Below are 57,671 nucleotides of genomic sequence, written 5' to 3'. Positions count from 1 at the left end.
AGGCTACCTACCTAAAGCGGAGTTATCTTGATTGCATAATAAGAACAGCGGATATCAGTTTCAAAAATATTATTATCGGTAAAAAGGAGTTAATAACTAATATGAAAAAGAAGAGAATTGCAGCAGCAGCCGGGATAATTGCAATTATGTCAGCATTAACCGGTGCATATGCATATTTTACAGACACAAAATGTATCGATGTTGTCGCAACAGCGGCTAATCTCGGTATATCGGTAGATGCATCAAAATTCACTGATGAGAGGGTATGCGATATGCTGCCGGGGGACTGTAAAGAACTGAGCTATACGGTTTCCAATACCGGAGAAGCAGATGTAATGGTATTCACGGAAATCACACTTATTTCCTCAGTGCCGATGTCCGATACGGTTGAATGGTTTATACAGGATCTTGAAGGAAGCATGACGGATGAAGACAGACAGGTTGATCCGAAGTATTACGGAAAAGACTTTGTTGATGATATTTCCATTGAAGAGATCAAGGAAAACGACATTAAGTTTATATCCTTAACAAATAACAATAAGGTTGCAAAATTTGTGGTAAATAACGGTGTGCTGGAGGCAAACTCAGACAATACAAGTACAGTGGATCTGAAGCTGATGCTTGGATTAAATGCAGGATCAAGATTTATGGACAGTACCTGTGAAGTCATTGCCGAAGTATACGGAATACAGACTAAGAATATTGAAGACGATCTCAGCTGGGAGTTCATCAAGGATGTAGCTTGGGCAAACGAGGATAGTGAATTATTGTAATTATGAAACGGAGTATTGGTAATACTCTATTGATCCTTATAATATTTCTCATGATGACAGGCGGTACAGGTGCGGTATATGTGGATAAAAAGCAGAAGGATATAAGAGTAAGTTCTGCCAGCATTGGATTAAAAGTATCGGAACCTGTTTTTTACAACTTACCTGAAGAAATCAGTAATGACAGTGAAATCGATTTTTCGGTTAAGGTTGAGAATACCGGATCTGTACCCGTATATCTGTCAGAGAATATAACTTATGAGATAAATGACCGATTTGATTCTGAAGATATAATGATCGAAAAAGCAGAGGATGAACAGGAATTGAAAACAATAAGTTCGGATGCTGTTTTAGGAAGTATGGAAACAAGGGAAATCTTTTACAGGATAAGTTTTCCCGGGATTCAGGAAACTCCGGAAGGATCAATAAGTATAAACGGAAGCATTATATATACGGCATCCACAAGTCCTGACGGAAGTTCCGGGTTTGTTTCGGAGCCTGAAGAGGTAAACATCGGTATCGGGAATTTAAAACTGTATTCAGATATTAAGAAAGAAAATGCCATGGTTAAAGATAATGATACAGATAATAATGAAGAGATACCTGAATCCGCTTATATGGCAACTGAGAGTACACTGGACAGAATATCCGGGGTATTTATAAGTACAGCCAGCGAAATAGAAGAAGATGGCATGGATTAATCAGGAGCCATATGGATTTTCATACCTGATTCGGTTATTATAGTTGAGAATCAGATAAAAAGGGGAGAACGATGGATAATCTTGAGACAGGTGATATCATAACAGTGAAAAAACAGCATCCCTGCGGATCCTGTGAATGGGAGATTATGAGAGTTGGGGCTGACATCCGTATAAAATGCACCGGATGCGGACATATTTTGATGCTGCCAAGATCCAAAGTTAACTCCATGGTCAAAAAATTAAAAAAAGCAGAAATCAATAAGTAACAGTAAAAACAAAAATTTAAATAAAAAAGCTTGCAAACTAAGAACTTTTTTGTTACGATACATAACCGTATCTATAAAAATCCTTGTTTCCGTGTGGTACGGAAGCCAGAGACCAAAAGGAGGTAAAAGCAGATGAACAAATATGAGGTATGTGTTGTTCTGAGTGCGAAGCTCGAAGATGAGGAGAGAACAGCTGCTCTCGAAAAGATTAAGGGATATATCACCCGTTTCGGTGGCACTGTTGGAGAGAACATCCAGGAGTGGGGTAAGAAGAGACTTGCATATGAAATTCAGCATATGAAGGAAGGCTTCTACTATTTCATTCCATTTACAGGTGATTCCACAACTCCAAATGAGCTTGAGAGTCGTCTTCGCATTATGGAACCAGTTATCAGATATCTTGTTGTTAAGCCTGAAGCTGAGACAGAGGCTGTAGCTCCAGAAGCTGCTGCAGAAGAGAAAGCTGAGTAAGCAAGCGGAAAGCGAGAACAAAAATGAACAAAGTTATCCTAATGGGTAGATTAACCAGAGATCCTGATGTGAGATATTCACAGGGTGAAAACTCTATGGCGATTGCGAGATATACTTTAGCAGTAGATCGTCGCGTAAGAAGAAATGAAGGTGGTGCCCAGGACCAGCAGACAGCTGATTTTATCGGCTGCGTTGCGTTCGGTAAATCTGCAGAATTTGCAGAGAAGTATTTACATCAGGGAACCAAGATTGCTGTTGAGGGAAGAATCCAGACCGGAAGCTATACTAATAAGGATGGCCAGAAGGTTTATACAACAGATATCGTTGTAGAGAATCAGGAATTTGCAGAGAGCAAGAATGCTTCAGCCGGCAATGGTGGAAGCTTTTCAGGTGGAAGGAGCTTTGGTTCCGGAAACCAGATGTCTTCACAGCAGGACATGAGCTCAATCGGTGATGGTTTTATGAATATACCTGATGGGGTAGAGGACGAGGGACTCCCATTTAATTGATCGTAGGGAAACCCTTGTGGTATTATACAAGGAGGATTAACCATGGCATTTCAGAAGTCAGATAGAAGCGGCTCAAGACCAAGAAGAGCCGGCGGTTTCCGCAGCAGAAGAAAAGTTTGCGTATTCTGCAGCGAGAAAGCAAAGCCTATTGATTATAAGGATGTAGCTACATTAAGAAAGTATATCTCTGAGAGAGGTAAGATTCTTCCAAGAAGAATTACAGGAACATGTGCAACTCACCAGAGAGCTGTCACACTTGCAGTTAAGAGAGCAAGACACGTAGCACTTCTTCCATATCAGGTAGACTAATCAGCAGTTATACCGATTTGAATCGGGTATCTCTGATTTTAAGGAGCGATTACATAAGACCGTTGTGCAGGCATATGCCTGCATGACGGTCTTATTTTCATATCAAAATGATTATGATATAATAGCTCCCAAAGCGTTAGCTTTTTGGGAGATAAAAAATGAAGATGAAAAATCCACAATTTATAATAGAACAATATTTTTCATGGCCTTTTATCCTGGCGATGATTCTTGTGGCTGCCAACATTATCCTGGCCTTTCTTGAACCGCATGCGGCTTTGATACTGGCACCTTTTATCCTGATATATATAGCCCTTGCCCTGTATGTATACATTACCAGCAAGACAAGGCTTCATGCTGCATTACAGGCTTATGCCATGGGTGCAAGTGCGATTCATTCGGAATTGTTTAACGAGATGCCCACACCTTACTGTATGGTTGACGAAAAGGGATATGTCCTTTGGGGCAACAGGCGCTTTGAGGAAATAGTCGGAGATGACAAAGCTGCAGCAGGGAATATCATGCAGATGTTTCCCAATATTCATGAGGATATGTTTCTCGAAGATGATGTCACACTGGAGCTGCACTCGGACTATCAGGGCAGAAAGTATCTTGTGGATCTTATCAGAACGAAGGTTACGACAGAAGATGGAAGTATGCCTTCATTATACAATCCTGAGATGAAGACTATTGCTGTCTATCTCAGAGATGAGACTGAGGAAACACAGCTTAGGTTTGCTCTGGACAGGGAACATATCGTTATAGGACTTATATATATAGATAACTATGAGGAAGTTCTGGAGCAGACAGAGGATGTTAAAAGGTCTCTTCTTACCGCACTTATCGACAGAAAGATAAACCGTTATATTTCCACAGTCAGCGGACTCATAAGAAAGATAGAAAAGGATAAGTACTTCTTCATTATGAAAGAGCAGTTCTTATCCAAAATGCTGGATGACAGATTCTCTATTCTGGAAGAGGTTAAGCAGGTAAATATCGGAAATGAACTTGCCATCACCTTAAGTATAGGACTTGGGTACGGTGCCGAATCCTATGTTCAGAACTATGAGTTTGCAAGAACCTCCATGGATATGGCCCTCGGCCGCGGAGGCGATCAGGCTGTGGTCAAGTCCAATGAAAACATTACCTACTTCGGTGGTAAGGCCCAGACACAGGAGAAGACCACCAGAGTAAAGGCCCGTGTGAAGGCTCAGGCATTCCAGGAGCTTTTGGAGGCCAGGGATAAGGTTATCATCATGGGGCATGCAAACAGCGATGTTGACTGTCTCGGTGCGTCTGTGGGTGTATTCCGCATGGCCACTACTTTGGGGAAGAGAGCTTATATTGTTGAAAACACTATTACTTCTACAATCCTTCCCCTGAAGGAAAGATTCCTGCAAAGTGATGATTATCCTGAGGATATGTTTATCACAGGTCCCCAGGCTGTCCAGATGGTGGATAACAATACGGTTCTTGTGGTGGTTGACTGTAACAGACCATCAATTATTGATGAACCGGAGCTTTTGAAAGTATGTAAGACCATCGTAGTATTTGATCACCATCGTCAGGCCAGTGAATCTGTTCAGGGCGCAGTACTGAGTTATTGTGAGCCCTATGCTTCAAGTGCCTGTGAGATGATAGCTGAGATGATGCAGTACATAGGAGGAGGTATAAAGGTAAAAGGTCCCGAAGCCGATGCCATGTACGGTGGTATAGTTATCGATACTCAGGAATTCACCAATCAGACCGGTGTACGTACTTTTGAGGCAGCAGCTTATCTTAGAAGATGCGGAGCGGATATCACAAGGATACGAAAAGTTTTCAGAGAGAACTTTACGGACTACCAGGCCAAAGCTGCAGCTATTTCCAATGCTGAGATCTATAGAAATTCCTATGCTTTCAGCACCATAGATTCCAAAGGGCTGGAAAGCCCCACTGTAGTATGTGCTCAAACTGCCAATGAGCTTTTGAACATAAGAGGCATAAAGGCGAGCATTGTGCTTACGCTTTATAATGATATAATATATGTCTCTGCACGTTCCATAGACGAAATGAATGTTCAGGTTCTCATGGAAAAGCTTGGAGGAGGCGGTCATCGCACCATCGCCGGAGTGCAGTTCAAAGAGGGTACAGTATCTGAGGCCATAGCATCAATTAAAGATGCTATTGATCAGATGATAAAGGAAGGAGAAGTTTCATAATGAAGGTTATTTTATTAAAAGATGTAAAAGCGCTTGGTAAAAAGGGAGATATTGTTGAGGTATCCGAGGGTTACGGAAGAAACTTCATTATCCCGTCAAAAACAGGTGTTATAGCGGATAATAAAAATCTGAATACATTAAAGTTACAGAAACAGAATGAGAAAAAGATCGCTCAGGAGAAGCTTGAGGAGGCTCAGTCCCTGAAGGAGAAGATCGAACAGGTGAAGCTTACTTTAAAGGTTAAGACCGGAAGTGACGGAAGAACCTTCGGATCTGTTTCCACAAAGGAAGTCCAGGAGGCACTTAAGGCTCAGGCAGGCATAGATGTGGATAAGAAGAAATTCTCAGTTGATGTTCCTATGAAAAACCTTGGAGGCTATGATGTAAATGTCAGACTTCACAAGGATGTGACTGCTGTACTTCATGTTTCAGTGGTAGGCGCATAATCTAAGTCTTATAAGGAAAAGAAAATGGCAGAGATAAAAGATAATGTTCTGATGAGGGTTGTTCCCCACAGTCAGGAGGCGGAGCAGAGCGTAATAGGTGCAATGCTCAGAGATAAGGAGGCAGTTTCCACTGCAGCCGAAATCCTTATACCGGATGATTTTTATCAGAAACAGTATAGTTTGATGTTTGATGCAATGCAGGATCTGTACAATCATGATCAGCCAGTAGACATCGTAACATTATCCGAAAAACTAAAAACCAATAATGTCCCTGCTGAGGTCTATGATATCTCCGTTATCAGAGATATCGTTATGACTGTGCCCACCAGTGCCAATGTCAGATCCTACTGCAACATCGTTAAGGAGAAGTCCATCCTTCGAAGACTCATAAAGGTTAATGAAGAGATTGCCAATATGTGTTATGCAGGGGAGGATGAAGTTGACGATATTCTGAGTCAGACAGAGCAGAGGATATTTAAGCTTCTCGAGACCAGAAATACCGGAGACTCAGAGTCCATCGCATCGGTTGCCCTGAAGGTGCTTGAAAACATTCAGGCTGCAGCTAAAAACGGAGGACAGGTTACAGGTATATCCACAGGATTTTATGATCTTGACTATAAAACTGCCGGTCTTCAGAAATCTGATCTCATACTTGTGGCAGCCAGACCTTCAATGGGAAAGACCGCTTTCGTATTAAATATTCTTGATACGGTTGGGGTTCGTCAGCATAAGCCTTGTATGATTTTTTCACTCGAGATGTCCAGAGAGCAGCTGGTAAACCGTATGCTTTCCATGGAGTCTCTGGTAGATGCGGACAAGCTCAGAAAGGGCTCACTGACTGATGATGACTGGGGAGAACTTATCAATGCTGTTGATAAGGTTTCCGATGCCAATATCATAATTGATGACACACCGGGTATTACCGTTACCGAATTACGTTCCAAGTGTCGAAAGGTAAAGCTGGAGAAGGGGCTTGAGCTGATAGTTATCGATTACCTTCAGCTTATGTCGGGATCCGGAAAAGGTAGTGACAGCCGTCAGCAGGAGATTTCGGAAATATCGAGATCCCTTAAAGCCATAGCCAGAGAGATGCAGTGTCCGGTTTTGGCATTATCACAGTTGTCACGTGCCTGCGAGCAAAGACCGGATCACAGACCTATGCTTTCCGATCTCAGAGAGTCAGGAGCCATAGAGCAGGATGCAGATATAGTAATGTTCCTTTACAGAGATGATTACTACAATAAGGACACAGAGCATCCCAATGAGGCGGAAGTTATCATAGCAAAGCAGAGAAACGGTCCTATAGGCACGGTAACCCTGTTATGGCAGCCACAGTATACAAGATTTGTCAATCAGGATCATTCGGGCAGAGATAACGGTTATCAAGGATGATAAAATGCCGATAGTATGAGTAGATGGATATGTTCTCATAAAGCACGCATAAATTAAACTTTTATAAATTCGTATCCATAGGTTTGATTTTTGTTTTGCTGTAATATATTATCAGAAGATGTTAAAAAGGAGGAGCCATTATGAAGATAGAAAGAATAGATGACAACTCCATCAGGTGTACATTAACTAGTTTGGATCTTAGTTCACGAAACATAAATTTGCGTGACATGACCTACGGTTCGGATGCTGCAAAGCGTCTGTTCACGGAAATGATGCAGAAAGCTCAGAATGAGGTTGGATTTTCGGCTGATAACGGACCTTTGATGATAGAAGCGGTGCCTTTACAGGGCGGTTCCATACAGCTTGTTATATCTAAGGTTGATGATCCGGAAGAGCTGGATACACGTTTTTCAAAATTTTCACAGGCAAGCTCATCCCAAAGCGGATGGATATCTCAGCTCGCAAGTGAGATTCTCGAGGGTGCTCAGGATCTTATAAAGGAGATCAAGGAAAACGGACTTCATGGTCAGGCAGGCAGCAAGGGACCGGAACTCCTCGGTTCAGAGGATCTTTCAACAGGAAAAGATGCCGGCAGTGATTCAGTTAAATCTGATGAACAGTCTTTGGATGCTGTAAGAATTTATGTTTTCAGTTCACTTGACAGAGTTATAAGGGCAGCTGAAGCTGTAGCTGATCTTTATACAGGTGAGAATACACTGTATAAAGATAACAAGGAAGGCAAGTTCTATCTTGTTTTACATGCAGAAGAAAAAGAAATCGGAGCTATAAACAGGGCTTCCAATTTGCTTAATGAGTTTGGTAGTAAGCTTAAGGATAATGATCTTTATGAAGCATATTTCAGAGAGCATTATGATGTGATAATCGAATCCAATGCCATTCAGAAATTGAGAAACATTTGATAAAAACGATAAGGAGATAAGTAATTATGGTAACAGTAACAAAGGATATGAAAATCGGAGAGCTTCTTCAGTTAAATGAAATGGTTGCACCATTCCTTATGCAGAATGGAATGGGCTGCATTTATTGCCCGTCATCAGCAGGTGAATCACTTGAGGAGGCCTGCATGGTTCATGGACTTGACAGTGATATGCTCACAGCGGATCTTAATGACATTCTTCGTGAATATGAGGAAGCACAGAAATAAAATAATTTTTAGAAGTCAGGACCGGGATTGATTCCCGGTCTTTTTTACGATATATCCACCACACAGGTGATGTGTCCGGGAAAACTCCGGAGGTAACAGTTCAGTCGGTGAAAAAATTTTCCGTTTTTTTTAATTTATACTTGACGGGTAGGAATTGAGATGATATATTATGCTCATCGGTTAGATACAACTAACTGATGACGTACTCCACAGGCACGTCCTCCTGACCATAAGCGTGTAACTGTGGAAATCTCCTGAAATAAATAGACTCAACAAAACTTAGTGTTCAGAGAAAAACCCCGGGCCGAAGGCCCGGGGTTTTCTCTGTATGTAGGATTAATATCTATAAGATAAGAAATCGTCGTAAATGATGATTTTATAGCCGGTTAGACCTGAATCTATGTATCAGATATTATGGCCGAAAAACAGTTTTGACAGAGGGGAGATTTCTCTGAGTCTTTAGTGATTTTCATTTGGATTTCATGGATAAACCGCCGCTCAGTAATTCTCCGGTTATTGACGCTAGTTCGTGAGGAGTTTCATTCATACCGCTTGAAAACCAGTACTGAAGCAGACTTATGCATCCTCCCGCAACAAATGAATAGTAACTGTCGAAATGATTGATGCCACGGTCCTTCACGATAAAGAACCAGTCGGTAAGACATTTTTCACGGACAAGCTCTTTCAGACGGTTTAAAAACTTGATATCACCGTTTTCTCCGATGAGTATGTGAACAAGTCCGGCATTCTTTTGGCAAAGACCATAAACACCTTCGAAAATACAGGTTGGGTCCTTTGATACTTCATCGGGATCCAGACGGCCTATGGTTTCATGGAGTTCTGTCAATAAGTCTTTCTCCGATTGTTCAAGGAGATCAAAGACATCCTTATAGTGAAGATAAAAGGTGCCGCGGTTTACATCTGCAAGTTCGGTGAGTTCTTTTACAGATATATCTTTTATACGTTTATCGTGCATCAATTGTGAAAGAGCTGATTTTAATGCAGTCTGGGTTTTTCGTATCCTTCTGTCCACAGATACGGGATTTTTTTCCGGATTTGACATTGTATAACCTCTGAAACAATTGTTAATCAACAAAATATATTAATTTGTTCAAAAACAGACTCTTATTAATAAATTGACTATTGCCAATTAGTCGACTTATTTCTAAAATAAAGTTACCATATAAATCGACATGTGTCAATAAATAGAAATGTGTCAGATATTCAATGTTGTGGTATGATATAAATGAGGGCGTCTCGAGAAAGAGGGGTCATAAACATTAGACGGACAACAGTGTGAACATAAATACTTAAGTTTGAATAAACAGGGCAGTTAGTATGAGTTTTTTTGGAAAAGATAAAAACAGTTCCGATAACAAAAATCAGACAAAGCCGCAGACTATATCCAAGAGTGCAGGATTAGCGGATTTCATAGTTGACCATAATAAAAAGATCAGAAACATTATTATGGTACTGGTGGTGGTTTTTGCCTGCTGTTATCCTTTTGTGGCTGTTAATTATGATCTGACAAAGTATTTGCCGGATTCAGTTGAATCAAAGAGTGCCATTAATAAAATGAGGGACATCTTCGGTTACCCCGGAACCGGCAGACTTATGCTTAAAGATGTCAGTATCTATGAGGCCAAGCAGTATAAAAATCAGATTGAAAAGGTGGACGGGGTTGATCAGGTTGTATGGTGTGATATGACTACCCAGATATACGGATCCTCCGAATTTATCGATTACGATAAGATCGATGATTACTATAAAAACGGAAATGCTGTTATGGATATAACCTTTAAGGAGGGAGATACATCAAAGCGTACCCATAAGGCAATAGACGAAATAGAGAGCATCATAGGTGACAGGGGTTATCTTGTGGGAATGTCTCCCACCAACAAGTTCACAGAAGAGAGCGTTAAGTCTGCATTGGCAGAAATAATGGTCATTGTGGTGGTACTCATCTTCCTGATTTTGCTTTTCACAACCACTTCCTGGTTTGAACCGGTGCTCTTCCTTACGGTTATAGGGTGTGCCATAGCCATAAATAAAGGAACCAATATCTTTTTGGGAGAAATATCCTACATAACCAATAATATCAGTGACATATTACAGCTGGCCACATCCATGGACTACTCCGTATTTCTGCTTCATGCCTACGAGCGTGAAAGAGAGAAGGGAATGGATAAGGAATCAGCACTGAAGCTTGGACTGATGAGTACCATTACCACTATCATTGCCTCATCCCTTACCACCTTCTTTGGATTCATAGTGCTTATATTTATGAGGTTCAGTATCGGATGGGACATGGGTATAGTAATGTCAAAGGGAATCATCTGTTCGCTTTTGATGGTTATCTTCCTTATGCCGTCATTGATACTGAGCTGGTCAGATAAGATTGAAAAAATGAAACATAAATCATTCTTCCCTGACTTTCATAAATTCAGTGTCCTTGTAAACAGAGTAAGCCCGTTTATACTGCTGGCTTCACTGACAGTTGCAGGTCCCATATATTTTGCCCAGAGCATGAATAATTTCATGTATGGTCCTGATGCAACGGGAGCGGGTCCCGGAACTTCAATGTATGAACATTCACAGGAGATAGACAGGGAGTTCGGACGGTCCAATCTTATAGTGGCTATTTTTCCTGATACAGACAGGATAAAAGAGAAGGAGCTGTGTGACGAGCTTGATGAGCTCGATTATGTAAAAAAAGTTATGGGAATGGGGGCATATCTTCCAGAGGGAACGCCGGAGAGCTTCCTTCCGAAGTCCGTGACCGAGCTTTTCCATAAGGAAGGCTATGCCAGACTTCTTATCTATATAAAGACCAAGCCTGAATCTCCCACTGCATTTAAATGCAGTGATGAAATATCCGGGATCATCAAAAAGTATTATCCGGAAGAGGCTTATATAACAGGAAATACTCCTACCACAAAGGATATGGAAAATGTTCTTGTACCGGACTACAACCTGGTCAATGCCCTTGCAATGATCAGTATATTCCTGGTAGTAGCCATATCTTTTAAGTCGGTGGTGCTGCCTTTTGTGGCGATGGTACCTATCATGATGGCGATTTATCTCAATATGTCATTCCCGTATTTTGCCGGGGATGAGTTGATATTTATCGCCTATGCGGTTGTGTCCTGTGTACAGCTTGGATCAACCATAGATTATGCAATTTCATCGACGGAAAATTACATCCAGTGCAGGCAAAAAGGACTTGAGAAGAAGGAAGCTTCCGTCAGGATGACAGAGCTCAGTTTTCCATCAATTCTGACTTCGGGGTTAATTCTTGTTGTATGTGGTTATGCCATAAGCATTATCTCCGCCATTCCTGCCATCGGACAGGTGGGACATCTGGTTGGAAGAGGAGCTATTTTTTCCGTTATATTTGTTACCAGTCTCATGCCTTTCCTTTTCAGGCTTTCCGACAGACTTATAACAGGTACTTTTAAATCAAGACATGAAAGAAGAAAAGAAAAGATCAGGCAGTTCAGAAAGAATCTTCGTGAAAAGATGGTACAGAGAAGATTCATAGACGTGTGAAGGGGGTGAAGATAAATGGTAAAACATTCCACAAGAAAAATGATTAAGAGGATGATGGCCCGTACTGTTATTCTGAGCTGTTTGTCCACGAATATATTTTCAGCAAATATGACCTCCTATGCAGCAGGTGCCCATGCAGATGTGGAAGAAACCATGTATGTGAATCTGGATCACTATGGTTCGGTAAATAAGGTTAATGTTGTAAAGGGAATAAACTTTAACGGCACGGAAAGCTATACAGACTTCGGAAAATATACAAATATCACCAATATGTCTGACGGCCAGAAGCCGGATTTTAAAAACGGTTCCGTTACCTGGAACAAATTCAATGCAGGAAAGTTTTACTTTGAGGGAACACTGGACCCGACGTCCGTGGAGGTGCCATGGACCTTTGATATAACTTATAAGCTAAACGGTGTTGTTATGGATGCCGATAAGATCGGAGGACAATCGGGACTTGTGGAAATGGATATAGATGCATATCCCAATGACAAGGTATCGGACTATATGAAGAACAACATGATGCTTCTGGTTGCGGTGCCGGTGGATGTGCAGAAGTGTTATTCTGTTGATGCTCCCGAGGCCCAGACCACTACTCTGGGTCAATACTCGGGAATAGTGTTTGCTGCTCTTCCCGGCCAGGAGGGACATTTTGTTCTTCGCCTGGGCACCGAGAAATTTGAAACCGTGGGAGCCGTTTTTATGATGAGTCCCGGAACCGTCGGAGATCTTTCAAAGATCAAGGATCTGAAGAAGATAAAGGATGATTTCAGGGATGACACTAACGCAATGCTGGATGATTTTGATGATGTTCTGGACGGTGTTACCAATGTTCAGTCACAGCTTGATCTCACAAACCAGATGCTTGCAAACCTCCAGTCGGGTAAGGACAAGATTCATAACAACGCCCAGGTTATCTTTAACGGTAATGATGTGGCTATACAGGATCTCAGAGATCTGCAGGTATTGCTGGAGCCATTAAATGAGGATCTCAAGACCACACAGTGGATGGTCTATGACATTAACTCAAACCTTAATTACCTGGACAGTGATCTCATGGATGCAAGCTCAAAGCTTAAGACCCTTAACACAAGATTGAAGCAGCTTGGAAATTCCATGAGCGGAACAAACCTTTCAAATCTTGATATTGAGGAGCTTAAACCCAGCGCAAAAGATGCCATAGACAGCCTTGAGGATGTGGTCAGCGATATCAATAAGGCTGCAAATAACTCAACCAAAAAGTCCAACAGAAACAGACTTAAGGCCAGTGCTTCTGAGATAGTCATGGATGCGGCTCTTGATAATGCTTCTGATTATAGAGACTATGGTGAGCTGGAGGATAATGAAAAGAGCCTGATTTCTGCGGTTTCGGAGGAGCTTGGGGATAAGATAAAGAGTATATCCAAAGAAGATCTTGCAGGAATACTGGCTGTAGCAGATACAAATAATGAGGCTGTAAGTTCAGATTCCGATAATGTTAAGGCAAAGTATATCGCTTTTATTAAGGCATACGGAAGTAAGCTTCAGACTGCACCTCAGGAGGTTGGTCAGACAGCGGCGGCAGCAGGACTTGATCCACAGAAAGTTGCGGTTTACGCATATGTTATGAAGAATGAAGCGGCGAGTCATTGGGGGGCGGCTTCAAATTATGCCAAGCACCTGGACACCCTCCTTTCCATAAAGAACAGTGCCAAGAAACTTGTGAATGAAACAGTCGCTACGGATGACGAGATGAGCAGCCTTGCGGACAGTCTCTACAATCTTACGGATGCAATATCAAATCTTGAAACCGAAAACGGAAATCTGTTTGACGCCGAAGGTGCGGAGGAGCTTATCGATTCCATAAACAAGGTAATCTCGGATCTTGATGATATCCTGGATGACGGCGGGGCAGTGGCATTCCAGACCGCGAGGGTAGTAAACACCTTAAGGACCACCATCGGAGATATAGACGGACTTGTAGGCATCATGAATGCTTATTACGAAGACATTCAGAAAACCTTTGAGGATTCCGAGAATGTCATAATGGAGATGGAAAAGACGGCAGCAGATGCAGCGTCAGCCCTCCAGAATGTAAACAACACTCTCCGTTCCGCAGAGCCGGATTTCAGTAATGCTGCCGACGAGGGACTTGAGATAGGAAGACAGGCTGTGGACAATACAGAAGACATTGTGGACAGCACCAAGCATCTGAAGAAAACCGGAAGGAAGCTTAGGGATACAATCAACAATAAGCTTGATGAAGAGGAAGCTGACAACAATTTCCTGAATATGGATCCCGATGCTGCCAAGGTTTCACTTACAAGCACGAAGAATCAGGAGCCAACCTCCATTTCCATCGTATGCAGATCTGAAGAGATATCTGCGGATGACGATGAGGCAAAGGTTCTGGACAGTGAAGTAAGCTCGCCTGCCACAACACTTATGCAGAGAGTAAAAGCTGTATTTTTAAAGATGTGGAATGCCATCCGTTCTGTTTTCGGAAAGAAGGGATAAACAGGTAAAGTTCTCAAATCTGATGTCGGATTTCAATCAGATTTGATATACAGCTTAAAAATCCTTTTCGAGGCAGATTTTGAATGAGTTTGAGATCCTTAATAAGAGAGGGAAGGATATGAAAAAAACCAAGTTAAAGATAATGGGTGTTTTAACCGCAGTGTGTCTCTCAACTCCTGTGACATCCCTGGCCATGATAAAAAATGTAGAGATAAATGCGGATCTTGACTCTGTCAATGAAGTTGACGCGGGTATATGCTTTTTTCCTGATTACGAAGTTGAGGATGATGATATCGATGTGCAGATAGCCGCAGATACCACAAGCATCAAAAACAACAATCCCACAATTCCCGCAACAGTCAATGTCACCATAACAAGTGATGCCGGGGCTCTGGATGATGACTTAAAGATTTCCGGAACCGGTATCAGATCCACCTATGTTGATATGGTTTCTGTGGATAACACAGAGGCAACGGGCAGACTTCTGGTTTATCCGCTTTATGAGCTGGTGGCTCCGCAGAATCTCGCCATAGATGCAGCAAATAAGCAGGTGAGCTGGAGTGCGGTTCCGTATGCAGGGAAATATGAAGTAGTCATTACCTATGTTGATAAAAACGGAAATGAAAAGACCAGTCATGCCACAACGGAAAAGACCTATCATTCCATAAGTACTGCTCTTGCCAATGCTTATCAGGGAAGCTTTGGTGTGGCAGTGAGAGCCATTCCAACCGATGAGCAGGGATATCAGGATGCAGCGATTAATGAGAAGGGCATGGCCAGCTGGACAGGCTTTGATACTGCATTTGCGGATGAATATGAGGTTAGGGTAAGCTATACAGGTACAAACGGAAAGAAGGTAACAACCAAGTTCCGTACCAAAGATACCTATCATGACGTGTCAGGTTATATGAATTCCGCCCAGGTGGGAACATTTAAAGTGACTGTCCGTGCCATACCTAAGAAAAATGATGCAAAGTACTATAACATCGCCTTTTCCGACTGGAGTTATGCAGGAAGTTATACTGCAGACACAAGTGATTACGATATAGACGATAAGTGGGAGTTCCTGAGCGATTACAAGGCTACCGTTGAAGGAGACTTTGCAACAAATATAAGAAGCCGGGGAACCTATAACAGCGCAGATCCAAAGACCATCGGTTCCGGAAGTGCCAATGCCTCCTGGAAGAGAACCGGTTATAAGTGGCAGTACATAGCCGATGGTGTTGCCTATAATCAGGGCTGGAAGCAGATAAACGGCCAGTGGTATTATTTTGATCCGGATAGCTTCATGCATACCGGCTGGCTTGAGCTGAACGGCGCAAGATACTACCTTGAATCAAAAGTCGGATCCTCCACCGGAGTAATGGTCACAGGCACACGTGAAATAAACGGCAAAACCTACATTTTCGGCGATGACGGAATCTGCCTGAATTATTAGATTGAGAAGCAGTCAGGTCAGAGCGGTCGGGCATTCAAATGGATGCCCGACCGCTCTGGCCGTCCTACACCAGACTGAATGGTTATTATATATTTCTGATATAATTAATTGGAATTAGAATAATTGTTAACATTCCTAATAATAAAAGCTATAATCCGTATATTGCATGGTTCCGGAGGATGAGAATGAATAACAACAAGCATTGGTTTTTAAAGGGGTTAAAGGACGGTATTCCTATAGCGATGGGGTACTTTGCAGTATCCTTTGCGCTGGGATTTACTGCAAGCAGCGCAGGACTTACTGTATTTCAGGCAACACTTGCAAGTCTTCTCTGCAATGCTTCCGCCGGAGAATATGCAGGCTTTGTGGGGATAGCTTCAAAGGTTTCATATCTCACCATGGCAACCATGATAGCCGTCGTTAATATCAGGTATCTTCTTATGTCGGCATCCCTTTCCCAAAAGCTTCCCGAGGAAACAAGCCTTCCACACAGACTGCTGGTGGGGTTCTGGATAACGGACGAGATATTTGGAGCCTCGGTTACGGTACCGGGTAAGCTTAATCCCTTTTATAATTACGGCCTCGCCATAAGTTCCCTGAGTTTTTGGGCACTGGGAACCTGTCTGGGAGCGATTGTTGGTAATGTTGTGCCGGATAATATAGTCAGTGCCCTGGGGGTACTTTTATACGGTATGTTTCTGGCTATAATCATTCCACCTGCCAAGGAAAACAGGATTGTACGCTTTCTTATCATTCTTGCAATGGCATCCAGTTTTGTATTCTCAAAGCTTCCCGGATTATCATCCATAAGTAACGGTACCAGGATAAGTATTCTCACGATACTGATATCAGGTGCAGCAGCATTTTTATTCCCCATAAAAGAGGATGAAGATAAGCTTGAGACAGGGGCAGATGCTTCACATGCAGAAGCGGTGGAGGTGGAAAATGCACACTAATTATATTTATATCTTTATCATGTTTGCGGTTTCTTTTATCATCAGGGTGCTTCCGCTGACACTTATACGTAAAGAGATAAAGAATATAACCATACGCTCTTTTCTTTATTATGTGCCCTATGTGACGCTTGCGGTCATGACATTTCCCGCGATAATGGAAGATACGAAATCGCCTGTGGCGGGATTTTGTGCTCTTATAGTCGGTATCGTTACAGCATGGCTGGGAGGAGGACTGTTTCCTACGGCTATTGCCTGCTCGGCTGTAGTGTTTGTTTTGGAATTATTTATTTAAAGTTAAATCAGGAGTTTGCTTTGAGCCTTGGCGGCAGTTTGTGATGATCTTCACGACAGAGACATTAGCTCATGAATTATGGAGGTAATTGATGACAGGATCTGATGGCGTTAAGAAGGTAAGGGATCCGGGGATTGATCTTTTGAGAGTGATCGCCTGCCTTATAGTCATTGGCACACATGTGGATGTCATGGGAACAGGAGACTCCACAAAGCTTTTCATAAGACTATTGCTTTCGGACGGAGTAACGCTGTTTTTTGTGATCAGCGGTTTTTTCTTTTTTAAAAAGGGATTTAAAGAGACACTGATACGCTCATTAAAAAGCATAGTGCTTCCCGGAATAGCGGTAATGTTTCTGACCTACCTGTTTGCACCATTCATCAGGGGGGAGAAAAGCATTTTACAATGTGTCGTAACCCCGGAGATTGACCTTTGCGGATTCATAACGGATGTTTTTTCCTGGGGCGGAGGCATACGTGAAAGCCTTGCAAGTCACCTCTGGTATATATTTACCTATCTTCAGCTTGTTCTGGCTTACCCGCTTTTAAAACCTCTATATACAAAGGATGACCGGTACCGTAAATACAGATGGTTCATAATGAGCTTTATATTTATCAATCAGATAATAATGGATCTCAATATGACAGGTCTTATCAGTCTGTTACCCATACAGATTTCGCCCTTTATGCTCTATACAACACCGGCCATGCTTCTTATGGCGGGGGCAGAGCTAGCTATGATGATGCCGGGGTTAAAGAAATCCGGCAGGCTTAAGGAAGTAAGGATGGGTGCGGCAGTTGTAGTGGCAGTGACATTGGCACTACGTTTCCTGGTTCAGAAGGAGGTCTTCAGGCTTAACAGTACCCAGGATTTTTACATTTACTGGAACTGTGCTTTTGCAACAGTTGAGAGCATAGCCTTTATCATATTTGTGATTAGCTTTGATTTCAGAGGAAACAGACCGGTTGAGACTGTGGCAAGGGCAGGAAAGTATACTTTCTTCATATATCTTTTCCATTACTGTATATACCATTTGTTATTTTTCAGAATGGGACCGGACTGGAATCTGGGGCTTATTGACCTTACAAACGGTTACGATACTTTGCCTAAAGAAATATTGCATCTTCTGATACGTATACCGACAGTGTTCGTGCTTTCGCTGGCTGCAAGTGTAGTGACAGTAAGAATCTTAAAATCCTTCAAAAAATAGTCAATAATAAAAACCGTTCGCTTAACCGGATCCGTAATGAGGATCGTTGTTAAGCGGGTGGTTTTTTTTAGGTCCCGGATAAATATTTATTGCAGTTCCGATGAATGGAAATGTTACTGAATCTTCAGTTCATTATAGATATCGCGCTTTGAAACGCCGCGGTCTTTAGCCACGGCCTTCATGGCATCCTTCTCGGAAAGCCCTTGTTTCAGATAGTGATCCATATGCTTCTCCAGAGGCATTTCGTTCCATCTGGCCTCGGATTCTGCGACTATATCATCAGGATTTCTTCCGTCTATAACAAGGACATACTCACCCCGGGGTTCCTCGGCCTCGTATTTTGCTATGGCTTCGGAAAGGGTTGTACGGATTGCTTCCTCGTGCTTCTTCGTAAGTTCACGGCAAAGGGAGATGCGGCGGTCTCCGCCTAAAGTATCGGAAAGATCCTTAAGAGTCGCCTTTAGCTTATGGGGTGCCTCATAAAGGATCATGGTGCGGGTCTCAGTCTTAAGCTCCGACAGTATCCTGGCACGCTCCTTCTTATCGGCCTTTTCCGTAGGCAGAAATGCTTCAAATGCAAATCTTCTGGTGGGAAGGGCAGAGATGGTGAGAGCAGTGATGGCTGCAGCAGGTCCCGGAAGGGAAGTGATCTGAATTCCGGCTTCCGCCGCCTGTCTCACAAGCTCTTCTCCGGGGTCTGAAATACAGGGTGTACCCGCATCTGTTATGATGGCAATGTTTTTGCCGTTCAGCATGTCCGAGACCAGAGCTTTTGCTTTATCGAATTTATTGAATTCGTGGTAAGCGGTCATGGGAGTATGGATGTCGAAATGATTTAAAAGCTTTATTGAATTTCTTGTGTCCTCGGCCGCAATGATGTCAACCGACTTAAGACAGTTGATGACTCTGTAAGTGATGTCATCAAGATTTCCTATGGGTGTTGCGCATATGTATAAGGTTCCCGGCATGGTGTTTTCTCCGATATATTCAGTATTTTTTATCAGCATGGCATGAGATTTTTGTATTTCTGTCATGCCTCATAAGCCCATCATAGCACATTAACTAGGATTTTTTTGCGTAAAGATTAAGATTTACGCACTATGCTTGCAATTATAGTTTGGCTCTGTTATATTACACTCTGTATTTTCGAGAGGCTCGTGAGAGTCTTTCGTTTTATATATAAATAAAAATAGAGTATAAGAGTTTTTGAGGAGATAGATCATGAAGAAATTTATTGCGATGCTTTTACTTGCAATAGCAGTACTTTCAGTTGTGGGTTGTGGCAGCAGTAAGTCAAAATCAAGGAATGATGAAACTGCTAAGGAAAAGACCGGAGAAACGGCACCTGACGGTAGTAGTGTAACAGAAACCACAGCAGAGGAGACAAACCCTGATAACGGACTTCCTCTTTCAAAGCAGCCGGATCCCAACGCTCCTGTTGTAGATACAGTTGTTGTTTATGCCATCGTTAACGGAAGTATGTCCCAGGTTATGGATTCAGTTGACGAGCTCACAGAGCAGGCGCTTCTTGATAAGCTTATCGAGCTTGGAACCGTAGGAGCATCTACAAAGCTTGTAAGCTTTGAAACAGAGGAAACAGGAGAGACACAGCCTGCAGGTCCGGGAGCTACAGAAGGTCAGCAAACCACGACCATCAAGAAAGGTAAGCTTGTACTCAGTGATTTTGCAGCAGGCGAGAATTTTGATGATGAAACATCAAAGAAGGCGGTTGCGGATACATTTGCACTGAACTATGAGCTTTCAGAGTGCGAAGTTGTAATCGAGTAAAATAAAATCATATGACGAGAGGTCTTCCTTTGGGGAGACCTCTTTTTTCGTCATAAGGACGTCATGCGGGAGTTATGCTTGTATACATCGGGGAAGATTCTCACCGGCGAGAACCGTCCCTATCGGTGAGAACTGTCCCTGCCGACGAGAACCGTTCCCGGTGGATTGTTTTAGGGAGGATGTGGTAGAATAGACGAATATATGGAAAGACGAAGGGAGAGGACAGAAAATGAAATTTGAAAACAAATCCGGAATCATGGCGTATAAGCAGTTTGCAGGATTTTTAATGACACTTGTCATTTGCATATGTATGTGCGGCGCCATAAATTCAAGGGCAGCCGGAGTGGAAGCATTGGCAAATGCGACAAACGGACTTCGTGGAGTATGGTTCTCCTATATCAACTGGTCGGAAATGCCATCGGAGGAGGCGGCCTTTAAAAAAGAGGCAGACAAGGTGATGGAAACCATAGCCGCAAACGGCATGAATGCAATTTTCTGTCATGTTCACAGTCATACGGATGCCTACTATAAATCGGATATTTTTCCGGTTTCAAAGTTCCTGCCTGCAAACCCGGATAAATTTGATGCATTGGGATACATGGTGGATTCCGCCCACAGACACGGAATCCAGTTCCATGCCTGGCTTAATCCCTACAGAGTCACCGGCTCCATGAAAAGATGGGAGGAAGAGAAAGAGGATTCCATTTCCAAAAGGTGGTATAACAATCCGGAATCCAACAGAAATGTTCTTCTGTTTGACGGAAGCTACTATCTGAATCCTTCCAAGAAAGAGGTACGTGACCTCATCGTTTCCGCAGTGCAGGAAGTTATGACAAAATACGACGTGGACGGAGTTCAGTTTGATGATTATTTCTATCCGGGACTCGGAACCGGAGCTGACACAAACTTCGATTATCAGGAGTATGTTGAATCAGGAAGCACCCTGCCTATAGCGGAGTGGAGAAGGGATAATGTCTCCGCCCTTATCGAAGCCGTTTACGCAAAGGTTCATGAAATGAAACCGGGTGCTGTATTCGGTGTGAGTCCTGTGGCACAGCTTAAATACCTTAAGAGCAACAGAAGCTACTTTGTGGATATAGATGAGTGGCTGTCTTCCGATAAGTACGTGGACTATATATTACCCCAGATATACTTCGGCTTTGAGCAGAAGACCGGAAGCGGGGCAATATCCGATGCAGCTTATGAGGTATGTCTCAATGACTGGATAAACCTCATGGAAAAGAATAACAGCAAGGTGAAGCTTTACGTGGGACTTGCCCTCTATAAATGCAATACCGACAGCTGGGACGGAAATGATATCCCTGAGTGGCTGAGATACAATGACATCCTGGCAAGAGAAGTTCTTGCAGCCCTTGGAACAGGAAAAGTATCCGGCTTCGGAATTTATGCTTATCAGAATCTTGTTGACAGCAAGGTTATAAAAGAGGTGGAAAACCTGAGGAAAATATTCCTTGGAGCCTAAAAACGGCGGTAAACTTGCTTTTTAAGAGTTCATATCTTATAGTAGTTAAGTTAAATTACCAAAAAATGTTGATTTTTCAATGTTTTTCGGGTAAATAAGCAAATATAAAATAAATCAGGTTACCTTTCATTCGGGTAACCGGAAAGAGTGAAACATGGAAAAGAAACCGTACTATATCACTACAGCGATAGCTTATGCTTCCGGAAAGCCGCACATCGGAAATACTTATGAGATCGTGCTTGCGGATGCTATCGCACGTTTCAAGAGATTTCAGGGTTATGACGTAAGATTCCAGACCGGAACCGATGAGCATGGCCAGAAAATAGAGTTAAAGGCAGAGGCAGCAGGTGTAACACCAAAGCAGTATGTGGATAAGACTGCCGGAGAAATTAAGACCATTTGGGATCTTATGAACACTTCTTATGACAAGTTCATCAGAACAACAGACGAGTACCATGAGAAACAGGTTCAGAAGATGTTCAAGAAGATGTATGACAAGGGTGACATCTATAAGTCTGAGTATGAAGGCTGGTACTGTACACCCTGTGAGTCCTTCTGGACAGATTCACAGCTTGTGGACGGAAAGTGTCCCGATTGCGGAAGAGATGTTGAGAAGGCAAGAGAGGAAGCTTACTTCTTCAAGATGAGCAAGTATGCAGATCGTCTCATGAAGCATATCGAGGAGCACCCCGAGTTTATCCAGCCGGTTTCCCGTAAGAATGAGATGGTAAACAACTTCCTTAAGCCGGGTCTTCAGGATCTTTGTGTATCCAGAACCTCCTTCAAGTGGGGAATCCCTGTGGATTTCGATCCAAAGCACGTTGTTTACGTATGGCTTGACGCCCTTACAAACTATATTACCGGTCTTGGCTACGATGTTGACGGAAATCACGAGGAGCTTTTCAACAAGTTCTGGCCCTGCGACCTTCACCTTATCGGAAAGGATATCATCCGTTTCCATACACTTTACTGGCCGATCTTCCTTATGAGCCTTGACATACCTCTTCCAAAGCAGGTATTCGGACATCCATGGCTTCTTACAGCGGCAGGAAAGTCACAGGAAGGCATCAAGATGTCAAAGTCCCGTGGTAATGTTATCTACGCTGATGATCTGGCAAAGCTTTTCGGTGTTGATGCCGTAAGATTCTTCGTTATCCATGAGATGCCTTTCGAGAACGATGGTGTCATCTCCTGGGAGCTTATGGTAGAGCGTTATAATTCAATGCTTGCCAATATCCTCGGAAACCTCGTTAAGAGAACCATCTCCATGAGCAATAAGTACTTTGATGGTGTGGTAGAGGATAAGGGTGCTAAAGAGCCTGTTGATGAGGATCTGAAGACTACTATTCTTAATGCGGTTAAGACTGCAACAGAGAAGATGGATCAGTTAAGGGTAGCCGATGCACTTACAGCGGTTTTCGATATCTTCAGAAGATCAAATAAATATATAGATGAGACTGAGCCGTGGGTACTTTCAAAGGACCCTGAGAAGGCTGACAGACTTAAGACAGTTATGTATAACCTTACAGAGGCTATCAACATCGGAGCTTCCGTTCTCGAAAGCTTTATGCCTGAGACAGCCGAGGCTATCCTTAAGGAGATCAATGCTGAAAAGCGTGCTCTTTCCGACATGGATAAGTGGGGGCTTTTCAAGTCAGGCACAAAGGTAACAGCAGAGCCTGCAACACTCTTTGAGCGTAAGAAGGAAGAGGATGTTATGCAGGAGGTTGAGAAGATCGAAGCTGAGCAGATGGCTGCAGCAGGTGTTCAGGAAGAAAAGGCAGAGGAGACTTCTTCAGAAGAAGCAGAGGAGGGAGACGGAATGCCTGAAACCATCGATGAGAATGGTGACTGTGCTCCTGATACAAAGGTATCAGATCCTGAAAAGAAGGCAGAGATAACCTACGATGACTTTGCAAAGATCGAGTTCCGGGTAGGAAAGATCCTTCATGCAGAGGAAGTAAAGAAGTCAAAGAAGCTTCTCAAGTTCAGGGTTCAGGTGGGATCCGAGACACGCACCATCTTAAGCGGTATCAAGAAGGCTTATAAGCCGGAGGATCTGGTTGGAAAGCGTGTTATGATCGTTGCAAACCTTGCTCCACGTATGATCGCAGGTGAGGAATCACAGGGCATGATCATTGCGGCAGAGGATGATGACGAGAATATCGCTCTTATGACACCGATGAGCAAGATGCCATCGGGCTCTATCATTTGCTGATAGAAAAATATAAGGATTATGGCAACACATCATAGTGTACTCAAGAGTACAAAAAAGAATATTGGTATTTCAGGTGGGACACTAAAGTTTTTGGCTGCTCTTATGATGACCGCATATTATTTTGCGGTCATCATTATCCATAACGGAAAACTTTACGGTTTTGTTGATGAGTACTATCAGATGGCCATCGCCACCGAAGAAGGAGCCTTATGGCTCAGATTATATGATTTTCTGGTAATATTCCGTCATTTCAGTTTCCCTATCTTTGCATTTCTCTTAGTAGAAGGTTTTATACATACTTCCGATTTCCGGAAATATTTCATCAGAGTTTTTATCGTTGCGCTCATATCAGAAGTTCCCTACGACCTGGCATTTTTTAACGAAACCATAAATTTAAATCATCAGAATCCGGTGTTTACACTGGCAGCAGGCCTGCTGGTAATGTATTTTATGAAAAAATGGTGGAAGCAGCCCCTTAAGAAATGGCTGGCTGTGACCGTGGGATGCGGAATCGCATATATTGTGCGCTTTCAGTTTGGATGGTACGGAGTCCTGAGTATCGCTCTTATGTACAACTTTAACAGAGAAAAAGTGTTTCAGATGCTCGGCGGTGCCGCAGCTATTGCTGTGGGAAGCATATCGTCCCGATTCCTTCCGGTATTGAGCTTTATTCCCATAATGCTCTATAACGGAGAAAGAGGAAGGTTTAGTTTTAAGTGGTTCTACTATATTTACTATCCTCTTATGCTGACAGCTTTTTATGCAATGATCTATATCGGAGCAATGGTTAATATATGATAAAAGATGTTATGATTTTTGATTCCCATGCTCATATGAATGATGAGAGCTTTGAGGAAGACAGAAGCCCGGTTATTGAGAATCTCGTGAGTTCCGGAATAGGGTATTTCACAGAGATAGGCTTTGACATGCCATCAAGTATTAAGGCGGTGGAACTGGCAGGAAGATATGCCAATGTTTATGCGGCGGTTGGCTTTCACCCCGATCACAGTGACAGATGCCGTGAGGAAGACATTATACAATTAAAGAAAATGGTCGAAGATGACAGAGTAGGAGTCTCGGATGTTCAGGGAGATTCCGGACATGGAAAGATAGTTGCCATCGGTGAAATTGGTCTCGACTATCATTACACCAGGGAAGGCATCGCTGAGAGAGCTTTGAAGGCCGGAAAAGAGGCCACACCGGAGGAGCTTGAGAGCGCAGATCCGGAGCCTGAGATTCAGAGGGAGACCTTTGTAAAGATGCTAAGGCTTGCAAGAGAGTTTAAAATGCCCATAAATGTTCATTCCAGAGATGCTGCGAAGGACACCTACGATATGATCGTTTCAGAAGGTGGATATGAAAACGGTGGGATAATCCACTGTTTCGGTTATTCCCTTGAAATGGCAAAGCTTTATGTGAAGCTTGGGATGTGTGTGGGAATAGGCGGCGTTGTGACCTTTAAAAACTCCAGAAAGATAAAGGAAGTTGTGGAAAATATTCCGATTGAGAATATCGTTTTGGAGACGGATTGTCCTTACATGGCACCGGTGCCTTTAAGGGGTACCAGAAATGATCCGAGAAATCTTATATATGTGGCGGATAAGATCGCGGAACTTAAGAATATGACTGCTGATGAGGTTATATGGATCACCACGGAAAATGCAAAAAGGGTTTACAGGATAGGATAAAAAAATCCTCACGGATTCTTTTGGATTCCTGAGAGCCGCGTGGACAGAATAAAAAAAGAGGCAGCTTATACCGATATCGGAGATATGGCAAAAGCTGCATTATATCAAATAAAAAGCTCCGGAGTTGAGTAGGTGGATCCACGTCACATGGGAGGATCCTCTTAGTGCTGCTACGTTCCCGTCCTGACACGGTTCGAGGGACCCATTGCGTGGGGCCCAAACAACCCCGAAGCAAGTTGAAGTATACATGAAAACATTGTAATTGGCAATAGAAGTCTGAAAGTAATCTTTTGAACTTAACCGGTGACTCAGGTACATGACAGGAAAAAATCTTCCCGCACCTGACACACGGAAGTATTGTTGTTTTAAAAGGAGAGGAATATAGTTATGAGCTTTACAAGCTTGTTTTTCGTAACAATATTCTTTCCGGCGTTTACCTTGATTTATTTCCTTATGCCGGGAATAAAACAAAAAAATATATGGCTTCTTCTGGCATCCCTTGTGTTTTACGCCTTTGGAGGCCTTAATTATCTTGTTCTGATCATAGCATTGGCAGCATACGCGTGTCTTACAGGCAGGATGATCCAGGGGGCTCTGGACAGAGCAAAGGCTTCAAATCCCGACTACGAAAAGGGAGATGAGGAATTTATGAGTCCTCTGGCCCAGAAATCCATCGAAAAGAATAAAAGGATCGCAAAGACCTGGCTGATCGCAGGTATAGTTGTTCTGGTTATAATCCTTGCGGTGTTTAAATACACAAGATTCATATTACAGGATGTACTTGCTTATAAACTTGATGGAAAGCTTGACGAAGAGATCCTAAGGATCGGTATGCCTCTCGGAGTGTCTTTCTACACCTTTAAGCTTATAAGTTATGTTTCCGATGTTTATAATCAGAAGACCAGAGCGGGAGATTTCTTCCATGTGCTTCTGTATACGGTGATATTTCACCAGGTTACCCAGGGACCTATCTCCAGATACGGAGAGCTTTGTACACAGTTTGATAAGAGAAAAGTTTCCTATGAAGGAATCTCAGACGGTATATGGAGATTCACAATCGGCCTGGCCAAAAAGACCCTTATCGCCGATCATTGCGGAAAGCTGTGCGAAGCATTTCTGCCTTTGACTGAAAATGTATCCTATTCGGTTTTCGGAGCCTATATGGGTTCTTTGTTCTACATGATGCAGCTGTATCTGGATTTTTCCGCATATTCCGATATGGCTATCGGTCTCGGAGAAATCCTGGGTCTTGACTATCAGGAAAACTTCAACTATCCATATATTGCTTCCTCTGTAAGGGATTTCTGGAGACGCTGGCATATCTCTTTAAGCAGCTTTTTCAGGGATTATGTATATATTCCCCTTGGCGGAAGTCGTGTGGGCTTTGGAAGACTGATGCTTAACCTTCTAGTCGTGTGGACCCTTACAGGTTTATGGCATGGAGCCAGCTGGAATTTTATCCTCTGGGGATTATATTATTATATTTTTATAGTGATTGAGAACCTGTGTCGTAAACATACAGGTAAAAAGGAAAAAACCGGAGGTCTCAGTGTGATAATGGGAGCATTGGGACATCTTTATACCCTGGCGGTAGTCTTTTTCGGATGGGTGCTTTTCAGGATAACGGACTTTCATAAGCTGTGGGAGGTTATGAATGTTTTGCTTGGAAGAAGCGGAAGAACCCTCTGCACAGCATCTGAGGTTCTTACCCTCAGGGGTAATGTTTACTTTGTGATACTTGCCGTAAGCTTTTGTACTCCGTTGTGGAAGAATATAGCATTGACGGTAAGAAAAAGATTGCACAGCAGCCAGCATAAAGAGGCTCTGGAAATGCAGAATCTTGAAGATGAACACCAGCTTCATGAACAGGAAGAAAAGGATTACGAGCTGGTTGAAAAATTCAGTTCTGAAAGCCACAGCGAGATTAATGAAGTAAAGAAACAGGATATCGAGAGCCATGAACGTATGGTTACAAGGCTCGAAAACCGTATCAAAAAAAGAAAAAACGAGCGCGTAATGAGGGAAGCCCTGTTTTACGGGATGCGAACCATTATGATGCTTATATTCTTGTTTGTATCGATCTTAGCTATGGTGGGAGCAAGTTATTCGCCGTTTTTGTATAATCAGTTTTAAGTATTGGATGTTAGTCCGTGGAGCCGGTCATATCTGAATCAACCGTTAGATATTACGGCCATAAATCAGTATTTATAGATGAGTGATAACATTAAACAAAAATCAAAAAAGAATAAGATCAGCAGCGAAATAAAGAAGAAGGTCTTTAAAAGTAACGGAGCTAAGGTTATGTCAGTCATCGCCATGGCTGCCTTTGCGGGACTCTTTTTTGTGGGAATCGTGGTTTCAAGACCGGAGTACTCCGAATCGGAAAAACGACCTCTTGCCAAAAGACCCGCTCCGCAGATGCTCACTGTGATGAACGGAAAATTCTTCACTGATCTCAATAAGTGGTTTTCTGATACGTTTCCCTACAGAGAGGAGCTGCTCTCTTTGGAAGCCGGTATAGAGGACTATTACGGAGTAGGTGGGGAAGCCTATTATGGCAACAAGGCATCGGTGGTGGAGGATACCATACCGGAAACCGCTGAATCTCTCGCTCCGGTGATACTTATGGAGAGTCCGGAGGAGACCGGAGAAGCTCCAACGGAAACAGTCAATGAGTTTGAGGAACTCATAGAAACCAATGCAGACGGAACGCTGAAGGTTGACACTACTCCAAAGGAAAACGTGGAGATAGCAGGCGAACAGGCCGGAAATATCTATGTAAACGACAATAAGGGTTACGAGATATTCTATTATAATCAGGGCGGATCCGTTAAGTATGCATCCGTTATAAATACTGTTAAAGCCCTGTTCCCTGAGGCCAATGTCTATGACATGCTGGTTCCCAACAGCTTTGGAGTGGAGCTTGACCCCTCGCTTCAGGAGGAGCTTGGATCCGGAAACATGCCGGATGCCTTTAACTACATCTATAGCCTTATGGACCCTGCCATACACAGGATTTCGGTGTTTGATACCATGGTGGCTCACAAGGATGAGTATATCTATTTCAACACTGATCATCACTGGACTGCCCTGGGTGCGTACTATGCTTACAGAGATTTTTGTAAGGAAAAAGGCATTGAGCCTCATGAACTGAGTGAGTTTCCTTATGTGGATTATCAGGGCTTCTACGGAACCTTCTATTTTGCAACAAACAGATCAGAACAATTGAAGGCCAATCCGGACCATGTGGAAGCCTGGATACCTTTAGGCACAAATGATGCTATAATTACAGTTGAGACCGGTGAGGTGAAGAGCAGCAAGGTCGTAAATGATGTGACAGAAGCCAACGCCGGAAGAAAGTATAACTGCTTCATCAATGGGGATAACCCCTTTACACAGATTACAAATCCACATATAACAGATGGTTCAAGCTGTGTTCTGGTGAAGGAATCCTATGGCAATGCCTTTGTCCCCTTCCTTGTGGATCATTATGAAAATGTTTATGTGGTGGATTACAGATATTATAAAGGTAACCTTTCTGACTTTATCACTGACCATGGTGTAAGTGATATAATCTTTTTAAATAATGTTCAGGCAATTACGGAAAAAGTGTCGGGAATGATTTTGAGTATTTTTTCTTAATTTTAATGTAGGTTGCAAAAAAGGAAGCTTTCATTTATAATTCTAGGGATTATGGATATAAAGGTTTAGTGTACTCTTTTGCTGATTATACTACTGACTTAAGGAGATATATGGAACAGTTTATCATGAAAGGCGGAAAACCCCTTCACGGAGAAGTCGTGATAGGCGGGGCAAAGAATGCTGCATTGGGCATCATTGCCGGAGCGCTTTTAACAGATGAAGATGTTACGATAGAGAATCTGCCGGACGTAAGAGATATCAATGTTATGCTGGAGGCGCTGAAGGAAGTTGGCGCTACAGTTAAACGAATTGACCGGCATACAGCTCTTATCAATGCTTCAGAGGTACAGGATGTTTCCATAGATGATGAATACATACGTAAGATCAGAGCGTCTTACTATTTTATAGGTTCATTGCTTGGAAAATATCACAAGGCCATAGTTCCTCTTCCGGGAGGCTGTGCCATAGGTTCGAGACCTATCGATCAGCATATCAAGGGCTTCAGGGCTCTGGGAACCAATGTCGAGATCAAGAACGGATGTGTGCAGGCAGATGCACCGAACGGACTTAAGGCATCACATATTTATCTGGATGTTGTGTCTGTAGGAGCTACCATCAATATCATGCTTGCAGCGGCTCTTGCCGAAGGCAGAACTATCATTGAGAATGTTGCCAAGGAACCCCATATAGTTGATGTTGCAAACTTCCTGAATTCCATGGGAGCCAATATCAGGGGTGCAGGTACGGATACCATCCGTGTCAAGGGTGTAAAGAGACTTCATGGAACAACCTATGCGGTTATCCCCGACCAGATAGAAGCCGGTACCTTTATGTGTGCGGCAGCAGCAACCAGAGGCGATGTACTTATCAAGAATGTTATTCCCAAGCATCTGGAATCAATTTCAGCAAAGCTTATTGAAATGGGAAATACTGTTTATGAGTACGATGAGGCAGTACGTGTCATTGGTGCAGAGGTACAGCATCCTACTGATGTAAAGACGCTGCCATATCCCGGATTCCCTACAGACATGCAGCCCCAGATGTCAGTTACCCTTGCACTTGCAGAGGGCACATCTGTGGTGACGGAATCTATCTTTGAAAACAGATTCAAGTATGTTGACGAGCTTGCCCGTATGGGTTCAAACATAAAGGTAGAGGGTAATGTTTCTGTTATTGACGGTGTGAAGAAATTCACCGGTGCCAGTGTCAATGCCCTGGATTTAAGAGCCGGAGCGGCTCTTGTTATTGCGGGACTTTGTGCTGAAGGCATAACAACAGTTAACGAGATTGGTTATATCCAGAGAGGATATGAGCATTTCGAGAAGAAGCTTCAGACCTTGGGTGCAGAGATATCTCTTGTGAATTCAGACAGAGCCGCGCAGAAGTTCAGGCTGAAGATCGGATGATACAGGGAAGATAGTGGTCTCATAGATTCCTGAAGACATACATGCCATGAATAAAATATTATAATGCAGAAGGAGACTGGTGAGAGGATCAACAGTCTCCTTCTTTGTATTTTTTTGAAGGGGGTTAATTTTGGAAATAAAATATGTTGCGTTAGCATTATTTATCCTGATGTATGTGGTTATGATCGTGAAATCCGAATGGAAGTTATTTACGATCTGGGCGGTTGCAGCAGCCTTTGTGGTTCTTGGAATAATGCGGAGAGATTTTATGTACATTCTTTCCGTTGTTAACTGGAACGTTCTCATGATGATAGGCGGAACCATGTTAGTGGTTTTCTTCTTTATCGAATCGAAGATGCCTAACCTGATGGCTGACATCATTCTGGATAAATGTCCTAATGTGATGTGGGTAATCATACTCATGTCGCTCTTCTCGGGAGCTGTTTCGGCATTTATAGATAATGTTGCCACAGTTCTCATGATAGCGCCGGTGGGCCTTGCAATATGTAAGAAGCTGGACATCTCACCGGTATCCATGATTCTTTCGGTGGCTGTTTCCTCCAATCTTCAGGGAGCTGCAACACTGGTAGGTGATACAACGTCTATCATGCTTGGTGATTACGCAAACATGAACTTCATGGAATTCTTTTGGATGAAGGGACGTCCCGGTATTTTCTGGGCTGTTGAGCTTGGAGCGATCATGACAGTACCTGTAATGATGTTTCTTTTTCATAAGCTCACCCAGCCGGTTGAGGCAAATGAAAAAACCGTTGTGGAGGATAAGTTTCCCACTATCGCACTTTGCGGAATAGTTGTATGTCTCATTATCGCATCTTTCATTCCGGATACTCCGTCAATAACAAACGGTGCCATATGTATGGTCGTCGCGGCTATATGTCTGATTTACGATTACGTTACCAAGAGAAGCATTACAAATCTCAGACGTGCCATGGCGTCGGTTGATTTTGAAACATTATTTGTTCTTTGTGGTCTTTTCGTGGTTATTCGCGGAATAACCGATGTAGGACTTATAGATGATGCGGCAAAACTCATAGTAGATGCAGGCGGAGATAATCTGTTTTTACTGTACACCATCATAGTATGGGGTTCTGTATTGTTTTCTGCCTTTATCGATAATATTCCGTATGTTGCTACCATGCTTCCCATACTGACGGGTATTACCTCTCTTCTGGGTATCGAGCCTTATGTGCTTTACTTCGGACTTCTTTCAGGTGCTACCCTGGGAGGAAACATTACACCGATAGGGGCAAGTGCCAATATCACGGCAGTAGGTATGCTGAAGAAAGGTGGTCATGAAGTGTCCTTTGGAGATTTTATGAAGATAGGGCTTCCTTTCACATTGGTTGCAGCTACAACAGGCTACCTTTTTATATGGGTTTTCTGGCATTGAAACAGCCGGTCAATATTTCGCTATTTCAGATGATTTTGATGTATTGTGGATATATGGAAGCTCTGTAAATAATTAAAAGAATGTTAAAAAAATATCAATTTGTATTGACAAGGAGAGATTTAGGAAATATACTATGTCCATAGATTGATAAAAAAATAACAAACGCGTCAAAACAGATTCGTGGAATTATTTTTCAGAAACTATTGTTGCCACAGAAAAGAGGAAATCACATGAGTAAAGTAAAAAATCCGGAAGTTGTAAATGACATGGATTCATTGCTTCAGAAGATCCAGGTAGTTCGTGAGGCTCAGGAGAAGTTCGCGACTTACAGTCAGGAGCAGGTTGACAAGATCTTCAATGCAGCAGCTACAGCTGCAAACCAGATGCGTATACAGCTTGCGCAGATGGCTGTAGAAGAGACAGGAATGGGCGTAGTTGAGGATAAGGTTATAAAGAACAACTATGCAGCTGAGTACATCTACAACAAGTATAAGAATGTACAGACCTGCGGAGTCATCGATGAGGATCCTGCATTCGGAACAAAGACAGTTGCAGAGCCTTTGGGACTTATCGCTGCCGTAATCCCTACAACAAACCCTACATCAACAGCTATTTTCAAGACATTGATCTGTCTTAAGACAAGAAACGGTATCATCATAAGCCCCCACCCAAGAGCTAAGAAGTGCACAAGCCTTGCAGCCAAGATCGTACTTGATGCAGCAGTTGCAGCAGGCGCACCTGAGAATATCATCGGATGGATCGACGAGCCGTCACTTGAGATGACATCGGAGATCATGCATGACGCAGACTGCATCCTTGCTACCGGCGGACCGGGAATGGTTAATGCAGCTTACTCATCGGGAACACCGGCTCTCGGCGTTGGTGCAGGAAACAACCCATGTATCATCGATTCTTCAGCTGATATCGAGATGGCAGTTTCCTCTATCCTTCATTCAAAGACCTTTGATAATGGTATGATCTGTGCTTCTGAGCAGTCAATAACAGTTGTTGCAGATGTCTATGACAAGGTTAAGAAGGAGCTGGAGTACAGAGGCGCATACTTCCTTAACAAGGAGGAGCGTGAGAAGGTTGGAAAGACCATCATTATCAACGGCTCACTGAATGCCAAGATCGTTGGACAGCCTGCATGGAAGATTGCCGAGCTTGCGGGAGTAAAGATCCCTCATGACAAGAAGGTCATCATCGGAGAGGTTTCTGACAACACAACGGCAGAGCCATTTGCACACGAGAAGCTTTCACCGGTTCTCGGAATGTATAAGGCAAAGGATTTCGATGCTGCCATTAAGAATGCAGAGCTCCTTCTCATGGATGGAGGTCCCGGACACACAGCATCAATTTTCATCGATCCAAGAGAGACTGAAAAGATACATAAGCACGCAGTTGCAATGCATGCCTGCAGAATACTTCTTAACATGCCGTCTTCACAGGGTGGAATCGGTGATCTCTATAACTTTAAGGTTGCTCCTTCTCTTACACTTGGATGCGGTTCTTACGGCGGAAATTCCGTATCGGAGAACGTTGGTATCAAGCATCTTTTAAATTATAAGACAGTTGCAGAGAGGAGAGAGAATATGCTCTGGTTCAGAACACCTGAGAAGGTTTATTTCAAGAAGGGCTGTATGCCGGTAGCCCTCAGTGAGCTTAAGGAAGTTTACGATAAGAAGAAGGTATTCCTGGTAACAGACTCCTTCCTCGATTCAGCAGGATACATAAAGCCTATTACTGATAAGCTTCATGAGATGGGAATCGATTACAGAGTATTCTCACATGTGCAGCCGGATCCCACACTTGCAAATGCAACGGAGGGCGCTGAGCAGATGGCACGCTACAATCCCGATACCATCATTGCTTTCGGCGGTGGTTCTGCTATGGACGCAGCCAAGATCATGTGGGTACTTTACGAGCATCCTGAAGTAAAGTTCGCTGATATGGCTATGCGCTATATTGATATCCGTAAGAAGATATACCAGTTCCCTAAGATGGGTACAAAGGCTCTGTTCGTAGCTATCCCCACATCTTCAGGAACAGGTTCAGAGGTTACACCATTCGCGGTTATCACAGACCAGGAGACAGGAACAAAGTATCCTATCACCGACTATGAGCTCCTTCCGAACATTGCCATCGTTGATACAGACAACATGATGACACAGCCAAGAGGACTTACAGCTGCATCAGGAATCGACGTACTTGTACATGCTCTTGAGGCATACGCAAGCATGATGGCTTCACCATATACAGACGGTCTCGCACTTCAGGCTATGAAGAGAGTATTTGACTATCTTCCTACAGCCTACAACGAGCCTACAAACATCAAGGCACGTGATGAGATGGCCAATGCTTCCTGCATGGCAGGTATGGCCTTCGCCAATGCTTTCCTTGGAATCTGTCACTCCATGGCACATAAGCTTGGTGCATATCACCACATCCCTCACGGACTTGCAAACGCACTGCTTCTTAATGCCGTAATAAGATATAACGCATCGGAGCAGCCGCCAAAGATGGGAACCTTCCCTCAGTACGAGTATCCACACACACTTAAGAGATACGCTGAGTGTGCACGTTTCGTAGGCATCAACGAGAAGGACGATGCAAAGGCTGTTGAGAAGCTCTGTGAGAAGATCACAGAACTCAAGAAGACGGTTGGTGTAAAGGAAAGAATCCAGGACTATAACGTAACAGAAGAGGATTTCTTAAAGACCCTCGATGAAATGAGTGTCAATGCATTTGACGATCAGTGTACAGGAGCAAATCCCCGTTATCCGATCATTTCAGATCTTAAGGAAATCTACAAGCTCGCATTCTACGGAAAGAAGTATGAGAAGAATGACAAGACACCTGTAGAAATCATGGGCTGCATTAAGGAGTATACAGAGTAATATATAGCGTTATGCTACCTTACTTTGATATTCAATAAATGATGAACCTGTGGCAACAAGTTCATAAAGTGAAGGCTGTGTGAGATCTGTATCTCACACAGTTTTTGTTTTGAATAAAAAGAAGCAGTACCATTTCATAGCAATTAGTTATGCCTGTTATTTTTTGTTTACTGAAAAGTTATAACGTGCTATAGTGATTCATGTAAAGCAAACGATTCGGAGCCAATGGGGGCGCCTTTCAGGAAGTGGGGGCGTGGTCTGTCCCGGCACCGGATTTTTTAGTTTAAGAAGTATTTCCTGAAGGAGGAAAATCTTATGTCTTATGTTGCAGAAGTATACGAAAATTTAAAGGCTAAACATCCAAATGAGCCGGAGTTTCTTGAGGCTGCCAAGAGAATTCTTGATTCTCTGGATCCTATAGTTCAGAAGAACGAAGAGGTATACAGAAAGGATGCTCTCCTTGAGAGATTTGTAGAGCCTGAGAGAATCATCACATTCAGAGTACCCTGGACAGATGATAAGGGTGTAAACCATGTAAATCTTGGCTATAGAGTGCAGTTTAACTCTGCTATCGGACCATACAAGGGAGGTCTTCGTTTCCATCCTTCAGTTACACAGTCAATTCTTAAGTTCCTTGGCTTTGAGCAGATCTTAAAGAACTCTCTTACCGGTCTTCCTATCGGCGGCGGCAAGGGTGGTTCCGACTTCGATCCTCACGGAAAGTCAGAATCAGAGGTTATGCGTTTCTGCCAGAGCTTCATGACAGAGCTTTTCAAGTATATCGGTAAGGATATAGACGTTCCTGCAGGAGATATCGGTGTAGGCGGACGTGAGGTTGGATACCTCTTCGGACAGTACAAGAGACTTACAAACCTCTATGAGGGTGTTCTCACAGGTAAGGGTCTCAGCTTCGGTGGATCCCTTGCAAGACCTGAGGCTACAGGATACGGTCTCGTATATATCACAGACGAGATGGTAAAGGCAGCAGGCAAGTCCCTTAAGGGAGCAACAGTAGTTGTTTCCGGTTCAGGAAACGTTGCGCAGTATGCTATACAGAAGGCAACATCACTTGGTGCAAAGGTTGTTACATGTTCTGATTCTAACGGATACGTTTATGATCCTAACGGAATCAACTTCGATGTTCTCTGCCAGATCAAGCAGGTAGAGAGAGCAAGAATCAGCGAGTATGCTAAGAGAGTTCCGGGTTCTGAGTACCATGAGGGTGAGAGACCTTGGGGCGTTAAGTGCGATATCGCTCTTCCTTGCGCAACACAGAATGAGATCAACGGTGAGGATGCCAAGAAGCTTCTTGCCAACGGATGCTGGGCAGTTGCAGAGGGTGCTAACATGCCATCTGATTCAGATGCCATCGATGCTTACCTTGCAGCAAAGATCCTCTTCATGCCTGCTAAGGCAGCTAATGCCGGCGGCGTTGCAGTTTCAGCTCTTGAGATGTCTCAGAACTCTGAGAGACTCAGCTGGACCTTCGAAGAGGTTGACGGAAAGCTTAAGGATATCATGACAAATATCTACAAGAACGTTGCAGCTGCAGCTAAGAAATATGACAATGAGGGTAATTTCGTAGTTGGTGCCAACATCGCAGGTTTTGAGAAGGTTGCAGACGCAATGCTTGCTCAGGGCTTGGTATAATATCAGGTCTTTCTGACAAAACCGAGATGGCTTGCAATTGACATACGGTTATAGTAATATACGAAAGTCAGGTGTTAAGTACACCTGACTTTCGTTGATTATAAAAAAGGTAACAGTTCAGCCGGTGGACCATGGGGACGGCGGCTGAACTGTTACTAAAAAAGATTATTCAGATTGCAGTCTAAAGGGGTTATAGATGCATAATTTTCTGAAAACAATAGGATTTTCAAAGATACAGACCGATATGCAGCTTGAGCCGCTTTTGGAGCGTGCTGTTAATGACAAGTATCGGACTCTTATCATCAATGGTAATGAGGGTTCTGTCATAGAGCAGTATCAGCTTCCGGTGGCACCTTCCATGGGTATTGCGGTTGTTGGTGAGAGAACTCCCGACGGTGTTTTCCACAGGAATTATTATTTTCCGTATATGAGATCCTATGACGGAACATTGACAGAAGCGGGATCTGCGGAGAGACATCTGGAAAAAGAAACCTATGCAGGGGTACTTGAAGACTTTAAATCGGGAATAACACTTATTTTTTATATTACAAATTCAGTACAGCTCAGAGAACTTCAAAAAATGGAAATGCGCGTCAAAGCAAGACAAGCCTTTCTTACAGGTCTTGCCTGTGAAGGAAAGATCCTTTTGCCCATAGAGAAGAAGGAAGATCCGGAAGCTGTAAAAAGAAAAAGCATTGAGCGCAGAAGTCTGTTTGAGGCTGCAAGGCAGGGAGACCAGGAAGCAATTGATACCCTTACGGAGACGGATATCAATATGTTTAACGAGCTTCATCAGCGTATAGTTACAGAGGATTTGTACAGTATAGTAGAAACAACCTTCATGCCTACAGGTGTGGAGTGTGATATATATTCGATCCTTGGAGAGATAGTTTCTCTCAGAGTAAAGGAGAATGTTTATACCCATGAAAATGTGGTGGATATGAAGATCAGCTGCAATGACTGTATCTTCCATGTTGCCATCAATGAGTCGGATCTGGTGGGTATACCGGCTGTCGGAAGAAGATTTAAAGGAAAAATATGGATGCAGGGCAATCTTGAATTCATTGAGAATGATACGGATGGCCAGGCTGATGACGATAACGCAGATGCTGTGGGATAACTCAACAGCATCTGCTTTTTGATTTATGATCAAAACCATAGGAAACCAGAGGGGACGGTTCTCACCGGAGAGGACCGTCCCTACCGGGGAGGACCGTCCCTACCGGGGAGAATCATCCCTACCGGAGAGAATCATCCGTGCCGGGGAGCATCATCCCTAGGGGTATACAGATATGCTGTTGATTTAACGATTTATCATTGCATTGAGCTAAAGCGTTATGTATAATCAGACAGAAACGGATTATAGGAAATACTCTGGAGGAAAAAAATGGTTCTTTCACAGATAATAATAGAATTACTGAAAGGTCTTGCCGTATCGGTAAGGATTTTTTTGATAACACTTCTTTTCAGTCTTCCGCTGGGACTTGTCATAGCCTTTGGAAGGATGTCGAAGAATAACATTATCAGCAGCATAACAAAGATATATATATCCATAATGAGGGGTACACCTCTTATGCTTCAGCTTTTTGTTGTGTATTACGGACCTTACTATCTCTTTAATATAAAGCTTAGTCCCACATACAGAAATTCTGCTGTTTATATTGGTTTTATAATCAATTACGCTGCCTACTTCGCGGAGATCTACAGATCCGGAATACAGTCAATGCCTGTCGGACAGTACGAGGCTGCCGCACTTCTCGGATACAGCAAATTCCAGACCTTTGTGAGGATCATACTTCCGCAGGTTATTAAACGAATACTTCCGTCTGTTACCAACGAAGTTATAACCCTTGTTAAGGATACCTCCCTGGCATTCTCCATCTCTGTAATGGAAATGTTCACAAAGGCAAAAGCATTGTCCTCAAGCCAGACCTCCATGACACCGCTTATAGTTGCGGGATTGTTTTATTATGTGTTCAATTTCGTAGTGGCATTCCTAATGGATAAGGCAGAAAAGAAACTTGACTACTACAAATAAAAAGCCGGATTTTCTGTGAAAATCTGATTTGCAGCCTCGCCTCTAAAGTAAATTAATTCTATATGGGGCGATGAACTTCAATAACGGAGAAAATAAAATGAATCTTTTGGAAATGAAGCATGTGAAAAAAAGCTTCGGTAATCTGCAGGTGTTAAGAGATATAAGCCTTGAAGTAAAAGATGGTGAAATAGTATCCATCATCGGACCATCCGGTTCAGGAAAGTCCACACTTTTAAGATGTGCAACTCTTTTGGAAACAATGGACTCCGGTACACTAAAGTATGAAGATATCATAGTTGCCGAGAATGATCCTAACGGTAAGTCGGTATATGCTGACAAAAAAACCATAAGAAAAGTAAGTTCTGTATTCGGATTGGTTTTCCAGCAGTTCAATCTGTTTCCCCACTGGAACGTTATGCAGAATGTTACTGACGCGGTAATAAATGTCCAGAAAAAATCAAAAGCCGAAGCTGAGAAGATCGGAATGGAACTTCTGGAAAAGATGGGCTTAAGTGATAAAGCAAATTACTACCCGTTTCAGCTTTCCGGAGGTCAGCAGCAGAGAGTAGCCATAGCAAGAGCTCTTGCCCTTAATCCAAAGGTCCTCTTCTTCGATGAGCCAACCAGTGCCCTTGATCCGGAGCTTACGGGAGAAGTCCTGAAAGTCATCAAATCCCTGAAGGACTTAAAAATCGCCATGGTCATAGTAACCCATGAAATGTCCTTCGCGAGAGACATTTCCGATAAAGTCATCTTCATGTCCGACGGAGTAATCGTTGAACAAGGCTCCGCCGAAGAAGTCTTCAACTCTGAAAACGAACGCATGCAGACCTTCCTCGGCCGCTACAAGGATATACTGTAAAGCTGTCGAATTAATTGTTTAGCACATTGACTGCAAATCGGAATTAACCGGTATGGAGTCATAGTGTTATTACGGAAAGCAAGTGCAATGTGGATAAATCAAAAAAACAGGCTAAATAAAGATGAAATACAGCAGAATTTGAATTTTTTCCACACAAAATGTGGAAAAAATTGCATAATTGTGGACAACAATGTGGACAAATAAAATGTTGCATAAAACATGTGGATAAAATTTGTAAATATATAGAAAATGGAAGAAAATGCAAGGGATGGGTGGCCCGTCACCCGTCCCTTGCATTTTCTGAACCATTTCATAACCACCCACATTTCCATGCCATTTCACAATTTCCCGCATTTCCCTCAATACGTAATCAAAAACTATGGCAAACTTTCAAAATTTATATATAATTGTTGTGTAATGTATTGCCACATTTCAAAACCTTAGATATACTCTTTAAAGTTTTGGAAAGACAGCGGAAACGCTGTGAAAATTCATGCGAAGCTAAACGCTTCAAGCCAGGAGGAGAAGAATGAGAAAATCTATTTCTTTAGTTATGGCTGCTTTGCTTGCGGCATCAGCACTTGTAGGCTGCGGATCAACAACAACCGCACCTGAAGCAACAAAGGCAGCAACAGAGGCAGCACAGGAGACAAACGCTGCAGCAGAGGGAGAGAAGAAGGAAGAAGCTGTAGAAGCACCTGCAGATGCAAAGGACATTGAGGTACTTAATGTAGCATTTGTTCCATCACGTGAGCCGGACGAGATTGTTACAGCTACAGAACCTCTTAAGGAGATGATCAAAAAGGAGATGGCTCCTCTTGGTTACAACATTAAAGATGTTAATATCACAGTAGGAACAAGCTATGAAGCTGTTGGTGAGGGACTTGCTGCCGGAACTATCGATATCGGATTCATCCCCGGCGGAACTTATATCCTTTATGATCAGGATGCAGAGGTTCTTCTTACAGCCACAAGAGACGGACTTTCTATCGACAGTGATAATCCAAAGGACTGGAATGATCAGAAGCCTACAGAGGGTGTTGATAAGCAGGTAACCTTCTACCGTGCACTTATGATCGCAGGTCCTTCAGATAACGGTAAGGCTGTTGCAGAGAAGGTTAACAACGGAGAAGAGCTTACATGGGAAGACATTGACGGTCTTAACTGGGGTGTAATGGGACCTACATCTTCAGCAGGTTACATTTATCCGGCACTTTGGATTCAGAAGAAATTTGGAAAGAATATCACAGATCTCTCACATGCTGTAGAGTGTGATTCATATGGTACAGCTTTCGCACGTCTTGCTCAGGGTCAGATCGATGTTCTTTGCACATATGCTGATGCTCGTCGTGACTATGTTGAGAAGTGGAATGATGAGTATGCAATGGAGAATTCAATCTGGGATGATACAAATGTTATCGGTGTCACAGAGGGAATCTACAATGATACAATCTCAGGTTCAAGAGTATCAGACGTTATGATGGATGAAGATTTCAAGGCTGCTTTCAAGAAGGCTATGATCAACATCGGAAACACAGATGAAGGTAAGGCGGTCATCGCAATCTATACCCATAAGGGTTATGTAGAGGCTAATGACTCTGACTACGATTCTGCTCGTGATGCTCAGAATCTTATCAAGGAACTTCGTCTTGGTCAGAACTGATAGAAGCGGTACACGTTAACAATTCGGAAAGTCCGCAGAATGCTTGCATTCATGCGGACTTTCTTTCTATGTTGAATAAAGTACCGGGGAATATTTACCATTAGCAGGACATAATGAAAAAATCAATGACCTACTAATTATTTAATATTTTTTATCCGATATTAGATGTGAGTGCTTAACGAGTTAAACATTCACATGGAACATTGGGTTAAATTAATCATTTATATAACAGGAAAAGGAAATAACCATGATTAAGTTTGAGGATGTAGGAAAAAGATATCCAAATGGCTATGAAGGTCTGAAGCATATCGATCTCGAAATAGAACAGGGAGAATTTGTAGCCATCATCGGTTTGTCGGGAGCCGGTAAGTCAACATTGATCCGAACCATAAACCGTATGCATGATGTAACCAGCGGAAAGCTCACTGTGGATGGAACCGATGTTATGAGCCTTTCGGGAAAGAGCCTTCGTCGTTTCAGAAGAAAGGTAGGAATGATATTCCAGTCCTTCAATCTTATTACACGTACCACGGTTATCAATAATGTACTTACTGCATTCGTTCCTGATATGCCCTGGTATCGTTCTGTTTTCGGAATATATAATCAGGAAGAAAAGATGAAAGCCCTGGAGGCTCTTGATAAGGTTGGAATCCTTGATAAGGCATTTGTCCGCGCGGATCAGCTTTCCGGAGGACAGCAGCAGAGAGTTGCCCTTGCCAGGACCCTTGCCCAGAATCCCGAGATAATCCTTGCGGATGAGCCGGTTGCCGCCCTTGATCCGGTAACCGCAAAGCAGGTCATGAATGATTTTACACGTATCAATAAGGAAATGAATATAAGTATCCTTATCAATATCCACCATGTGGACCTGGCTCTTAAGTACTGTTCAAGAGTTATAGGTATCAATGCCGGAGAAATCGTTTATGACGGACCCGCAGTAGAGGTTGATAAAGAAGTCCTCAATAAGATCTACAAGGGAGGACGGGAGGAACACGAATGAGTATATATGATAAGATCTTCCCGCCTAAGAAGTACACTCTGGATAATGGAAAATCTGTTGAACAGAAGAGCTCCAGAGCTCCCATTTATGTTATCCTCGTACTTCTTATGAGTTATATTTCCATAAAGATAACAGGCTTTGATCCGGCTGTTCTTGCCAAAAGAGGCAATCAGTTTTTTGTTATCTTAAGCCGTATGTTTCCACCTGAATACGGATACTTCAGCAACATAGTTAATCCGATCCTGGATACAGTTAAGATGTCTCTTCTCGGATCAGCACTGGGTTCCATATTATGTCTGCCCTTTGCAATGCTGGCATCCACCAACATTTGCAAAAACCGTGCAGTTGTTGCGGTTATGCGACTTATTTTCAGTATCATTCGTACACTGCCTACACTTGTAAGTGCTCTTATAGCAACATTTATATTCGGTCTCGGAACCATAGCCGGAACCACAGCTATTGCTATATTCTCATTTTCCTATATCGGAAAGATCATGTATGAGGAGATTGAGACTGTGGATATGGGAGCTTTTGAGGCTATGGAGGCCATGGGATTTAACAGGACAGAAGCTTTTATACATGCCATAGTTCCACAGGTAATGCCGGCATTCCTTTCAAACAGCCTTTACAATTTTGAAGGAAATGTTCGTTACGCTGCCGTACTCGGTTATGTCGGAGCCGGTGGTATCGGTCTCATTCTCAATGAGCAGCTTGGATGGAGAGAGTATCCAAATGTCGGAATGATCCTCCTGGTGCTTTTTGTGACTGTGTTTATCATCGAGTCTGTAAGCCGCTATGCGCGAAAGAAGCTTGTTTAAGGAGGTGCTCGTATGAATGAAAGAATTTTAAAAGCATATGAGAGCCGTCCCAAGGACTGGATCTGGCACCTTGCTATCGCAGTTATCGTTATAGGACTTCTTATATGGAGTCTTGGTGCTATGGAAACCTCAGGCGCCAGTGCAAATGGCGGAAAAATGGCCATTAACATACTGAATGGTATAGTTCACCCGGATCAAAAGCTTTTGTTCAATCTCACAAAGGAAGGCGTTCTGTACCTTCTTTTGGAGACTATCTGTATCGCCTTTATGGGAACAGTTGTGGGTGCGATCTTTTCGATCCCCCTGGCATTTTTATCAGCCAGCAATCTGACACCAAAGCCGGTTGCATTTATCGGACGTATCCTCATCATGATCATACGTACAGTGCCTGCCTTCGTATATGGACTTATGTTCATCAGAGTTACAGGTCCCGGTCCCTTTGCGGGTCTTATGACAATGTCTGTGACCTCCATAGGTATGGTTTCCAAGATGTATATCGAAGCCATCGAGGATCTGGACACAAAAATCCTGGAGTCACTGGATGCCATGGGCTGTTCAACCTGGCAGAAGATACTTTACGGTATCCTTCCGCAGCTTATGCCGAACTTTGCTTCAACGGCTATCTATCGTTTTGACATTAACCTGAGAGATGCAACCGTTCTTGGTCTTGTTGGTGCCGGTGGTATCGGTGCACCGCTTATTTTTGCCATGAATGCATATCGCTGGAATGAAGCGGGTTCCATATTGATCGGTCTTGTGGTGCTGGTTCTTATCGTAGAGTGGATCAGTACGAAGATCCGTGTTAAGTTAACAAGAGGTTAATAAAGATGGGCGGAGAGTTTTCTCCGCCTTTTACTGACTTATGATGCGAAGATAAATATCTTATGTGATATCCGGATCGGCTCTTATGCCTTCCGGCTATGCCGTATAGGAAACTATCCATTTGTCACATGTATAGATAATGTTTTTGGAGAATTGTAAATGAAAAGCTTTGAGATTTATTTTACTTCCGATACTCATGGAAAGGTCATGCCGGTGGACTATGCAACAGGCAGTAAAAAAGACTGTGGACTTTTAAATGTCGCCCGGGATATACAGAAAAGAAATGCTGAAGTATCCATCGAAAATGGCAGTTTGTTGACTAATGCGCCGGAAACATACAGAACCGTAAGCATTGAGGAAAACAAAAGGTTTTTTAAAGAAACGGAAGTAACTGTTGAAAAAGAGATACTGGTAATGGACGGAGGAGACAGTCTTCAGGGAACTCCGCTTATAACAAACTATCTGGAGAATCCACAGAAGTTTTCCTGCCATCCTGTGGCTGAGGCTTTTAACGCCATGGGGCTTGATTTTTACACCCTGGGAAATCACGATTTTAATTTCGGCTACAATGTTATACGTGATTATGCTAATGTCATGAAGGGAACACTTCTTATAGCCAATTTAGAGGATCTCCGCGGGGAGATAAGATATAAAAGATTTGTTATATGTACTCTTCCAAACGGTCTGAGACTTGGTATCACAGGCGTTGTTACAGATTATGTTAATGTATGGGAGCAGCCGGAACACCTGACAGAGCTCAGGGTTACGGATTCATTTGAGGCCGCTTCAAAGGTTTATGAGGAGATGAAAGAGGCAGGCTGTGACATTACCATACTGATATATCATGGCGGCTATGAGGAAGATCTGGTAACCGGAGCGAGTCTTACTGACAGCAGAGAGAATATAGCCTGTGAGCTGTGTAAGAAGCTTTATTACGACCTGATACTTACAGGACACCAGCATATGTCTGTTCCGGGACTCGACCTTTACGGAACCTGGAGTGTCCAGCCTTCTGCCAATGCTGAGGAGTTTATATATCTTAAGGCTGACTATGATGAAGACGGAAAAACAGAGTTTTCGTCAAAACTTCTGAAGACAGGTTCAGAAACAGATGAGGCCGTTAAGGAAAAGTTAATGCCTTTGGAGGAAAGCACTGAAAAGTGGCTGGATCAGACAGTCGGAGAGTTTGACAAAGAGATAAAGCCGGAAAATAAACTTGAGATCGCTCTTCGCGGAAGTAAGGTTGCGGCTCTTTTTAATCAGGTACAGATGGAATCGGTTGAGTGTGATTTTTCCTGCACAAGTCTCGGAAACAGTGAAATAGGCTTTAAGAAGAGTGTAAGTATAAGGGATATTTACGCGGCATATACATTTGCCAATACCTCGGTGGTGAAGGAAGTTACAGTGGATATCCTTAAGGAAGCACTGGAAAGATGCGCACAGTATCTGGAGCTCGATGAAGAAGGAAAGCCATACATTTCGGATGTTTTTATGAAACCGAAGATCGAGCATTACAATTATGATTTTTATGCGGGGCTTGACTATGCTTTTGACCTGAGAAAGCCTGTGGGCAGCAGGGTTGTACGTTTAAGGAAGCTTGACGGAACAGAGCTTGAAGAAGGAAAAAAATACCGTCTTGTGACTTCAAACTACAGAGCCACCGGAACCGGAGGATATGAGATGATCGGTAACGCCAAGGCGGTGTATGAGGATGCCGATAATGTTCAGGATCTTCTGGTGGAGTATATAAGGAAACATCCGAAACTCACTGTTCCTGACAACTACAGGTTTATGGTACTGTACTAAAAAAACACCGGATGAATCGGTGTTTCTTCAGATTCCCGGATGGGGATACATTGATCGGTTTTTCAGATTTCCGGTTATAGAGACGTTTATCGGTGTTTTTTCAGGTATCCACAGATCCATCGAATGAAATGATATGTTTTATACGGAGTTTCAGTTGATTCCTGCGGCTGACATTCTTGCGAAGGCGTAGCCTGTGAGAGCACTCTTCCAGATTTCATATCCGGCAGGGGTTATATGCATAAACTTGTCACTGCAGTATGCCGGATTCAGATCACCATTCTGATCGGCGAGAAGGTCACCAACATTTACAAAGCCCCAGCCATAGGCATTGGCATAATTCTGCATGGCAAGATCAAGCTTTTTGATGTTGGCGCTGGTGTAAGGCGCACCGTTTTTTCCGGGATACATGTAGCTGGCACCGATGATTGTGACATCTGAGTCCGGAACATATTGCTGAAGAGTCTGGATAAGCTGAACGTAAAGCTCAGGGGTGTCAGTCCACTTTTGATCCTTATATCCGAAGTGCAGATAAATATGAGTTGTCTCTCCGGGATGGTCTGCTGCCATGAGCTGAAGTGACTCCCATACAGGACGCTTTGCACCTTTGTACATAGGGGTGCCAGCGTCTTCTATGCTGGCGTCAAAGGCAGAATGAACACAGAAGCCCGGATATGCAAGACTCTGGAAATTACCCATTACCGGATCGGCAGAATTCTTAAGGCACTGAAGGCCCCATCCGCAGCCTATGGAATCCCCTACGATAACTGAATTTTTAAAGTATTGATACAGAAGCTGGTTTTGATGTTCTGTGGCAGTACCTGTAAAAGTATAGATGGCAGCAGGATTGGAAGCTGCAACAGTGGCAGTAATGGAGGGGTCACCTGCAGCAGCGGAGGGTGTCATAACAGAAGGATCTCCGGCAGCTAAAGCAGAAAAGCTTTGCAGGACTGTGATGCCGGTCAAAAGCACTATTGTTGCTAAACTTTTTTTGAAATTGAGTTTCATAAACTACTCCCTTGTTAACTGTCGATCATTTGATTATATTTGCGTTATATATTATTTTAACAGATAATAGTGATTAAATCGAATATTACAACATAATAAGGTATCGGAAAGAATTGTAAGTTACTCTTATGGAAATAGATTTACAATTAATGGGGTAAATCCGATATAATAAGAAAGCGCTGTAAAGTTCCCAAGGTTCAGGATCATTTTTGATCAGGTTGGGGATTAAAAGTCTCAGAGGGAGTAAGCTGCTGATAAGCTTACTTAGTTCGCAAGGTAAGAGTTTATTTTATTTAATGTTTAGGACCAGTGTGAAAAAGGAGATGTAATGAAGAAATCCAGACTTTATATTGCAGGAATAGCTGCTGTACTTTCTTTAAGCATGACAGTTCCCGTATGGGCAGGAGTTGCCGGTCAGGGAATTGACTTCAGCAATACGGAAAGCAATATGATGGGACCGGGACCTATGGCAGGAGTGACCCCAGGAGCTGAAGCCGTTGAGACCACAGCTGCTGTTGTCAATGAAGCAGCCAATAATGTTGCGGGACCTATGGCAGGAGTGACCCCAGGAGATACAGTTAATGATATTGCCGGTACAGCAGCTAACATTATTAATGCTGTCTCAGAAAAATGGGCTCAGAGAGATGTGGCATATCTTACAGAGGAAGAGAAATCGGCTCTTCGAAACTATTTTCAGGGCTCTGTAATAATCGGAGACTCAGTAGCCGAAAATTTCCAGCGTTATAATATATCAGGAGGCATAGGTGATGAGGTAAGTGATAATTTCACATCCCTTGCAGTTGCGGGTTACAGTATCTCAAAAGCCCTTCTCCCGAATGATGGAAAGAATATCCACCCAATGATCCAGGGTCACAGATACAGACTTCCCGAGGCCATCGGAATGATCGGAGCCAGGCATGTTTACAGCTTTTTCGGCTACAAAGATCTTGCTGATCCAAATGCCGCAGATAACTACGAAACACTCCTTAGAGAGATACAGACGGCGAATCCCGGAGTTGATATCAATGTCATCTCCACCACTTATATGACTGCGGCCTCCCAGAAGACCGGCTACAACAATGATTCAGTCCGCATGCTCAATGCTGCCATGAAACAGAAATGTGCTGAAAACGGATGGACCTTTATCGACGTTCAGGAAATAATGAGCGACGGAAACGGAAACCTCCCGGACAGCTGGAGCATTGACCAGCAGATACACTATAACTACCAGTACTATATCTACTGGATAAATGAAATGAAACGAGCAGCGCTAACAAAACTGGGACTTTAATTAGTTAGGTAGAGCGGTCGGTTTTAGTTATCGCTTGCGTCAGCCTCAGAAAGAGTGAAGGTAAATCTCTTCTTGATATCCTCATCAGATGCAAGGTACTCGTCATAGGTCGTCATCTTATCGATGAGGTGACCGTCGATGATCTCGAAGATACGGTTTGCGGTTGTCTCAACTACCTGGTGATCACGGGATGAGAAAATGATAACACCCGGGAAATTCTTGAGACCGTCATTGAGAGCTGAGATAGACTCCATGTCCAGGTGATCGGTAGGCTCGTCAAGGATGATAACATTGGAACCGGAGATCATCATCTTACTGAGCATACATCTTACGCGCTCTCCTCCGGAAAGGACATTAACCTTCTTTAAACCGTCGTCGCCCTTGAAAAGCATTCTTCCGAGGTAGCCGCGGACGAACTGTGTATCCTTGTCAGGGCTGTACTGAGTGAGCCACTCAACGATGGTATCCTCAGACTTGAACTCAGCAGTGTTGTCCTTAGGGAAGTAGGACTGTGTTGTGGTTACACCCCACTTGTAGTCGCCGCTGTCAGGCCCCATCTCACCGGAAAGGATCTGCATAAGAGTTGTCTTTGCAAGCTCGTTAGGACCGACAAGTGCGATCTTATCCGTACGGTTTACGATGAAGGAAATGTTATCAAGAACCTTTACGCCGTTGATGGTCTTTGTAAGATTCTTAACCTCCAGAACGTCGTTACCGATCTCACGGTTTGGCTTAAATACGATGTAAGGATACTGTCTTGAAGAAGGCTTAATGGTATCAAGCTCGATCTTTTCAAGGGCACGCTTACGGGAGGTTGCCTGCTTTGACTTGGAAGCATTGGCAGAGAAGCGCTGGATAAATTCCTGCAGCTCCTTGATCTTCTCTTCCTTCTTACGGTTAGCTTCCTTCTGCTGACGGACGATAAGCTGTGAAGACTCAAACCAGAAGTCATAGTTTCCTGCAAATACCGTGATCTTGCCATAGTCGATATCCGCAATGTTTGTACAAACCTTATTGAGAAAGTAACGGTCGTGGGATACGACGATGACAGTATTTTCGAAATTGATAAGGAACTCCTCAAGCCATTCGATGGAGTTGAGATCCAGGTGGTTGGTAGGCTCGTCCAGAAGAAGGATGTCAGGGTTTCCGAAAAGTGCCTTGGCAAGGAGAACCTTAACCTTCTCTGAGCCCTTAAGCTCATTCATAAGCTTGTAGTGAAGGTCTGTACCGATCCCGAGGCCGTTAAGCATGGTCTCTGCATCGGCCTCGGCGTTCCAGCCGTCCATCTGAGCAAACTCTGCCTCAAGCTCGGCTGCTCTCATACCATCCTCATCTGAGAAATCAGGCTTTGCATAGATGGCATCCTTTTCCTTCATGATGTCATAAAGACGCTGGTTTCCGCGGATAACGGTATCGATAACCGTGCAGTCATCGTACTTGAACTGATCCTGTTCGAGAACGCTTAAACGCTGTCCCGGAGTCATGGTGATCTCTCCGCTTGTCGGTTCCAAAACGCCGCTCAGGATCTTGAGAAATGTTGACTTACCGGCACCGTTGGCACCGATGATACCGTAGCAGTTTCCCTCGGTGAACTTGATATTAACATCCTCAAACAGTGCCTTCTTGCCTACACGAAAGGTAATGTTGTTTGCTGCAATCATTCGCTTCTCCTTTTCTGATGTATGTTGATATAAGTCCTCAGCATGGCTTCGCCGGTTACCGGACTTATACAATAAAAAAGTGGCTTTGGAGCCACTCTTAAACGTCATTAACCTTAGGCATTATATCCGAGACACCGCATAAAAGCAAGGTATTTAGGGGATATAAATCTGCATAAATCCGTAATAATAAGTAAAATTATTTTGTAGGATGTTTGGTGTATAATCATTCCACAGGTAATATTGCACTTATATATGTCGAAATATATTTGGAGAAGATTATTCCGTACATAATTTGGCTTGAATCAATGAAAGGGTAATGTATGAAAAATCACTTTATTAAAAGAGCGGCTGCAATAGTGCTTAGTGGCATCATGACTGCCTCCATGAGCATACAGGCATTGGCATTTTATAACACACCGGAGAGTATAAAGGGTATACATTCCTCCCATGTGACCATGATCCAGGATATGGTGGATCTCGGCTGCAAGCAGGTTATCTTCCAGTTCAATGCAAGCTTCCTGAAGGATGAGTTCCAGATGCAGGGGGTTGACGCCCTGATAGATGCATATAATGCTGCGGATCTTACTGTTACTATAGGGGTTATGAATGACTTCCAGCCTAATGATGCTTTACTTCCGGTTGATCTGTCAGTTTCAAATCTCTATCAGTTTAATACTTTGACTGATATGGGAAAACAGAGAACCGAAGAGGTAGCCAATTCTCTGGCCTACAGGTATAAGGATAAGATATCCAACTGGATTATCGGAAATGAGATCAACAACCAGGTGGAGTGGAACTATCTGGGAGTGTCGGATATAAATGAATATGCCAGGGCTTATGCTGAAGGTTTCCGTATTTTCTACGATGCCATAAAGGCTGCCAATCCCGACGCAAGAGTTTTTATCCCCTTTGACTATAACTGGACTATGTCTGGAGGAGATATGTACTATGCTTCGAGAGATCTTTTAGGTTATCTCAATACATATCTTGCTGATACAGACTATGGTATAGCATGGCATCCGTATCCCCAGGATCTTTCAAATCCGGATTTCATGAATTCTTCACCACTGGCAACAGATGATGCAGATTCAAAGATAGTAAATATGAAGAATCTCCATGTTCTTACCGATTACATGCAGAATCAGGAAATGCTTAGTCCGGAAGGAAAGGTGAGACATCTGATTCTTTCAGAGCAGGGCTTCAGCTCCATCAGAGGTGAGGAGGCTCAGTGCTGGGCAATCATGGAGGCCTGGGAAAAGGCCAAGGAGAATCCTTATGTGGAGGCGTTCCTGCTGAGCCGTCTTGTGGATGCACCTGTGGAAGTAGTTCGGGGCTACGCCTTCGGTCTTTGGAACTCAAATGGTGCCAGCGAAACTCCAACAACCAAGAAGCAGGCCTGGTATTACTATCAGGCGTTGAACTAATTACGAGCGGTCTTTATATTCCGGTTGAACTGTTGCAGGTTATTACAGCAGGCCCTGCTTCACGAGCTTTTCCAGTTCTTTCATTTCTTCGGTGACCCACTTGTCTTTGTGGTAGAAGATCTGTCTGTACATGGTCATGCTGAAATCTGCAGGCTTTATTTCTTTAAGTTCACCGTTACGGATACCCTCCTGTACTGAGAAAGCGGGAAGGAAGGTGATGCCTTTGTTTTCCTTCAAAAGGCGGATGATGACCTCCGTATTTCCGGTTTCAAAGAAAGGACGGATCTGCATGCGGTCTGCGGCCAGATCCTGCTCCAGAGCATATCTGTAATTGGAGTCCTGCTCTGTCAGGAAGAAAGGAAGCTGCAGTAGATCATTCATATGAACATGTCCGGTTTTCTGGTCTTCTCCCGGAATCTCCAGATCCGGGCTTGCCACAAAAATGATGGGTTCCGGTTCCTCAAGAATTTTTATCCAGTTGGAGTCATAAACACGTCTGTCGAGGAAATAAACCATATCCACCAGGTTATGCTCCAGCATGTCTATGAGCTCTTTAGGTGAACCCGTTTTTATTTCCAATGTTATCTCCGGGTGATTGTCATAGAAGTATTTCACCACATTGGGAATCTTATATGTAAGAAGAGATTCCAGAGAGCCTATACGAAGCTTATGTTCCTGCATCTGGGGATTTCCCAGGGCTGTATGGACATCATCAACCCGGCGGAGGATTTCATTGGCGTACTGGAGAAACTCCCGGCCCGGAGGGGTGAGGACAACGTGTCTTCCCACTCTGTCAAAAAACTTTGTATTGAATTCCTGTTCAAGCTGACGTATCTGAATAGTAACCGCAGCCTGAGTATAACCAAGGGACTCGGCTGCCTTACTGAAACTCTGCATCTCTACGATCTTTACGAATGAATTGAGCTGTCTTATTTCCATAATATCTCCATTCTGCATATTTCTGCCGGAGGCACAAACAGTGATGAAAAGTATTTTTCAAACTTTCCTCATCAATTTCAATAAAGTATGGAATAGTATATATAAAAACGGGAGAGCTATCAATCATAAAATAAAAATTATTTATTAAAAATTTAAAAGCTTTAAATTGAATTTTTATTCAATAAAACCTTGTTTCCCACTATTGACGATATAAAAAAGGATGTTAAAATGGTAAAAAATCAAACGAGGGATTTGAAATTAAGATGAAGATACTGATTAAAAGGTCATTGTAAATATCTATCAAGCACGCAAGGAGGGAATATTTCCTCCTAAGCGTGCTTTTTCTTTGCAATGACAAATTATTAAGAGGTCATTCAGAAGAGAAAAAACCTTACTGATATGACTGTAAAGCATCTTGTTTTTATATCCTGCCAGCCAAGGAAGGGGTTAATTAATGAGTAACGAAAAACTTAAGATCGGAGAAGAAGGTATCTATGATGCCAGAAAGCTTGGAACAGGAAAGGTATTGATCCTTGGATTTCAGCACATGTTTGCGATGTTTGGATCAACTGTTCTGGTACCACTGCTCACAGGACTCAGCGTGTCCGCAACATTGCTCTGGGCAGGTCTCGGTACACTTTTGTTCCACCTTATCAGTAAGAAAAGAGTACCTGCATTTTTGGGATCATCCTTTGCATTCCTTGCAGGATATGCAGCAATTGCTCCTAACGGTGAGCCCGATCTCCTGAGATATGCGTGCTTCGGTGTAGCTTGTGCCGGTCTTGTTTATCTGGTACTTGCCACAGCCTTCAAGGCATTTGGTGAGTCAAAGGTAATGAAATATTTCCCGCCTGTAGTAACCGGTCCTATCATCATCGCAATCGGTCTCAACCTTTCAAAGTCAGCTATCGAGAACTGTGCTTCAAACTGGCCCATCGCTCTTGTAGCTATCTTCATAGTTGTTATCTGTAATATCTGGGGACGCGGAATGGTGAAGATCATCCCTATCCTTCTCGGTGTTATAGGTTCATATCTTGTTGCTGCAGTTGCCGGAGCTATCGATTTCTCGCCTGTATCGGAAGCTGCATGGTTTGGACTTCCTTTAAATTACAGCCGTACAGTATTCTCACTTTTCACTGACGGAACCATGAACACTTCACTGCTCATCACTTCAGTGATAACCATCGTGCCTATAGCGTTCGCAACCATGATGGAGCATATCGGTGATATCTCAGCTATTTCTTCAACAGTCGGAGAGAACTTCATCAAGGAGCCGGGTCTCCACAGAACACTTACAGGAGACGGTCTGGCAACAGCTCTTGCATCTCTTTTCGGAGCACCTGCCAATACAACCTACGGCGAGAACACAGGTGTGCTTACACTTACAAAGGTTTATGATCCTATGGTTATCCGCCTGGCTGCATGCATTGCCATCATCCTCAGCTTCTGCCCTAAGTTTGCAGCTCTTATCGAGGTAATGCCGGCGGCTACAGTCGGTGGTATCTCATTGGTTCTTTACGGTATGATCTCTGCTGTCGGAATCAGAAACATCGTTGAAACTAAGGTTGATTTTTCAAAGACAAGAAATGTCATCATCGCAGCACTTATCATGGTGCTTGCTATCGGTGTCAACTACTCCAGTGCCGGCGCCATCATCATCCCGATTGGCGCTATAACGATCAATTTCTCAGGTATCGCAACAGGTTCACTTGTAGGTATCATTTTGAATGCCATCCTTCCGGGTAAGGACTATGCCTTTAAGGACAGTGAGCCTAATGCTACAGGCGTTGACCTTGAGATCGCCCAGGGTGAATCCCTTGTCTGGCAGCTTGCCAAGAAGGCAGGTGCAAAGAACATGGTTGAGGATGGTTCCGAGAAGTCAAAGAACTAAGACGATAACCAAAGAATTGAAGTACTCACGGTTCATTCATAGTCGGATGCTGCTTTCATAGCAGCAATTCGGATATGAATGGAGCTCGACATTTACACTTCAGATTAAAAAATCTTTAAAGATTTATGAGGACCGGTTTTATACCGGTCCTTTTTTAGTATAATGAAACGAGGGTATAATCAGACGGGGACAGGATTGGATAAGATAAAAACCGTTCCCAATGGATAATGGGGGAGATCATTGGATAAGGTTAACGAAACTAAAAAAGAAAATCTCAAGAATGATCATAAAAATACTGTTAAAAAGCCCAAAAGGAAAAGGGTGCAGATAGATCCGGAGTACCAGTGGGAGAGTCTTCAGCATAAATCCATCAGGATGAATGAAAGGAATGTAAATCAGAATCTCCATGATGAGCATGAAAAATCCCATAAAAAAAGACGGCTTACAGAGCATAAGATGATGGTACAGTTTGCCATCGGATGTATCATTTTCTTTGTTTTTCTGCTTTTCTGCATTTTCCTGGGGAAGAGAATCAGATCCGGGATCAATGAGACACAGGAGGTCTCGGAAAGCAGCAGTACAGAGGCAGATGAGAACACTCCGACAGGAGATGAATCCGAAGAAGAAACCACGGCTTCAAAATATCTGATCGAAGAGAATGTGGCGCCGCCCAATGACATTGAAAACCTCGATATCATCGGAGGAAACGGAGAGCTTATAGGCTTCTCCTTCCCGGATCAGCAATGTGAAAAGTGGATGCTTATGGAAAAGCAGATTGATAAGGTGCTTCACGCTTCCGGATATAATGCAGACTTTAAATATGCTGTGGAGCAGCCTCTGGAGGAAGGTCCTTCAGTGGAGGGATTCCATAAGGATAAGCTGGTTAAAAAGCAGATCGAGGATATAGAAGAGCTGGTAAAAGAAGGAGCGGGGATCATATTCGTGGCCCCCGGGGATGTTTCGTCTGAAGCCCTTGCAGCGGAGCTTACACAGGTGAAAAACTCGGGTATCTATGTTATCGCCATCGATCATGTACCCATGGGCACAGACGGTGTAAATTTCCTTTTCGGCTGCGATGACTATCACGTGGGTGAAACCATGGGTAATTATATCGTTGATGCACTGGATCTCAAGCATGCAACAGCTGAGGAGCCAAAGACCGCGGAAATTTTCACGGGAGACATGTCGGATGAGACCCTGTACTTCAGGTTCCCGGGTCTGATGGAAGCATTATTCCCGTATATCGATTCCGGAGCCCTTGTTATACCTTCCGGGCAGATGGAGCTTGAGCAGGTGAGTACATTGGACAACAGTGAGTCTGAGGCCTATGAACGTATGAAGGAGCTTCTTGCCGAGGTTTATACCTCCGGAAATCTTGATGCCGTTATATGTACTGACGATGTGCTTGCGGGGGGCGTATCCAGAGCGATGGCTGAGGCCGTTATGGACGGCACATATGGAGGAAGCATGCCGGTCATAACCGGAGACGGTTCAAGTGAAGAGGCTCTGGACAGGATACTTCAGGGAAAGCAGTCAATGTCTGTGTTTTACGATCCTGCACAGTATGCTTTCAGTGTGACAGAGCTTGTGGATGACATATATCACGGAACGGAGATCGAGATCACGGACGCTGAGATGTACCAGAACGGTATGGTTGTGGTGCCTGCCATAGAACTGGTTCCTTCAGTCGTAACGGCTGAGAACTATAAGGATATGATAGTTGACACAGGATACCTTCATGCGAGGGCATTGTTGGATTGATTACATATCCGAAATAATGTCTTTGAGTCAACTATCAAGTGATGATCAATTGACTTATAACTCGAAAAACTGAGTATGAGTCAAGCAAGAGAGGGATTCAAAATGACTTAAATCACGAAAAACAGAGTATGGGTCAAGTAAGAACAGGGTGCTGTATGACTTAAATCGCGAGAAATGAAGTATGGGTCAAGCAAGGGTAGGGGTCTGTATGACTCAAATCAAGAAAAGCGGAGAATGGGTCAAGCAAGAGCAGGATTCTGTATGACTCAAATCACGAAAAACAGAGTATGGGTCAAGTAAGAACAGGGTGCTGTATGACTTAAAACACGAAAAACGGAGAATGGGTCAAGCAGGAGCATGGTTTTGTATGACTTAAAACACGAAAATCGAAGTATGGGTCAAGTTTGGCTGAATTTTTCTCAGCAGGAACCAAAGGGTGATGTTATAGAGAAATAAAATATCCTATGTTATACTTTTTGGAGAAAAAGCAAATTTAAATGTTTCAGTTCATCCGTCACCAGGGTCCCGGATGAGCTGCTACATTAAAATAGAATTTATAGAATGGAGACCAACTATGAAATTAGTAATAGGAAATGATCACTCATCAGTAGATATGAAGAATGAGATAAAGGAGTATCTCGAGGAGAAGGGAATTGAGATGATCGATGTTGGAACCAATTCAACAGACAGTTTCAATTATCCGATTTCAGGATACCGCGTAGGAAAGATGGTTGCAGAGGGAAAGGTTGACGGCGGTATCGCCATCTGCGGAACCGGCGTAGGCATCAGCCTTGCATGTAACAAGGTTGACGGTGTTCGTGCATGCTGCTGCAGCGAGCCTTATTCTGCTGAGATGAGCAAGCGTCACAATAACGCAAATGTTATATGTTTCGGCGCAAGAGTTATCGGTATCGAGACAGCAAAGCAGATCGTTGATGCCTGGATCAATGCAAAGTTCGAGGGCGGACGCCATGAGACCCGTGTGAACATGATCATGGAGATCCAGGATACACAGAAACTTAAGGCAGCGGAGGAATAAGAATTAAAGAAATGAGGTTAGGTTAGTACCTTTACATCTCGGATTAGGAACAAAAGTCCTATGACATTTGCAGGATTAGATGCAAATGTCATAGGACTTTTTGTAATTGTTGCAAAAGAGGCACGACTTTCGGAGACGATATAATGTTATACTTGTGTAAAAAAATGTACGTTGTTAACGTATATATGCTGTGCTATACTTTAATAAAGTATAAAACTGTTTAGGAGACAATGATATGGATATTTCAGATAGAATAAAGGAATTACGAAAGAAAACAGGATTATCACAAAGCAAGTTTTCTGATAAATTTGGGATCCCTGTAAGAACCCTTCAACAATGGGAGCAGGGAATTAGTGCACCTCCGGAATATTTGGTCAGAATGATGGCGTACATTTTGCTGTTTGAGGAAACCGGGTCAATAAAAGGTGAAGAACTGATAGGAGAAAAACGTGAAGATGACAAATGATAAAGTTCAGTTATTTGAAAACCAGCCGATAAGAACAGCGTGGATAGAGGACGAAGAAGAATGGTATTTTTCAATTGTAGATGTGGTTGGTGTTCTTGTTGAAAGCAAAGATCCAACATCATATTGGAGAAAACTGAAACAGAGGCTGAAAGAAGAAGGAAATGAAACCGTGACAAATTGTCACGCTTTGAAAATGACTGCCCAGGATGGGAAGAAAAGATTTACTGATGTGGCAAATACCGAGCAACTTCTTCGCTTGATCCAATCTATCCCATCAAAAAAAGCTGAGCCATTTAAGATGTGGCTGGCACAGGTTGGCAGGGAGCGAATTGAGGAAGTAATCGATCCGGAGCTGACAATTGAGAGGGCACTTGAAACCTATGCCGGGAAAGGCTATTCAAGGGAGTGGATCAATCAGCGACTGCAGGCAATCCAGGTAAGAAAAGAGCTTACAGACGAGTGGGATAAGCGTGGCGTAAAGAAAGGCGCAGAATACGCAATCTTGACAGATGAGATTTCAAAAGCCTGGTCCGGTATGACAACACGACAATACAAGACGTTTAAAGGACTGAAAAAAGAAAATCTTCGGGATAATATGTTTACTCTTGAATTGGTACTTAACATGCTTGCAGAGGCGACAACCGCTGAAATATCCAAGCAGAAACAACCTGAAACATTTGAAGAAAACAGACTTGTCGCAACCGAGGGTGGAGCAGCTGCAGGTGAAGCAAGAATTTCCGTTGAATAATTGCCGCCGCATTCTCGTGACTACTACTATAAAGATGGTCATGAAACATAGCAGCCAGTTATGAGCATGGCCATCTTGTTGCTTAG

At 43.2% G+C, this 57,671-nt stretch carries 47 protein-coding genes, 1 other RNA gene and 1 pseudogene; 43 read left to right on the top strand and 6 right to left on the bottom strand.

Features of this window, described 5'->3' with window-relative positions; all coding sequences use genetic code 11:
* Positions 1–101: 101 nt before the first annotated feature.
* The 11 genes from G625_RS0108495 to G625_RS0108445 all read left to right on the top strand — a co-directional run bounded on the left by G625_RS0108495 (position 102) and on the right by G625_RS0108445 (position 8,227).
* Entirely contained in the window at positions 102–773 is a 672-nt protein-coding gene (locus G625_RS0108495; protein ID WP_029200783.1) for a TasA family protein, read from the top strand.
* A 29-nt stretch (positions 774–802) separates the two neighbouring features.
* Positions 803–1,471 carry a hypothetical protein gene (locus tag G625_RS0108490; RefSeq protein WP_029200782.1) on the top strand — a complete coding sequence of 223 codons (669 nt, stop codon included), beginning with the start codon at positions 803–805 and terminating at the stop codon, positions 1,469–1,471.
* A gap of 71 nt (positions 1,472–1,542) precedes the next feature.
* Positions 1,543–1,737: a DUF951 domain-containing protein gene (locus G625_RS0108485; protein WP_029200781.1), complete on the top strand. Its 195-nt coding sequence runs from the start codon at positions 1,543–1,545 to the stop codon at positions 1,735–1,737.
* Between the two features lie 132 nt (positions 1,738–1,869).
* A complete protein-coding gene (rpsF, locus tag G625_RS0108480; RefSeq protein ID WP_029200780.1) occupies positions 1,870–2,208 on the top strand; it encodes a 30S ribosomal protein S6 in 339 nt (112 codons plus the stop codon).
* Positions 2,209–2,231: 23 nt separating this feature from the next.
* Positions 2,232–2,717 carry a single-stranded DNA-binding protein gene (locus G625_RS0108475; RefSeq protein ID WP_029200779.1) on the top strand — a complete coding sequence of 162 codons (486 nt, stop codon included), beginning with the start codon at positions 2,232–2,234 and terminating at the stop codon, positions 2,715–2,717.
* 42 nt (positions 2,718–2,759) lie between these two features.
* Entirely contained in the window at positions 2,760–3,026 is a 267-nt protein-coding gene (gene rpsR / locus G625_RS0108470; protein WP_029200778.1) for a 30S ribosomal protein S18, read from the top strand.
* A gap of 158 nt (positions 3,027–3,184) precedes the next feature.
* Positions 3,185–5,224, top strand: a complete 2,040-nt coding sequence (locus G625_RS0108465; protein WP_029200777.1) for a DHH family phosphoesterase — start codon at positions 3,185–3,187, stop codon at positions 5,222–5,224.
* Positions 5,224–5,670, top strand: coding sequence for a 50S ribosomal protein L9 (rplI, locus tag G625_RS0108460; protein WP_029200776.1), 447 nt, complete (start codon positions 5,224–5,226; stop codon positions 5,668–5,670). Before G625_RS0108465 ends, rplI begins: the two co-directional genes overlap by 1 nt.
* 33 nt (positions 5,671–5,703) lie before the next feature.
* Positions 5,704–7,062 (top strand): replicative DNA helicase, encoded by a 1,359-nt coding sequence (dnaB, locus tag G625_RS19040; protein ID WP_044932087.1) that lies wholly within the window; start codon positions 5,704–5,706, stop codon positions 7,060–7,062.
* Positions 7,063–7,202: 140 nt separating this feature from the next.
* Positions 7,203–7,982: an adaptor protein MecA gene (locus G625_RS0108450; RefSeq protein ID WP_029200775.1), complete on the top strand. Its 780-nt coding sequence runs from the start codon at positions 7,203–7,205 to the stop codon at positions 7,980–7,982.
* A gap of 26 nt (positions 7,983–8,008) precedes the next feature.
* Entirely contained in the window at positions 8,009–8,227 is a 219-nt protein-coding gene (locus G625_RS0108445) for a DUF1858 domain-containing protein (RefSeq protein WP_029200774.1), read from the top strand.
* Positions 8,228–8,696: 469 nt separating this feature from the next.
* Here G625_RS0108445 and G625_RS0108440 read toward each other — a convergent pair whose 3' ends face one another.
* Entirely contained in the window at positions 8,697–9,290 is a 594-nt protein-coding gene (locus tag G625_RS0108440) for a TetR/AcrR family transcriptional regulator (protein ID WP_029200773.1), read from the bottom strand.
* Positions 9,291–9,565: 275 nt separating this feature from the next.
* Here G625_RS0108440 and G625_RS19035 point away from each other — a divergent pair, with 275 nt between their 5' ends.
* From G625_RS19035 to G625_RS0108410, 6 genes are all read left to right on the top strand, one after another.
* On the top strand, positions 9,566–11,776 hold the full coding sequence (locus tag G625_RS19035) for an efflux RND transporter permease subunit (protein WP_156885074.1): 2,211 nt from the start codon (positions 9,566–9,568) through the stop codon (positions 11,774–11,776).
* Between the two features lie 15 nt (positions 11,777–11,791).
* Complete coding sequence (locus tag G625_RS0108430; protein ID WP_029200772.1) at positions 11,792–14,272, top strand: hypothetical protein; 2,481 nt, start codon at positions 11,792–11,794, stop codon at positions 14,270–14,272.
* Between the two features lie 118 nt (positions 14,273–14,390).
* Positions 14,391–15,710, top strand: a complete 1,320-nt coding sequence (locus G625_RS0108425; protein WP_156885073.1) for an N-acetylmuramoyl-L-alanine amidase family protein — start codon at positions 14,391–14,393, stop codon at positions 15,708–15,710.
* Positions 15,711–15,895: 185 nt separating this feature from the next.
* A complete protein-coding gene (locus G625_RS19030; protein ID WP_242826621.1) occupies positions 15,896–16,666 on the top strand; it encodes an AzlC family ABC transporter permease in 771 nt (256 codons plus the stop codon).
* Positions 16,656–16,958 (top strand): AzlD domain-containing protein, encoded by a 303-nt coding sequence (locus G625_RS0108415; RefSeq protein WP_029200770.1) that lies wholly within the window; start codon positions 16,656–16,658, stop codon positions 16,956–16,958. Before G625_RS19030 ends, G625_RS0108415 begins: the two co-directional genes overlap by 11 nt.
* A gap of 91 nt (positions 16,959–17,049) precedes the next feature.
* On the top strand, positions 17,050–18,168 hold the full coding sequence (locus G625_RS0108410; protein ID WP_029200769.1) for an acyltransferase family protein: 1,119 nt from the start codon (positions 17,050–17,052) through the stop codon (positions 18,166–18,168).
* A 113-nt stretch (positions 18,169–18,281) separates the two neighbouring features.
* Here G625_RS0108410 and rsmI read toward each other — a convergent pair whose 3' ends face one another.
* Positions 18,282–19,136: a 16S rRNA (cytidine(1402)-2'-O)-methyltransferase gene (rsmI, locus tag G625_RS0108405; RefSeq protein ID WP_029200768.1), complete on the bottom strand. Its 855-nt coding sequence runs from the start codon at positions 19,134–19,136 to the stop codon at positions 18,282–18,284.
* Positions 19,137–19,389: 253 nt separating this feature from the next.
* Here rsmI and G625_RS21190 point away from each other — a divergent pair, with 253 nt between their 5' ends.
* The 5 genes from G625_RS21190 (at position 19,390) to G625_RS0108380 (ending at position 25,345) form a co-directional block, all read left to right on the top strand.
* Positions 19,390–19,956, top strand: coding sequence for a hypothetical protein (locus tag G625_RS21190; RefSeq protein WP_049895810.1), 567 nt, complete (start codon positions 19,390–19,392; stop codon positions 19,954–19,956).
* Positions 19,957–20,185: 229 nt separating this feature from the next.
* A complete protein-coding gene (locus G625_RS0108395; RefSeq protein ID WP_044932064.1) occupies positions 20,186–21,439 on the top strand; it encodes a glycoside hydrolase family 10 protein in 1,254 nt (417 codons plus the stop codon).
* A 154-nt stretch (positions 21,440–21,593) separates the two neighbouring features.
* Complete coding sequence (gene metG / locus G625_RS0108390) at positions 21,594–23,657, top strand: methionine--tRNA ligase (protein ID WP_029200766.1); 2,064 nt, start codon at positions 21,594–21,596, stop codon at positions 23,655–23,657.
* Between the two features lie 18 nt (positions 23,658–23,675).
* A complete protein-coding gene (locus G625_RS0108385) occupies positions 23,676–24,455 on the top strand; it encodes a TraX family protein (protein ID WP_029200765.1) in 780 nt (259 codons plus the stop codon).
* Positions 24,452–25,345 (top strand): TatD family hydrolase, encoded by an 894-nt coding sequence (locus tag G625_RS0108380; protein ID WP_242826620.1) that lies wholly within the window; start codon positions 24,452–24,454, stop codon positions 25,343–25,345. Before G625_RS0108385 ends, G625_RS0108380 begins: the two co-directional genes overlap by 4 nt.
* Before the next feature lie 123 nt (positions 25,346–25,468).
* Here G625_RS0108380 and ffs read toward each other — a convergent pair.
* Positions 25,469–25,567, bottom strand: an RNA gene (gene ffs / locus G625_RS21920) — signal recognition particle sRNA small type.
* 165 nt (positions 25,568–25,732) lie between these two features.
* On the opposite strand from ffs, the gene G625_RS19020 reads away from it, so the two are divergent.
* The 14 genes and pseudogenes from G625_RS19020 (at position 25,733) to G625_RS0108300 (ending at position 45,360) form a co-directional block, all read left to right on the top strand.
* A complete protein-coding gene (locus tag G625_RS19020) occupies positions 25,733–27,478 on the top strand; it encodes an MBOAT family O-acyltransferase (RefSeq protein WP_049895809.1) in 1,746 nt (581 codons plus the stop codon).
* Positions 27,479–27,556: 78 nt separating this feature from the next.
* Complete coding sequence (locus tag G625_RS19015; RefSeq protein WP_049895808.1) at positions 27,557–28,987, top strand: DHHW family protein; 1,431 nt, start codon at positions 27,557–27,559, stop codon at positions 28,985–28,987.
* A gap of 110 nt (positions 28,988–29,097) precedes the next feature.
* The gene (locus tag G625_RS0108360) at positions 29,098–30,393 is read left to right on the top strand and encodes a UDP-N-acetylglucosamine 1-carboxyvinyltransferase (RefSeq protein WP_029200763.1); all 1,296 of its coding nucleotides are present in this window, start codon (positions 29,098–29,100) and stop codon (positions 30,391–30,393) included.
* Positions 30,394–30,523: 130 nt separating this feature from the next.
* Positions 30,524–31,804, top strand: coding sequence for an SLC13 family permease (locus G625_RS0108355; RefSeq protein WP_044932063.1), 1,281 nt, complete (start codon positions 30,524–30,526; stop codon positions 31,802–31,804).
* A 230-nt stretch (positions 31,805–32,034) separates the two neighbouring features.
* A pseudogene (gene adhE, locus G625_RS19010) lies at positions 32,035–34,635 on the top strand (bifunctional acetaldehyde-CoA/alcohol dehydrogenase); the annotation flags it as partial.
* A gap of 381 nt (positions 34,636–35,016) precedes the next feature.
* On the top strand, positions 35,017–36,351 hold the full coding sequence (gdhA, locus tag G625_RS0108345; RefSeq protein WP_029200761.1) for an NADP-specific glutamate dehydrogenase: 1,335 nt from the start codon (positions 35,017–35,019) through the stop codon (positions 36,349–36,351).
* Between the two features lie 196 nt (positions 36,352–36,547).
* Positions 36,548–37,471, top strand: coding sequence for a DUF3881 family protein (locus G625_RS19005; RefSeq protein WP_044932061.1), 924 nt, complete (start codon positions 36,548–36,550; stop codon positions 37,469–37,471).
* A 267-nt stretch (positions 37,472–37,738) separates the two neighbouring features.
* Positions 37,739–38,389, top strand: coding sequence for an amino acid ABC transporter permease (locus tag G625_RS0108335; RefSeq protein ID WP_029200760.1), 651 nt, complete (start codon positions 37,739–37,741; stop codon positions 38,387–38,389).
* A 97-nt stretch (positions 38,390–38,486) separates the two neighbouring features.
* Positions 38,487–39,251: an amino acid ABC transporter ATP-binding protein gene (locus G625_RS0108330; RefSeq protein ID WP_029200759.1), complete on the top strand. Its 765-nt coding sequence runs from the start codon at positions 38,487–38,489 to the stop codon at positions 39,249–39,251.
* A gap of 529 nt (positions 39,252–39,780) precedes the next feature.
* Positions 39,781–40,914 carry a phosphate/phosphite/phosphonate ABC transporter substrate-binding protein gene (locus tag G625_RS0108320; RefSeq protein WP_029200757.1) on the top strand — a complete coding sequence of 378 codons (1,134 nt, stop codon included), beginning with the start codon at positions 39,781–39,783 and terminating at the stop codon, positions 40,912–40,914.
* A 247-nt stretch (positions 40,915–41,161) separates the two neighbouring features.
* The gene (gene phnC / locus G625_RS0108315) at positions 41,162–41,914 is read left to right on the top strand and encodes a phosphonate ABC transporter ATP-binding protein (protein WP_029200756.1); all 753 of its coding nucleotides are present in this window, start codon (positions 41,162–41,164) and stop codon (positions 41,912–41,914) included.
* On the top strand, positions 41,911–42,732 hold the full coding sequence (gene phnE / locus G625_RS0108310) for a phosphonate ABC transporter, permease protein PhnE (RefSeq protein ID WP_029200755.1): 822 nt from the start codon (positions 41,911–41,913) through the stop codon (positions 42,730–42,732). The genes phnC and phnE (G625_RS0108310) overlap by 4 nt, the downstream gene beginning before the upstream one ends.
* 12 nt (positions 42,733–42,744) lie before the next feature.
* The gene (gene phnE, locus G625_RS0108305; RefSeq protein ID WP_029200754.1) at positions 42,745–43,554 is read left to right on the top strand and encodes a phosphonate ABC transporter, permease protein PhnE; all 810 of its coding nucleotides are present in this window, start codon (positions 42,745–42,747) and stop codon (positions 43,552–43,554) included.
* A 159-nt stretch (positions 43,555–43,713) separates the two neighbouring features.
* Entirely contained in the window at positions 43,714–45,360 is a 1,647-nt protein-coding gene (locus G625_RS0108300) for a bifunctional metallophosphatase/5'-nucleotidase (RefSeq protein WP_029200753.1), read from the top strand.
* Positions 45,361–45,510: 150 nt separating this feature from the next.
* Here the strand turns inward: G625_RS0108300 and G625_RS0108295 are convergent, their stop codons facing one another.
* Positions 45,511–46,365: a GDSL-type esterase/lipase family protein gene (locus tag G625_RS0108295; RefSeq protein ID WP_029200752.1), complete on the bottom strand. Its 855-nt coding sequence runs from the start codon at positions 46,363–46,365 to the stop codon at positions 45,511–45,513.
* Positions 46,366–46,693: 328 nt separating this feature from the next.
* Between G625_RS0108295 and G625_RS0108290 the strand changes: the two genes are divergently transcribed.
* Positions 46,694–47,656 carry a GDSL-type esterase/lipase family protein gene (locus tag G625_RS0108290; RefSeq protein WP_029200751.1) on the top strand — a complete coding sequence of 321 codons (963 nt, stop codon included), beginning with the start codon at positions 46,694–46,696 and terminating at the stop codon, positions 47,654–47,656.
* 23 nt (positions 47,657–47,679) lie between these two features.
* On the opposite strand, the gene G625_RS0108285 is transcribed toward G625_RS0108290, so the two are convergent.
* Positions 47,680–49,317, bottom strand: a complete 1,638-nt coding sequence (locus tag G625_RS0108285; RefSeq protein WP_029200750.1) for an ABC-F family ATP-binding cassette domain-containing protein — start codon at positions 49,315–49,317, stop codon at positions 47,680–47,682.
* 320 nt (positions 49,318–49,637) lie between these two features.
* Between G625_RS0108285 and G625_RS19000 the strand changes: the two genes are divergently transcribed.
* Complete coding sequence (locus G625_RS19000) at positions 49,638–50,741, top strand: DUF5722 domain-containing protein (protein ID WP_049895807.1); 1,104 nt, start codon at positions 49,638–49,640, stop codon at positions 50,739–50,741.
* Between the two features lie 42 nt (positions 50,742–50,783).
* Here G625_RS19000 and G625_RS0108275 read toward each other — a convergent pair whose 3' ends face one another.
* Positions 50,784–51,680: a LysR family transcriptional regulator gene (locus tag G625_RS0108275; protein WP_029200749.1), complete on the bottom strand. Its 897-nt coding sequence runs from the start codon at positions 51,678–51,680 to the stop codon at positions 50,784–50,786.
* 454 nt (positions 51,681–52,134) lie between these two features.
* Here G625_RS0108275 and G625_RS18995 point away from each other — a divergent pair, with 454 nt between their 5' ends.
* From G625_RS18995 to G625_RS18985, 5 genes are all read left to right on the top strand, one after another.
* A complete protein-coding gene (locus tag G625_RS18995; RefSeq protein ID WP_044932059.1) occupies positions 52,135–53,571 on the top strand; it encodes a uracil-xanthine permease family protein in 1,437 nt (478 codons plus the stop codon).
* A 240-nt stretch (positions 53,572–53,811) separates the two neighbouring features.
* Positions 53,812–55,332: a substrate-binding domain-containing protein gene (locus G625_RS21185; protein ID WP_049895806.1), complete on the top strand. Its 1,521-nt coding sequence runs from the start codon at positions 53,812–53,814 to the stop codon at positions 55,330–55,332.
* 574 nt (positions 55,333–55,906) lie between these two features.
* The gene (gene rpiB / locus G625_RS0108255; RefSeq protein WP_029200748.1) at positions 55,907–56,371 is read left to right on the top strand and encodes a ribose 5-phosphate isomerase B; all 465 of its coding nucleotides are present in this window, start codon (positions 55,907–55,909) and stop codon (positions 56,369–56,371) included.
* Positions 56,372–56,606: 235 nt separating this feature from the next.
* Positions 56,607–56,837, top strand: a complete 231-nt coding sequence (locus G625_RS0108245; protein ID WP_029200747.1) for a helix-turn-helix domain-containing protein — start codon at positions 56,607–56,609, stop codon at positions 56,835–56,837.
* A complete protein-coding gene (locus G625_RS18985) occupies positions 56,827–57,585 on the top strand; it encodes a BRO-N domain-containing protein (RefSeq protein WP_044932070.1) in 759 nt (252 codons plus the stop codon). Before G625_RS0108245 ends, G625_RS18985 begins: the two co-directional genes overlap by 11 nt.
* Positions 57,586–57,671: the final 86 nt, after the last annotated feature.

The organism is Oribacterium sp. NK2B42 (assembly GCF_000424445.1).
Taxonomy (GTDB): Bacteria; Bacillota; Clostridia; order Lachnospirales; family Lachnospiraceae; genus Oribacterium.
This window is presented reverse-complemented; position numbering and strand designations above follow the sequence as displayed.

What these genes read in the sequence shown, in the direction of transcription:
- G625_RS0108300 (WP_029200753.1), top strand. Translation starts at nt 43,714, where the DNA reads ATGAAAAGCTTTGAGATTTATTTTACTTCCGATACTCATGGAAAGGTC.
- G625_RS0108290 (WP_029200751.1), top strand. Translation starts at nt 46,694, where the DNA reads ATGAAGAAATCCAGACTTTATATTGCAGGAATAGCTGCTGTACTTTCT.
- G625_RS0108335 (WP_029200760.1), top strand. Translation starts at nt 37,739, where the DNA reads ATGGTTCTTTCACAGATAATAATAGAATTACTGAAAGGTCTTGCCGTA.
- rpsF (WP_029200780.1), top strand. Translation starts at nt 1,870, where the DNA reads ATGAACAAATATGAGGTATGTGTTGTTCTGAGTGCGAAGCTCGAAGAT.
- G625_RS19015 (WP_049895808.1), top strand. Translation starts at nt 27,557, where the DNA reads ATGAGTGATAACATTAAACAAAAATCAAAAAAGAATAAGATCAGCAGC.
- rpsR (WP_029200778.1), top strand. Translation starts at nt 2,760, where the DNA reads ATGGCATTTCAGAAGTCAGATAGAAGCGGCTCAAGACCAAGAAGAGCC.
- G625_RS18985 (WP_044932070.1), top strand. Translation starts at nt 56,827, where the DNA reads ATGACAAATGATAAAGTTCAGTTATTTGAAAACCAGCCGATAAGAACA.
- G625_RS18995 (WP_044932059.1), top strand. Translation starts at nt 52,135, where the DNA reads ATGAGTAACGAAAAACTTAAGATCGGAGAAGAAGGTATCTATGATGCC.
- G625_RS0108445 (WP_029200774.1), top strand. Translation starts at nt 8,009, where the DNA reads ATGGTAACAGTAACAAAGGATATGAAAATCGGAGAGCTTCTTCAGTTA.
- G625_RS21190 (WP_049895810.1), top strand. Translation starts at nt 19,390, where the DNA reads ATGAAGAAATTTATTGCGATGCTTTTACTTGCAATAGCAGTACTTTCA.
- G625_RS0108330 (WP_029200759.1), top strand. Translation starts at nt 38,487, where the DNA reads ATGAATCTTTTGGAAATGAAGCATGTGAAAAAAAGCTTCGGTAATCTG.
- G625_RS0108485 (WP_029200781.1), top strand. Translation starts at nt 1,543, where the DNA reads ATGGATAATCTTGAGACAGGTGATATCATAACAGTGAAAAAACAGCAT.
- G625_RS19005 (WP_044932061.1), top strand. Translation starts at nt 36,548, where the DNA reads ATGCATAATTTTCTGAAAACAATAGGATTTTCAAAGATACAGACCGAT.
- G625_RS0108295 (WP_029200752.1), bottom strand. Translation starts at nt 46,365, where the DNA reads ATGAAACTCAATTTCAAAAAAAGTTTAGCAACAATAGTGCTTTTGACC.
- G625_RS0108475 (WP_029200779.1), top strand. Translation starts at nt 2,232, where the DNA reads ATGAACAAAGTTATCCTAATGGGTAGATTAACCAGAGATCCTGATGTG.
- G625_RS0108385 (WP_029200765.1), top strand. Translation starts at nt 23,676, where the DNA reads ATGGCAACACATCATAGTGTACTCAAGAGTACAAAAAAGAATATTGGT.
- metG (WP_029200766.1), top strand. Translation starts at nt 21,594, where the DNA reads ATGGAAAAGAAACCGTACTATATCACTACAGCGATAGCTTATGCTTCC.
- phnE (WP_029200755.1), top strand. Translation starts at nt 41,911, where the DNA reads ATGAGTATATATGATAAGATCTTCCCGCCTAAGAAGTACACTCTGGAT.
- G625_RS0108425 (WP_156885073.1), top strand. Translation starts at nt 14,391, where the DNA reads ATGAAAAAAACCAAGTTAAAGATAATGGGTGTTTTAACCGCAGTGTGT.
- rplI (WP_029200776.1), top strand. Translation starts at nt 5,224, where the DNA reads ATGAAGGTTATTTTATTAAAAGATGTAAAAGCGCTTGGTAAAAAGGGA.
- phnC (WP_029200756.1), top strand. Translation starts at nt 41,162, where the DNA reads ATGATTAAGTTTGAGGATGTAGGAAAAAGATATCCAAATGGCTATGAA.
- G625_RS0108495 (WP_029200783.1), top strand. Translation starts at nt 102, where the DNA reads ATGAAAAAGAAGAGAATTGCAGCAGCAGCCGGGATAATTGCAATTATG.
- G625_RS0108450 (WP_029200775.1), top strand. Translation starts at nt 7,203, where the DNA reads ATGAAGATAGAAAGAATAGATGACAACTCCATCAGGTGTACATTAACT.
- rsmI (WP_029200768.1), bottom strand. Translation starts at nt 19,136, where the DNA reads ATGCCGGGAACCTTATACATATGCGCAACACCCATAGGAAATCTTGAT.
- G625_RS0108465 (WP_029200777.1), top strand. Translation starts at nt 3,185, where the DNA reads ATGAAGATGAAAAATCCACAATTTATAATAGAACAATATTTTTCATGG.
- G625_RS19020 (WP_049895809.1), top strand. Translation starts at nt 25,733, where the DNA reads ATGAGCTTTACAAGCTTGTTTTTCGTAACAATATTCTTTCCGGCGTTT.
- G625_RS0108440 (WP_029200773.1), bottom strand. Translation starts at nt 9,290, where the DNA reads ATGTCAAATCCGGAAAAAAATCCCGTATCTGTGGACAGAAGGATACGA.
- G625_RS0108360 (WP_029200763.1), top strand. Translation starts at nt 29,098, where the DNA reads ATGGAACAGTTTATCATGAAAGGCGGAAAACCCCTTCACGGAGAAGTC.
- G625_RS19030 (WP_242826621.1), top strand. Translation starts at nt 15,896, where the DNA reads ATGAATAACAACAAGCATTGGTTTTTAAAGGGGTTAAAGGACGGTATT.
- G625_RS0108320 (WP_029200757.1), top strand. Translation starts at nt 39,781, where the DNA reads ATGAGAAAATCTATTTCTTTAGTTATGGCTGCTTTGCTTGCGGCATCA.
- G625_RS0108430 (WP_029200772.1), top strand. Translation starts at nt 11,792, where the DNA reads ATGGTAAAACATTCCACAAGAAAAATGATTAAGAGGATGATGGCCCGT.
- G625_RS19000 (WP_049895807.1), top strand. Translation starts at nt 49,638, where the DNA reads ATGAAAAATCACTTTATTAAAAGAGCGGCTGCAATAGTGCTTAGTGGC.
- G625_RS0108285 (WP_029200750.1), bottom strand. Translation starts at nt 49,317, where the DNA reads ATGATTGCAGCAAACAACATTACCTTTCGTGTAGGCAAGAAGGCACTG.
- G625_RS0108380 (WP_242826620.1), top strand. Translation starts at nt 24,452, where the DNA reads ATGATAAAAGATGTTATGATTTTTGATTCCCATGCTCATATGAATGAT.
- G625_RS0108415 (WP_029200770.1), top strand. Translation starts at nt 16,656, where the DNA reads ATGCACACTAATTATATTTATATCTTTATCATGTTTGCGGTTTCTTTT.
- G625_RS0108395 (WP_044932064.1), top strand. Translation starts at nt 20,186, where the DNA reads ATGAAATTTGAAAACAAATCCGGAATCATGGCGTATAAGCAGTTTGCA.
- phnE (WP_029200754.1), top strand. Translation starts at nt 42,745, where the DNA reads ATGAATGAAAGAATTTTAAAAGCATATGAGAGCCGTCCCAAGGACTGG.
- G625_RS0108275 (WP_029200749.1), bottom strand. Translation starts at nt 51,680, where the DNA reads ATGGAAATAAGACAGCTCAATTCATTCGTAAAGATCGTAGAGATGCAG.
- G625_RS19035 (WP_156885074.1), top strand. Translation starts at nt 9,566, where the DNA reads ATGAGTTTTTTTGGAAAAGATAAAAACAGTTCCGATAACAAAAATCAG.
- G625_RS0108245 (WP_029200747.1), top strand. Translation starts at nt 56,607, where the DNA reads ATGGATATTTCAGATAGAATAAAGGAATTACGAAAGAAAACAGGATTA.
- gdhA (WP_029200761.1), top strand. Translation starts at nt 35,017, where the DNA reads ATGTCTTATGTTGCAGAAGTATACGAAAATTTAAAGGCTAAACATCCA.
- rpiB (WP_029200748.1), top strand. Translation starts at nt 55,907, where the DNA reads ATGAAATTAGTAATAGGAAATGATCACTCATCAGTAGATATGAAGAAT.
- G625_RS0108410 (WP_029200769.1), top strand. Translation starts at nt 17,050, where the DNA reads ATGACAGGATCTGATGGCGTTAAGAAGGTAAGGGATCCGGGGATTGAT.